Raw genomic sequence first — 55734 nt, forward strand, 5'->3', positions numbered from 1 at the left:
GGCAGGAACTGCGAGAGGGTTGGGGTCAGCCGAGGATGGCGCGGGCGATCTCGTCCGCGTCGCGCAGGGTGCGCTGGCCGCTCGCGTAGACCGGGCCGGCCTGCTGGACAGCTTCGGCGGCGATGGCCGTTCCCCACTGCGACGCCGAGAGCTGAAGCCCCAGCACGAAGAGGCGTTCGGCGACTTCGCCGTTGGCGGCCACCGGACGGTAGGGATGCGGGCTGACGTCCAGCCCCGATGCCTGCACCGGCGTGCCCTCGACGGTCATCATGGTCCGCGGGCGCACCAGGCCGTCGGCGAGGAGCTGTTCCAGGAGCGGCGACTCGTTGACGGACACCCGGTTGGCCGGCGCCAGGGCCTCGACCATGGTCCGCGCCTCCGCGGCGCCGTCGTGGACCCACGGGGAAGCGGCCGTGAAGACGCCCTTGCTCCGGTCGAGCCCGAACTTGGGGTCCGGCCCGACGAAGCTGACCACGCCCGCGCGGGCGAGCGCCGCCAGCTGCTCCGCCCGGAGGGCCGGCGGTCCGCTGGCGAGGCCTTCCACGAACGACTCAAACCAGCCACGCAGCCCGGCGACCCACGACTCGTCGGTGATGCCGCCGTCGGCCACCACTGATTTCAGCACGGCGCGTCCGTGGTGCAGCGCGCCGATGGCCATCTTGACGGGGTCGTCCTCGCCCAGGGCTGAACGGCGGGCGTCGTCGAGCAGGTAGTCGACGACGGCGGCGTCCAGCTCCGCCCGGGAACCGAAGGACCGGCCGGCCAGCGGAGCCGCGAGGCTGCGCAGGTCCAGCCTGCTGGCGGGGCGGACGTGCCCCGCAATGACGGCGTTGAACGCCTCTTCCCACCTGCCCGTGCTGTGGGCATGCGGGTGCAGGGCCTCATCCAGCTCCGCCAGGAATGTCGCAGGGTCCCGCACCACGTCGGGCTGCGAGCGCACCAGCGTCGAGTAGTAGGCCCAGAGCGCGTCCCGGTGCAGGAGGGGCCAGAGGTCGTGGTCGAAGGCCGGGACGATTCCCGCCGCCGCAAACCGCTTCAGGGCGCCTTCCGTGCAGTACCTCAGCGTGACCGACGCCGGGTAGTAGCCGTCGAGGGTGGCCTTGGAGCGGTACGGGGTTCCGCGCCGGGATGCCGCGATGATCAGCGGTTCCTGGCCCGACGGAAGGTACTCCAGCGTGTCGCCGCCGTCCACGAACTTCCCGCCGCGGCCCTCCGTGAGCTGGCCCATGACGTCGAAGAAGTTCAGCCCCATCCCGCGGACCAGCACCGGCTCCTGCGCGGGGATGACAGACCAGTCGACGTCGGCCGGGACGGCAGGGGGAAGGTAGCGGAGGCCCAGCTGGACGGCGGCCGCCTGCAGCTGGCGCTGTTCGGGGCTGAGGCGCGACGCCAGATGGCCCAGCGCGAGCACCACCGAATCGACGGCGAGGGTACCGCCGCCGTCCAGGACGACGTCGAACCTTCCGCCCGGCGCCGGACGCACGGCGGCGGCCGACGTTTCGTGGACGGTGATGGTGACGCCGTCGGGCAGTGCGGCCAGCAGCTCCTCGAACGTGGAGCGCAGGTAGCGCCCGTACAGCGCACGGCTGGGGAAATCGCGGGACCCCAGCACGGCGAGCTCCGCGAGCTCGTCGTCGGTCAGCGATGGGAGGGGGTCCTGCTGCTGGCGGTCCCGCCAGCGGTCGAACGTGGTGCCGGCAACCGGGGCCGCGAGGTCTGGGTCCTCCGGGATGAGGGTGGGGTAAAAGGACTGGGTGTTCATCAGGTACAGCCGCGACTGGCCGGGCTGCCAGACGTGCCCCGGGCCCGCCGGGTAGGGATCGATCACATCGATGTGCAGCCGGGGTGCCGCGTCCGCGCTCCCGGAGTCCGAAGGAGAATCGAGGTCAGATCCGGACGGCCGTGCGGCGGCCCAGTTGGCGAGCAGCCGCTCCAGCACGCTGGCACCCCGGGGACCGGCGCCTATCAGTGCCGTTCGGATGCTTTGCGTTGTGACCACGGCATCCAGAGTATCGGCATGTGACTTGCTAGCTGAGCCGGGATGTTGTTTGGATGGGGCGATGACCACCACCGCAGCTGATTCCGCCCCCGCGTCCGGCGCCGTTCCCCCAGGAACCGCGCCGGAGCCCACCGACGAAAACATCTGGCTTGAGGATATCTACGGTGAGCAGCAGCTGGCCTGGGTCCGTGAGCAGAATGCCCGCACCGAGGATCTGCTGGAGGACGCGGACTACGCGCGGCTCGAAGGGGAGATCCTTGAGGTGCTCGATTCCACGGACAAGATTGCCATGGTGAACAAGCGCGGCGACTGGTACTACAACTTCTGGAAGGACCGGCAGAACCCGAAGGGGCTGTGGCGCCGGACCACCTGGGAAAGCTACTGCAGCGACGCCCCCGAATGGGAGGTGCTGCTCGATGTGGACGCGCTCGCCGCCGCCGAGGGCGTGGAATGGGTCTTCCACGGAGCGAACTTCCTCCGGCCCGAACCCGGCCAGCCCTACCGGCGTGCCCTCGTGGCGCTCTCCCCCGACGGCGGCGACGCCAACCGCCACCGCGAGTTCGACGTCGAGTCCCTCAGTTTCGTGGCGGCCGCCGCCGGCGGCTTTGACCTGCCGACGGCGAAGGGCAACGCCTCGTGGCTGGATGCGGACACGCTGCTGGTCGCCAGCACCGCCGAAGACCTGCCCGGGACGGCGTCCTCCTACGCACGGACCGGCGTGAAGCTGCGCCGGGGCCAGTCGCTCGCCGACGCGCCCCGGATCTTCGAGATCCCCGAGGGCCACATGATGGCGATCGTGGCCCACGACTCCACGCCCGGGTTTGAACGGACGTTCGCGGTGGACTGGATCGACTTCTACAACCGGAGCACGTCGGTGCTGCGGGACGGCGAGTGGGTGCCTGTGGATGTGCCCACGGATGTCAACCTCAGCGCGCACCGGAACTGGCTGCTCTTCCGTCCGCAGTCCGAGTGGACCGTGGACGGCACCAGCTATCCGGCCGGTTCGCTCCTGGCCGCGGACTTTGAGGGCTTCCTCGCCGGCCAGCGCGGGCTGACGGTTCTGTTCACCCCGGACGAGCACACGTCCCTGCAGTCCTGGAGCTGGACCCGGAACTTCCTGCTGCTGAACCTGCTGCGGGACGTCTCCTCGGAAATCCGGGTGCTGGATCCGTCGCAGCCCGGCTCCCGGGACGGTTCGGGGTCCGGCGCGTGGGCCTCCACCGTGCTCGACGCCTGCCCGCCGCTGCACGACGTCAACGCCTTTGCCGTGGACGACGAAGATGAGGCCGACGGCGATTCCGACGGCGGCAGGCACTCCGCCGGACCGGCCGGGGCCGGCGACGACTTCTGGCTCGTGGCCACCGGCTTCACGACGCCCAGCACGCTGACCCGCGGCAGGCTGACGCGGCAGCCTGCCGGCGGCGCCTCCGAAGGTCCCGCCGCGGGGGTGGTGAGCAGCCATGCGGCAGTCAAGACGTCGCCGTCGTTCTTCAACGAGGCCGACTACGAGGTGCAGCAGCACTTCGCGGTGTCCGAGGACGGCACGAAAGTGCCGTACTTCCAGGTCGCGGCACGCAACCTGGTGCTCGACGGTCAGAACCCCACGCAGCTCTCCGGCTATGGCGGCTTCGAGGTCTCCCGGACCCCGGCCTACAGCGGCGCCATCGGGCGGGCCTGGCTCGAGCGGCGCACCGGCGGCAGCGCGGACAACGGCGGCGTTGCGGACGGACACCCGGTCCACAGCCGCGGCGGTGTCTACGTCGTGGCCAACATCCGCGGCGGCGGGGAGTACGGCCCGTCGTGGCACCGGGCCGCGCTGCGGGAAAAGCGCCACCGGGCCTACGAGGACTTCGCCGCGGTCGCCAGGCACCTGATTTCCCGGGGCGTCACCTCCCGGGAGCGCCTCGGCTGCGTGGGGGGCTCCAACGGCGGGCTGCTCGTGGGCAACATGCTGACGCGCTACCCCGAGCTGTTCGGCGCCGTCTCGTGCGGGGTGCCGCTGCTGGACATGCGCCGGTACACGAAACTCTCGGCCGGCCACTCGTGGATCGCCGAGTACGGCGATCCGGATGTTCCGGAGCATTGGGAGTTCATCAGGACGTTCTCGCCGTACCACCTGCTCAAGGACGGCGTGGACTACCCGGAAACCTTCATCTGGACGGCCACCTCGGATGACCGGGTGGGCCCGGTGCAGGCCCGCAAGATGGCTGCGCGCATGCTGGCCATGGGCATCCCCAACGTGTGGTTCCACGAGGCCTTGGAAGGTGGGCACGCCGGGGCGTCGGACAACAGGCAGGCAGCCGCACTCCAGAGCCGCAGCCAGCACTTCCTCTGGCGCTCGCTGGCCGGCGGGACTGCTTGATGCGGCAGTCCCCGCCCTGCCCGGGCTGACACCTCCGGGCTCCGGCGGCGGCCGTTTTGCACTGTATGGCCGGTTCTGCGTATCCTTGGTTGGCTAGTAATAGCAATTGGAGACGTGCCAGAGCGGCCGAATGGGCTTCACTGCTAATGAAGTGTGGGGCACAACTCCACCGGGGGTTCAAATCCCCCCGTCTCCGCGTTTGGCCCCGGTCTTAGGACCGGGGCCTTTTGCGTTCCCGGGCGCATCCGTCCGGGGCCTGCATCCGTCCCGGGTCTGCATCCGTCCGGGTCGCGGACGGACGGCGCGGCCGTCCCCTTTACGGTGGCAGGATATTCGCATGACTGGCAACGAGGCATTCGACGTGATCATCGTGGGCGGCGGGCATAACGGGCTGGCGGCCGCGGCCTACCTTTCCGGGGCCGGACAGCGGGTGCTGGTACTGGAGAGGCTCGGCCATGCCGGCGGTGCCGCCGTTTCCGCCCAGGCGTTCGACGGCGTCGACGCCCGCCTGTCCCGCTACTCATATTTGGTCAGCCTCCTGCCGCGGCAGATCATCGACGACCTCGGCCTGAACCTCCGGCTGGCCCGCCGCCGGTATTCCTCCTACACGCCTGACCCGTCGCACCCGGGCCGCGGCCTTCTCATCGACAACGGCGACGCCGGCGGCACGGCCGCATCGTTCACCGCCATTGGCGCGCCCGCCGGTGAGGCCGAGGCGTTCGACAAGTTCTACGGCAACTGCCGCAAACTTACCGAAGCCCTGTGGCCCACCATGCTGTCCCCGCTGCCGACCAGGGCGGAGGCGAGGCGGCTGGCGGAGGCCGCCGGGGCAACAGAGGCCTGGGACGCGGTCATGGAGCGGCCCATCGGCGAGTCCATCGCCGCGTCGCTCCAGCACGGCCTGGTGCGCGGGGTGGTGCTCACTGACGCCCTGATCGGGACGTTCGCGCAGGCCGGCAGCGAAGACCTGCAGCAGAACATCTGCTTCCTGTACCACCTGATCGGCGGCGGCACCGGCGACTGGGATGTTCCGATCGGCGGCATGGGGGCGGTGTCCGGCGAACTGGAACGGGCCGCACGGGAGGCAGGGGCCACGGTCCTCACCGGCGCGGAGGTGACGGGCGTCGACCCGACGGGAACCGTCACCTACACGTGCGCGGGCGAGGACCGCGTGGCCGCGGCCAGCTGGGTCCTCGCCAACGTGGCCCCTGCCGTGCTGGCGAGGCTGCGGACGGGCGGGGCGGCTTCCAGCCAGGAGGACCCGAACCCCACCCACTCGCGCGAAGGGGCCCAGGTCAAGGTGAACCTGCTCCTGAAGAGGCTCCCGCGGCTGCTGGACCAGACGGTCAGTCCGGAAGCTGCCTTCGGCGGCACCTTCCACATCAACGAGACCTGGGACCAGCTTGACCGGGCCTACCGGACGGCGGAAGCCGGGGCCATTCCCCGGCCCCTGCCGTGCGAGATCTACTGCCACTCGCTGACGGACCCCACCATCCTGTCGCCGGAGTTGCAGGCGGCCGGCGCCCAGACGCTGACCGTGTTCGGACTCCACGTCCCGGACCGCCTCATCAGCGAAGCGAACAACGACGCTCGCCGCGCCGAACTCCAGGCGGCCGTGCTCAGCTCCCTGAACTCCGTGCTCGCAGAGCCCATCGAAGACCTCCTCCTGACGGCCCCGGACGGGAGCCCCTGCATCGAAACCAAGACCACGCTGGACATCCAGCGGGCCGTCGGCATGCCGCGCGGCAACATCTTCCACGGAGGCCTGGACTGGCCCTTCGTGGACGACGGGACACCGCTGGACACCCCGGCCCGCCGCTGGGGCGTCGCCACCTCCGATGACCGCATTCTGCTGTGCGGCTCCGGCGCCCGCCGGGGCGGGGCCGTCAGCGCAATCGGCGGCCACAACGCCGCCATGGCCGTCCTGGAACTGGCGCGGGGTTCATGAGCAGGGAAGCAGGCGCCCCGGGCCAGGAGACGACGGCGGCCCAACCGTGGAACCCGCGCCTCGCCTTGCTCGTTGCCGCCACGTTCTTCATGGAATTCCTGGACGGGACGGTGCTGACCACAGCCATCCCCAGCATCGCCGTTGACTTCGGTGTGCCGGCTGCCGGCGTGAACATCACCATGACCGCCTACCTGATGACGGTGGCCATGGGCATCCCGCTCAGCGGCTGGCTGGCCGAACGGCTCGGCGCACGGCGTGTATTCTGCCTGGCCATTGCCGTCTTCACCGTCGCTTCCCTGCTCTGCGCGGCGAGCCAGGACCTGACCATGCTGACGCTGAGCCGTGTCCTGCAAGGCTTCGGCGGGGCAATGATGGTCCCCGTCGGCACGCTGGTGGTGCTCCGCGGGACACCCAAATCGGAGCTGCTCAGGGCCACCGCATATCTCGTGTGGCCGGGGCTCCTGGCGCCGGTGCTGGCGCCGCTGGTGGGCGGCGCCCTGACGACTTATCTGTCCTGGCACTGGATCTTCCTGATCAACCTGCCGCTGGGCGCCGCGGCTTTCCTGGCCGCCCTGCGACTGGTTCCGGCCGTGCCTGGCGACCGGCACCGCCGGCTGGACTGGGCGGGGCTGGCCCTCACCACCGCCGGGGTGGGCGCGCTGGTGGTGGGACTCGAGCTGGCCAGCGGCCACCCGGAGGGTCCTTGGACCTGGCTCAGCATCGCAACGGGTGTCCTCGCCTTGGCCGCGGCCGCCGTCTGGATGCGGCGAGCAGCCAACCCGCTGTTCGACCTGACGGTATTTGCTACGCGGACCTTCCGGGCAACGAACACCGGCGGCTTCATCTACCGGCTGACCATCAGCGCCGTGCCCTTCCTGCTTCCCCTGATGTTCCAGGAAGGCTTCGGGTGGAGCCCCCTGCACGCGGGCATCATGGTGGCGGCGGTCTTCATCGGGAACATCGGCATCAAGCCTGCCACCACCCCGCTGATCAGGCGCTTCGGATTTAAGCCGGTACTTGTTTTTGCTTCCCTCGCCTCGGCAATGACCTTCGCGCTGTGCGCCCTGCTCACTCCGGAAACGCCGGAGCCGCTGATCTTTGCGCTCCTCGTGTGCAGCGGGGCGCTCCGCTCCATCGGGTTCTCCGCATATGCCTCCGTCCAGTACGCCGACATCGTGCCGGGGCAGCTGACGTCGGCGAACGCCGTTTCGGCCGCCTTGGTGCAGCTCGCAACCGGCGCCGGGATCGCCGTCGGCGCGCTGCTGCTCCGCGTTTTCGACTCAGCTGCCGTCCTGGCCAGCGGGCTGGGAGGCGTGCTGGGCGCCTCGACGGGCGACGGCGGGGTGGCCGCGTACCGGGGCGCCTTCCTGTCCATCGCCGTGCTGATGCTCCTCAGCACAGTTGACAGCCTCATGCTGCACCGGAACGCCGGGGCCGAGGTCAGCCGGCCTGGGCCAGCGCCAGCGGCAGAACCGCCCCGGCGCCGGCCCGCCTGAGGGCACGGCCGGCCACGGTGACGGTCCAGCGGCTGTCCACGAGGTCGTCGATGAGCATCACGCTCTGGCCGCCGAAACCGGCGAGGGCGGACCCGAGTTCATCGCCCACCGCGAGGCGGTCCCAGACGCCCGCCAGGCGGTAGGCGCTGTTGCCGCCGCGGCCGCCCGTGGGACCCCCGTGCTCCAGCTCCAGCTGCCCGAGGTAAGGGATGCGGCCGATCTCCGAGATGCCCCTGGCCAGCGAGTCCACGAGTGCCGGCCTGCCACGCGACGGCATGCTCACAATTGCCGCCGGACGCCCCGCGCCGCTCCAGCCCGGGACCCTGGAGTCACCGGAGCCCCATTCCCGCAGCACCTGGACGCAGGCCTGCAGCATGCCGGGATCCACGGTGCGGTCCGGCGCTCCCGCAGCAAAGAGCTCCCGCATTGCCCCGCCCCAGCCCAGGTCCGTGAGCCTAGCAAGGACGCGGCCGTCGGCGAGGTTCTCGTCGGGCTTGATTTTCCCCTTCACCGGCACGCCGAGCCGGTCCATTCCGCTGGGCCACTGAAGCCGCGGTTCCAGGACGATGCCTGCCCGGCTCAGCGTCTGCCCCGCAGCCTCGGTGGCCGCAGATGCGATGTCTGCCGGGAACCACTGGCCCGCGCAGTTGTCGCACCGGCCGCAGGCGGAGGCGGTCTCATCATCCAGTACCGACGTGATGTACTCCATCCGGCACCCTGCGGTGTCCTGGTAGATGACCATGGAGTCCTGCTCGTCCACGCGCGCTTCCGAGATGCGGCGGTACCGTTCGGCGTCGTAAGTCCACGGCACACCCGTGGACCGCCAGCCGCCGCCGACGCGTTCCACGGCACCATCGACGGACAGCACCTTCAACAGCAGTTCCAGCGGCGTCCGGCGAAGGTCAACCCGGGCCTCGAGCGCCACGGTGGACACCGCCGACCCGGCCTCCGCCAGGGCGGTCAGCACGGCGGTGGCCTTCTCCTCCGACGGCATGGAGGCAGTGGCGAAGTACTGCCAGATCTCGCGGTCCTCGGAGCCGGGAAGCAGCAGGACGTCGGCATTCGCGGCGCCACGCCCGGCACGGCCCACCTGCTGGTAGTAGGCCACCGGGGAGGACGGCGCTCCGAGGTGCACCACAAAGCCGAGGTCCGGCTTGTCGAAGCCCATCCCCAGGGCGGACGTGGCGACGAGCGCCTTCACCTGGTTGTCCTTGAGGAGCTGCTCAGCCCGTTCGCGGTCCGCGGGGTCGGTGCGGCCCGTGTAGGCGAGCACTTCATGGCCTGCCTCCGCGAGAAGCCGGGCGGTGTCCTCGGCCGCCGACACAGTCAGCGTGTAGATGATCCCGCTGCACGGCAAGTCCGCCAGGTGCGTCAGCAGCCAGCCGAGCCGCTGGCGCGAATCGGGCAGCGTCAGTACCCCGAGCCTCAGCGACTCCCTGCCCAGGGCGCCGCGGATGGTCAGCACGCCGTCTCCCAGTTGCTCCTCGATGTCGTGGACCACGCGGGAGTTGGCCGTGGCGGTGGTGGCCAGTACCGGAACCGTGTCCGGCAGCTGCGTGATGAGGTCCGCGATGCGGCGGTAGTCCGGCCGGAAGTCGTGGCCCCAGTCGGAAATGCAGTGGGCCTCGTCGATGACCAGCAGCCCGGTGCGGCGGATGAGCTCCGGCAGCTGGTTTTCGCGGAACGCGGGGTTGGTGAGCCGTTCGGGCGAAACCAGCAGGACATCCACCTGGTCCGCGGCCAGCTGTTCGCGCACGGTGTCCCACTCGAGCTGGTTGGCGGAGTTGATGGCGACGGCCCGGACACCGGCGCGGGCGGCGGCCGCCACCTGGTCCCGCATCAGCGCCAGCAGCGGTGACACGATGAGCGTGGGGCCCGCCCCGCGCCGCCTGAGCAGCAGCGAGGCCACAAAGTAGACGGCCGACTTCCCCCAGCCTGTCCGCTGCACCACCAGTGCGCGGCGCCCGGCGTCGACCAGGGCCTCAATGGCCTCGAACTGGCCGTCATGGAAGTCGGCTTCCGGGTGCCCAACCAGCCCCCGCAATACCTCCAGGGCCTGGCCCCGGGTCGCAGAGACCGCCCCCTCTTCCGTGCCGGCTGCTGAACCGGACGGAAGGCTGGAAGCGGACGGAAGAACTGCAGCGTGCTGGTTATTGGCCATTGATTCAGTATCCCAGCCGCCTCTGACACTCCCAAGCGCGGATCCGCCTATGTGGACAAGCACCGGTAGGGAACAGATTCGGCCAGCAACCCGCCGCCGCCTCCATGACATCCGGTTCGCAGGCCACACCCCGCTTCCCCGTAAGATAAATCCCGTGACTAGCGACCAGACCCGTACTTTTGACCTTTCAGCCTCGTTCAAGGCGTATGACGTCCGCGGCATCGTGGGCGACTCCATCACCGCTGAAATCGTCGAAGCGGTCGGGGCCGCCTTCGTCGACGTGCTGGGGCTGGAAGGCCAGACCGTCCTGGTCGGAGGCGACATGCGGCCCTCCTCCCCCGAGTTCAGCAAGGCATTCGCCAACGGCGCCGCCACGCGCGGAGCTAACGTCCAGTTGCTGGACCTGATCTCCACGGACGAGCTGTACTACGCGTGCGGCGCCCTGAACGCCGCCGGAGCCACGTTCACGGCAAGCCACAACCCCGCAGAATACAACGGCATCAAGATGGCCAAGGCCGGTGCCGTCCCCATCTCCTCGGAGACGGGACTCAAGGAAATCCAGGCCCTCGCCGAGCAGTACCTGAACACCGGCAGCATCCCCGTCGCGGAAACCCGCGGCCAGATCGGCGTCCAGGACGTCCTGAAGGGCTACGCCGAATACCTGCGCAAGCTCGTGGACCTCTCGGGTTCCCGCCCCCTGAAGGTGGTGGTGGATGCCGGCAACGGCATGGCCGGACTCACCACGCCCGCGGTGCTCGGCGACGCCCTGCTGCCGACGCTCCCCTTTGACATCATTCCGCTGTACTTCGAGCTGGACGGCTCCTTCCCGAACCACCCGGCCAACCCCCTGGAGCCGGAGAACCTGCGTGACCTCCAGGCCGCCGTCGTCGAACACGGGGCGGACATCGGGCTGGCCTTCGACGGCGACGCCGACCGCTGCTTCGTCATCGATGAAAACGGAGACGCCGTGTCGCCGTCGGCCATCACCGGCATGGTGGCCCGCCGCGAAATCTCCCGCGCCAAGGCGCAGGGCGAGGCGACGCCCACCATCATCCACAACCTGCTGACGTCCCGTGCGGTCCCCGAACTCGTCGCCCAGGACGGCGGCCGCGCCGTCCGCACGCGCGTGGGACACTCCTTCATCAAGGCCGTCATGGCCAAGGAAGGCGCCGTCTTCGGCGGCGAGCACTCCGCCCACTTCTACTTCCGGGACTTCTGGAACGCGGACACCGGAATGCTCGCGGCCATGCACGTGCTGGCCGCCCTGGGCGAACAGGGCGGCCCGCTCTCGGAGCTCGGCCGCGAGTACGAGCCGTACATCTCCTCCGGCGAAATCAACTCCGAGATCGAGGACAAGGCCGGCGCCGTGGAGCGGGTCCGCGCCGATTTTGCGAACGACGACGTTGACGTCGACCACCTGGACGGCAGCACCTTCACGGCCGCGGACGGAAGCTACTGGTTCAACCTGCGCCCCTCCAACACCGAGCCGTTCCTGCGCCTGAACGCGGAAGCCACCGACCAGGCCACCATGGAACGCGTGCGCGACCGCGTGCTGGCGCTGGTCCGCCGCTAGGACCGCGAAAATGGCAGAGTCCTCTTCGTCGCCGGCAGAGCCGTCGTGGCGCACGTCCGTGCCGGAGTCCACCGCCACGGACCTGGAAAACCTCCTTGGCACCGGCATGGGGGCCGCGCAGGAGCAGCTTGAGCGCAACGGCGGCTTCCTGCCGTTCGCGCTGGTGGTGGAGAACGACGGCGAAGTCCGGCTTGTGGCCGTCTCGCCGGCTGATGCGGATTCAGGATCGGATGACGAGTTCGACGCCGATGCGATGATCGGCGACCTCACCGAGCTGCTGCGCCAGAACCGGGAAGACTTCCGGGCCGCGGCGATAGTCTGCGACATCACCTTGGTCGAGGAAGGCTCGGACGCCATCCACGTGGCCACTGAGCACCGCGACGGAGCCGCGTTCGCGGCAGTCCTTCCGTACGCAGCGAACCAGGCCACGCGGGAATGGGACTTCGGCGAACTGGCCGCGGACACCAACGAACCAGCCATCTGGGTGGACTAGACCGGGTGGCCCCGTCCATTTGGCGCCGGTCATTAAGCTGGTGACATGAAGATCAACGCCTTCGCGGACGTCAGCCTGCGCGCCCTCATGGTGCTGGCTGCCGCGCCGGACGGCGATCTGCTCACGACGCAGAGCGTGGCGGACGCTGTCGGCACACCCTACAACCACGTCAGCAAGGCGATGGCCAAGCTGCGCCTGCTGGGTCTGATCGACGTCGAGCGCGGACGCAACGGCGGATCCAGGCTCAACGCGGCCGGCCGGGTCATCACGGTGGGCAAGGTCCTGCGGCAGCTCGATACGCGGACCGACGCCGCGGAATGCGTCTCCCCGAGCGGTGATTGCCCGCTGATCAACGAGTGCCGTCTCCGCGGCGCACTGGCCCGCGCCCGGGAAGCCTTTTACCGGGAACTCGATGACGTGGTGGTGGCCGAACTGCCCGGTTCCCGCCAGATGGCGCCCGTCTTCCAGGCGATCCGCCTGCGCCCCGGAGTCTAGACCCAGCTCCCCCGCCCGATTAGGCGAATCACTTCTACAGGGTGTAGAAATTGGGTAAGGAAATTGGTATTTCAAATGCCAGTATCCGTATCCGGTCCGGACGAAGGCCCCGGGCCACTACATCAGGAGTACACACATGCTCTCGGACAAAGCCCGCCCTGTCATCGAGGCCACGCTTCCGCTGGTCGGTTCCCGGATCGGCGAAATCACGCCCAAGTTCTATGCCCGGCTTTTCGCCGCCCAGCCCGAACTCCTGGACGGCCTGTTCAGCCGCTCCAACCAGCGCTCCGGCAACCAGCAGCAGGCGCTGGCCGGCAGCATCGCCGCCTTCGCGACCCACCTGGTGAACAACCCGGGCACGCTTCCGGAGGCCGTCCTGTCCAGGATCGCGCACAAGCACGCCTCGCTGGGCATCACCGAACCGCAGTACCAGGTGGTCTATGAGCACCTGTTCGCTGCCATCGCGGAGGACCTGGCCGGCGTCATCACCGCCGAAATCGCCGAGGCCTGGACCGAGGTCTACTGGCTCATGGCGGACGCGCTGATCAAGCTGGAAAAGGGACTCTACGTGGCGCAGGCAAACAGCAGGATGTGGACGCCATGGAAGGTGGCCGCCAAAACGCAGGCCGGAACCGGTGCCATCACCTTCACGCTCGAACCTGCGGACGACACTCCCATCACTCCTGCGCTTCCGGGCCAGTACGTCAGCGTGAAGGTCCAGCTGCCGGACGGCCTTCGCCAGGTCCGCCAGTACTCACTGTCCGGCGACGCGGGAACGGCCCGCACCTTCACCGCAAAGCTGGACGACGGCGGCGAGGTGTCCCCGGTGCTGCACGCCGGCGTCGGTGTTGGAGACATCCTGGAAATCTCCAACCCGTACGGCGAAATAACGCTCAAGGACGGGGACGGCCCCGTGGTCCTCGCATCCGCCGGCATCGGCTGCACCCCGACGGCCTCCATCCTGCGTTCGCTCGCGGAAGCGGGGACCGGGCGGCAGGTGCTGGTGCTGCACGCGGAAAGCACCCTGGACAGCTGGGCCCTGCGCGGGCAGATGACCGAGGACGTGGAGCGCCTTGACGGCGCAGACCTTCAGCTCTGGCTCGAGGAGCCGCAACCCGGCACCAAGGCCGGCTTCATGTCGCTGCGCGAAGTGGACCTGCCGGCCGGCGCATCGCTGTACCTGTGCGGCCCGCTGCCGTTCATGCGGAAGATCCGCAGCGAGGCAATCGACGCCGGCATTCCGGCGACCCGGATCCACTACGAGGTCTTCGGCCCCGACATCTGGCTCGCTTCATAACCGCAGAAAGCGCGAACGGACACTTAAGCAGCGGGGCTTAAGTGTCCGTTCGCGCAACGTGCGACGGCGGCCCCGCACCTTTCAGCGAAAAGGTGCGGGGCCGCCGTCGTACTCGCAGTGAGGCGGTGGGGACCTAGGCCAGGCGGGCCTTCAGCCCGTCCAGCTCACCTTGGAGCGCCTCGGGCAGCGAGCTGCCGAAGTTGGCGAACCATTCCTCGATCGATGCGAGCTCGGTCTTCCACTCCTCAGGGTCGACGCGCACGGCGTCTTCCACCTGGGCGGGGGTCATGTCCAGGCCCTTGAGGTCGATGGATTCTCCGGTCGGCACGAAACCGATGGGCGTCTCCACGGCATCAGCCTTGCCTTCGAGGCGTTCGATGGCCCACTTGAGGACGCGTGAGTTGTCCCCGAAGCCCGGCCAGGCGAAGCCGCCCTCGGCGGTGCGGCGGAACCAGTTCACCAGGAAGATCTTCGGCAGACGCTCCGGGTTGGCCTTGGCGGACAGGTTCACCCAGTGATTCAGGTAGTCGCCTGCGTCGTAGCCGATGAACGGAAGCATGGCCATCGGGTCGCGGCGCACGACGCCAACGGCGCCGGCCGCAGCGGCCGTGGTCTCCGAGGAAAGCGTCGCGCCCATGAAGATGCCGTTGGACCAGTCACGCGCCTGGGTGACCAGCGGGATGGTGGTCTTGCGGCGGCCGCCGAAGAGGATCGCGGACAGCTCCACACCATTCGGGCTGTGGTATTCCTCGGCCAGCATGTCGATCTGGTCGATCGGCGTGCAGAAGCGGGAGTTCGGGTGGGCCGCCGGCTTGTCGGAGTCCGACGTCCAGGAATTGCCCTGCCAGTCGGTGAGGTGAGCGGGCACTTCCTCAGTCATGCCCTCCCACCACACGCCGCCGTCGTCCGTGAGCGCGACGTTGGTGAAGATGCTGTTGCCCTTGGCGATGGCGCGCATCGCGTTCGGGTTGGTGCCCCAGCCGGTGCCGGGAGCGACGCCGAACAGGCCTGCTTCCGGGTTGACGGCGCGGAGTTCGCCTTCCTTGCCGAAGCGCATCCAGGTGATGTCGTCCCCGAGGGTCTCCACCTTCCAGCCTTCGATGGTGGGATCCAGCAGGGCAAGGTTGGTCTTGCCGCAGGCGGACGGGAACGCCGCGGAAACGTAGTAGGTCTTCTGTTCCGGCGAGGTCAGCTTGAGGATCAGCATGTGCTCTGCCAGCCAGCCCTCGTCATGCGCCATGACGGAGGCGATGCGCAGGGCGTAGCACTTCTTGCCGAGCAGGGCGTTTCCGCCGTAGCCCGAGCCGAAGGACCAGATGGACCGCTCCTCGGGGAAGTGCACGATCCACTTGTCCGGGTTGCACGGCCACGGAACGTCGGCCTGGCCGGCCTCCAGCGGGGCACCGAGGGAGTGCAGGGCCGGGACGAAGAACGCGTTCGTTTCGGTGATCCGGTTCAGGACGTCCGTGCCGATGCGGGCCATAATGCGCATGGAGGCGACAACATAGGCGCTGTCGGTGATCTCGACGCCGAACTTGGGATCCTCGGCATCCAGGTGGCCCATGACGAACGGGATGACGTACATGGTGCGGCCGCGCATGGAGCCGGAGAACAGCCCGCGCAGCTTCTCCTTCATCTCGGCCGGAGCCATCCAGTTGTTGGTGAAGCCGGCGTCGTGCTCCTTTTCGGAGCAGATGAACGTCTGCTCTTCCACGCGCGCCACGTCAGCGGGGTCGGAGAACGCGGCAAAGGAGTTGGGGAAAAGGTCCTGGTTCAGCCTCTTCAGGGTGCCCGCCGCGACGAGTTCGTCGGTCAGGCGGGTGTTTTCTTCCTCGGAGCCGTCAACCCAGTGAATCCGGTCCGGCTGGGTCAGCCCAGCGACCTCTTCAACCCATGCCAGGAGGCCGGCATGTGTGGTGGGTGCTTTCTCAAGCAGCGGCAGTCGCGCCAGATGGCCCATTGTGGTTCCCTTCGTCGGGTTCAGTGGTGTGTGATAAATGCTATTTCTGATCATCTAGCCCATTTCGTGGTCAGACGTGGGATGTCCGCCCCCTCGACGGGGAAATTCCGCGGAAAATCAAGGATCCGGGGTTTACAAAACTTGAAATTCGTGACGAAGGTCACATAGACCGGTCTAGTAGCGGAGATTACACAGGTCTCGATTTGGAACTGGGGCGGACCTCGCGTAAAGTTATTCGAGGTTCGGGGCGAGCGAAGAGTTCGGCAGGAACCGGAAGATGCGCCCATAGCTCAGCTGGATAGAGCGTCTGTCTACGGAACAGAAGGTCAGGGGTTCGAATCCCTTTGGGCGCACAGAGAGAAGATCCGCACCGGATATCCGGTGCGGATCTTTTGCTTTAAGCCCGGGTCTGCCTCAACCATGACGGCCTGCGTCAGGCTGCGCTCGGGTATCCCTTGCCGGGGCGTCGCCTGCAAGGGCGGGCCCTCTACAGAAGGGCGGGCGTCACTCCGCGACGGCGTCGGAAATCCGGCGGCGGATGCCGTCGAAGTGGCGGGTCAGCTCCTGGGCGGCACGGGCCTTGTCACCGGCCGCCACGGCCGTGTAGACGTTCCGGTGCAGCGCGGCCACCGCCGCCAGGTCCTCGGCACCGGCACCGGTCTCGGTATGGATCCTGCGGTAGACCTTCCAGAAGACTCCCAGCAGGTTGAGCAGGAGCTCGTTGTTCAGGGGTTCGAAGAGCCTGCTGTGGAAGTCCGAATCGGCGTCGACGAACGACTCGCCCGCTGCCGCCAGTTCCTCCATCCGGACCACCGATTCCTCGATGCCGGCGAGTTGCTCGGCCGTAATCAGGTCCATGGAACTGCCGATGAGGCCTGACTCCAGCGCCTGGCGCACGTCCACGAGCTGCAGCGCCTCGAGCCCGTGGTGCCGCAGGGACAGCCTGGCGCGGAAAATGAGGCCGTCCGCCAATGCTTCAAAATTGCTGGGCGCCACGAACATTCCGAAGCCGTGGCGGATCTCAATGACGCCCAGGGCCTGCAGGACCTTAAGCGATTCCCGCAGCGTATTCCGACCCACCCCAAGGGCGATGCACAGCTCGTTCTCCGTAGGCAGCGCATCGCCGGGTTCGAGTTCACGGTCAAGGATGAGCTCCATGATGTCCGACTGCAGGGCCCGAAGGCGGGCCTGGGCGCTGAACCTGGCCGGCGGAACAATATTCGAGGACGGCATCGGAACTCCTTTGTGACGGTACTTCCACACGGTAGCGGATGTCCCATGTCCCCTGAGCGGAAGGGGGCATTGTTACGGACCCGGCGGTGCCGGCGGTGCGCCGGCGTGCCCCGGCCGCGTGTCCACGCCGTGAAGCCGAAAGCGGTGCATGGCCCCGGCGTAGGCTGTTGCCATGACGCCACATGTTGTTGAACGGGGATTCGATGTCATTGTGATCGGCGCAGGCGCTGCCGGCGAAAATGTCGCAGACCGGGTGGTGCAGGGCGGCCTGACCGCGGTGCTGGTGGAGGCCGAACTGGTGGGCGGCGAGTGCTCCTACTGGGCCTGCATGCCGTCAAAGGCCCTGCTCCGGCCCGGCACGGCGCTGCACGGTGCGCAGACCGTCCCCGGAGCCAGCGAGGCGGTCACCCAGACCCTTGACGTCGCGGCCGTCCTGAAGAGCCGCGACTCCTTCACCTCCAAATGGCAGGACGACAGCCAGGTGCAGTGGGTGGAGGATGCCGGCATTGAGCTGATCCGCGGGCACGGCTGGATCACCGCGCCGCGGGCCGTGGAAGTCGCCGGCCTCGACGGCAACTCGTATGCGCTCACGGCGCGGCACGCCGTCGTCCTGGCGAACGGCTCCACGCCAAACCGGCCGCCCATCGACGGACTTTCCGAAGTTCAGTACTGGGGAACCCGCGAGGCGACGTCGGTCAAGGAGATCCCCGAACGGCTGGCCGTCCTTGGCGGCGGCGTCGCGGGCACGGAGCTCGCCCAGGCCTTTGCCCGCCTCGGGTCGGCCGTCACGCTTGTGGCGCGCAGCGGCCTGCTCCGGAATTTCCCCGCGGAGGCCGCGAAGCTGGTTGCCGCCGGGCTCCGCGCCGACGGTGTGGAAATCCGCCTGGACACCGGGACGCGGAGCGTTCGCGAGAACGACAACGGCTCCCTGACCCTGACGCTCGACGGCGGCGACACCGTTACGGTGGACAGGCTCCTGGTTTCGACAGGGCGGCACCCCGCCCTGGAAGGGCTGGGGCTGGAAAGTGTGGGGCTAGGTGCCACTACCGGAAAGGCCCCGACGCTGAGCACGGACTCCACCGGCCTGGTGCACGGCGCAGCCGGCAGCGACGACAGTCCGTGGCTCTACGCGGTGGGCGACGCGGCGGGCAACGCCCTGCTCACGCACCAGGGCAAGTACGAGGCCCGCGCCACCGGCGCAGCCATCGCGGCCCGCGCCAAGGGTGAGCTAACGGGTGCGCCCGAGGCCTGGAGCCGCTGCGCGCAGACCGCAAACGAGCACGCAGTTCCCAATGTGGTGTTCACGGATCCGGAGCTGGCGAACGTCGGCCGGTCCGTGGAGCAGGCCCGGAAGGACGGCTACAACGTGTCGTCCGTGGAGCTGCCCATCGCCGTGGCGGGCTCTTCCCTGCATGCCAAGAACTACGACGGCTGGGCGCAGCTCGTGATCGATGAGGACCGCAAGGTCCTGCTCGGTGCGACGTTTGCCGGCCCCGACGTCGCCGAGCTGCTGCACGCGGCGACGATCGCCGTCGTCGGTCAAGTCCCGCTCGACCGGCTCTGGCACGCCGTCCCCTCGTACCCCACCATCAGCGAAGTCTGGCTCCGGCTCCTGGAGAAGTACGGCCTCTGACCCCGGCCGAACCACAGCGCGAACGGACAGCAAATGCCCTCAAATGCGAGTTTTGAGGGCATTAGCTGCCAGTTCGCGCATGACCGATGGATCACAATGACACGAATCTATTTGAACTGACCGGTCAGTTTAGTTAGCCTTGATGCAGACGACATCTGCGAAAGGCTCCCTTTGCTCTCCGTACAACAGCTTCGCGTGAACGGCCGGCGGGATGATCTCCTCCCGCCCACGTCACTGCAGGCATCCCGCGGCGACCTGCTGCTGGTCACGGCCGACCGCCAGGACCAGCGGACCGCGCTGGCCCTGGCGCTCAGCGGCCGGATGAAGCCGGGCGGCGGAACCATCAGCTGGGACGGGCAGACCAAAATCAAGCAGCTCCGCACCGCCGGCGCGCTGGTGGACTCCCCCGGCGTCAACGAACCCGAAGAGCACCTGAGCGTCCGCGACCTGGTGACAGAGGATCTGTCCCTCATTCCCCGCCGGTACCGCGGGGCCCTCCTCAGCAAGCCTTGGCTGAAGATCAACCGCTTCGAGGACATCGCCGGGATGTGGGCCGAGCAGCTCCCTCCGCGGCGCCGCACCGAGCTCCTGACAGCCCTGGCGCTCGCCAACCCCCGCACGGACCTCCTGGTCATGGACTCCCCCGACAGGCACAGCGCCGAGCCGGCGGACTGGCTGCCGCGGCTCACAGAACTGGCGTACGACGGCGGCCGGCCACTCGCCGTCGTCGCCGCCGTGACTGCCCTCCCGCCCGGCTGGACCGGCCCGGCCGCCGTCATCGGCAACGCGGCCCCGAAGGCCGCCGTCACCGAAGAACAACCCGAAAACGAGGACGCAAAGTGACAGTGCTGCGGCTGGCCCGTTCCGAACTCAAGCGGATGACCGGCGGCCTGCTGCCCAAGCTGACCATCCTGGCGCTGACCATGGTGCCCCTGCTCTACGGCGCTGTCTACCTGTACGCCAACTGGAATCCGTACGGCAACCTGAACCAGATCGACGCCGCGCTTGTGATGGAGGACGCCGGCGCCGCCACCAGCGACGGCGTCCGCCTGCAGGCCGGGCAGAAGGTGGCGGACAGCCTCGTTGAAGGGCACGTGTTCAACTGGCAGCCCGTCCAGTCCGCCGCCGAAGCGGACCAGGGCGTCAGCGAGGGAAAGTACGCCTTTGCGCTCAAGATCCCCCGCGACTTTTCCAGCAACCTGGCCTCCCCCGGAAGCTTCGATTCGGCCAGCCAGGCCATGCTCAACGTCACCACCAACGACGCCAACAACTACCTGCTCAGCACCATCGTGGACAAGCTCACCACCGCCGTGCACGCCTCCGTCGCCAAGGAGGTCGGAGCGGAAACAGCGAACCAGCTCCTGACGGGATTCGGCACCATCCACACGCAAATGGCCAAGGCGGCCGACGGCGCCGGAACCCTGGCGGACGGCGTCGCCCGGCTCCGCGATGGCGCCGCCGGCCTGCATCAAGGCACCGGCCAGCTCGAGGCAGGCGCGGCGGAGCTCTACGACGGCCAGGTCAAACTTCGCGACGGCGCCGCGCAGCTTGCTTCCGGAGCCGGCCAGCTGAGCGGCGGGCTGGCACAGCTCAAGGACAAAACTGCCGGGCTTCCCGCCGATTCGCAGAGGCTTTCCGACGGCGCCGCCCAGGTCGCCGCCGGAAACGCGGCGCTGAACACCAAAGTCCAGGACGTCGTCGGGCAGCTGCAGGCCGCAGACGACGGGCTCCGGGCGCGGGTCCAGGAGTCCAATGCCCGGCTGGTCGCCGCCGGCGTCCTGACCCAGGATCAGGCGGCCAAAGTCCTGGCCGACTTCGACTCCGCCGCGGCCTCCGGGCCAGTCACAGACGCGAGGGCGAAAATCCGGGCCGACGCCGCACAGATCCAGCAGCTCGCCGACGGCTCGGCCGCCGTGAGCGCCGCGGGGGCCGAGCTCGCCGCAGCAGCTCCTGCGCTGTCCGGCGCCATCTCCACGGCATCGAGCGGCGCGGACCGGCTCTCCGCCGGCGCAACAACCCTGGCGGCCGGACAGCAGGCGGCCCTGGACGGTGCGGCCGCGCTCTCTGAGGGGGCCCGGAAGCTTGACGACGGCGCAGCCCGGCTGGAGACCGGAGCCGGCACCGCAGCCGACGGTTCCCGGACGCTGGCCACGGAGCTGTCGAAGGGTGCCGGCAAGGTGCCCAACCCGGATCAAGCGCAGAAAAGCAACCTCTCCGGTGTGATGTCCGATCCCGTGGCCGTCAGCAACGTATCGCAGGCCAAGGCGGGTTCCTACGGCGCCGGGCTGGCGCCGTTCTTCCTGACCCTGGCACTGTGGATCGGCGTGTTCATGCTGGTCCAGGCCATGCGCCCCGTCACGCAGCGCGCCCTCGCCTCCAACGCGCCCGCTTGGAAGATCGCCGTCGGAGGCTGGCTTCCGTTCCTTGCCGTGTCCGCCGTGCAGGCCAGCCTCCTCACCCTGGTGGTGAATGTGGGGCTGGGGCTGAATCCCGCCCATCCCATGCTGATGTGGCTGTTCCTGCTTGCCGCGGCGGCGGCCTTCAGTGCCATCATCCAAGGCGTGGTGGCCCTGCTGGGTTCGCCGGGGAAGCTGGTGGTCCTCATTCTCCTGGTGCTGCAGCTTGTCTCCTCCGGCGGAACGTTCCCGTGGCAGACCACGCCGCAGCCGCTGCACGTGGTGCATCAGATCCTGCCCATGGGCTATGTGGTCAACGGCATGCGGCACCTGGTCTACGGCGCGGACCTCTCCATGATCCCGTCCACCGTGGCCGGACTGCTTGGCTACACTTTGCTGGGGGTGGTGCTCTCAACGCTGGCCGTCCGCAAGCACAAGTTCTGGACCCTCAAGACCCTGAAACCGGAGATCGCCGTATGAGCTCGTCGGAGGCCGGCCAGGCGGCCGTTCAGCCCAAGAAACTCCGCCCCGCCCGGACGAACGCCACCAAACAGAAGCTCTTCGAGGCCTCCATGGAGCTGATCGGCGAGCGCGGCGCGGCAGGGGTGACGGTGGACGAGATCGCGGCGGCGGCAGGCGTTTCCAAGGGCACGGTCTACTACAACTTCGGCAGCAAGTCCGACCTGATCGCGCAGCTCCTGCGGCACGGCGTGGACATCCTCGAAGCCAGGCTTCTCAGCGTGCAGGGCGAATCGGCGGACTCCCTCGCCGGCATGGACGCCATGATCGGGCAGGCCATGGACTTCATGGCGGAGTATCCGTCCTTCGCCCGGCTGTGGGTGAGCGAGAACTGGCGCACTCCCAGCGAATGGCAGGACACGTTCGCGGAGCTCCGCACACGGCTGCTCGGAGTGATCGGCTCCGCGATTGAAAGCGTGGCCGCGGAGTACCCCGTGGACGCCTCCATCTCCCGGGGAAGCCTGGAAACGGCGATATTCGGCGCCTGTTTTGTGGTCGGACTCGACCGCCAGACGTACAACCCGGAGCGGACCCGTGACCAAAGTGTTGCGGCCATCATGGCCATCATGCGTGGCTACGTGCAGAAGTAGCCTGATCCTCAGCCATGATTAGTCCCATGGGCCACATGGGTAACAGCGGGAAGACAGCCATCGGCGCTGTTTTCGCCGCGCTCGGCACGCTGGTGCTGACGGCCGTCACCCTTGAGGAGGCTGCGCTGTTCGCTTTCCTGGGCGCAGTGGCCGTGGGATACGTGGCGTCGGTGGCCGAAGCATTTGCCCGCCGGCGCTACCTTGCCCTGCTGGCCGGCGGCGTCGGGACCAGTCTGTTCATCGGCTGCAGCATAGCCTTCCTGCGCATGTGGGGCCTGGCGTTCAACCAGGACCCCGGGGCACTCGGGGAGGCCGTGACCACCAAGGACTCGGACATCTACTTCTACCTGGCGGCCGCCTCGGGTTCGCTGACCCTGCTGGTGCTCTTCGCCGGGGCCGTCTGGCCGTCCGGCAGGCGCCTGCGGCCGCGGCCCCGGGTCGCGGCCCGTAAACCGGCACCCGCCCGTGCGCCCACGCGCCGGCCTGCCGCGAGAGTCCCTGCAGGCACGCGGCAATCTCCTGCGACCGCCCAGCGCACTCCCGCACAGCGGCAGGCTACACCGCGTCAGGCCCTCCAGCGCACCGCGGCACCCCGCCAGTCCCCACCGCGCCAGTCGGCTCAGCGAACAGCCGCCCCGCGGACATCCGGCTCAGGGACATCCGGTTCAGGGACGTCCGGCTCGGGGACATCTGCCGGCAGGACTCCCCGCCGCTGAACGGCCGCAGAACCGCCGCGCACGCCCGACGTTCAAGGCCCGACGTTCAGGGACGGCACGCAACGCAGTGGCCAGGTCACCGAAGACCCGGGTCACCGAAAGACGCCAAATGCCTGCCATCCGTTGCCCACCTGGCGGCTTCCGGTGAACCGGCCGCTGCCCAGGCTGTAGTAGATGAGCCGGCCGTCAACGGTCTTTGCCGTGATGCCGCGCGTTCCCGTGCCCTGGAACCCGAACGAGGCATGGGACTGGGCGACGGCGCCCCAGCCGTTCCCCACCTTCGGGCGCGCCTCCCGCGCGAACCTGCCGGCGCCGTCGGACCTGTACAGCATGAGGTCCCCGGCCGCGGTGGTGGCCAGCAGGTCCTGACGCCGGTCGTTGTCGAAATCGGCCATGGCCAGCTTCAGTCCCAGGAACCCGTTCCCGATCTGCTGCCGGGCCCCAAGGGCACCGCCGGCGGCATTCGGGTAGAAGTACATGGCACCGTCCGCAGCCGTTCCCACCACGCCGGGGAACCGGTGGCCGCTGTGCCACTTGCCCACGGTGATGTTCATAGACTGCCAGCCCGCCGTGCCGGCGGTAAATGGGCTGAGGAAGCCGCCGGAGAGCTTGCCACGATAGACCGTGAGGGTTCCGCTCTTCCACTGGGCGATGATGTCGTTGACCCCGTCAGCGTTCCAGTCGGCTACGAAGCCGGCTTTCAGTCCGGCCCAGCCGGAACCGATCCGTTCCCGGGAACCGAAGCCGCCTGTGCGGTTGGCCGGATAGTTCCACAGGATGCCGGCGGAATCTGCGGCGAGCACATCGGCCCCGCTCTTGATGGACGGGCGGGCCGCGAAGTACTGCTCCATGGTGGGGATGGCGCGGATCTTCATGTCCGTGGCCAGCTGGACCCCGACGAACCGCAGATGCCAGGGTTCATAGGTGTAGCCGGTGATGTGCGTGTAGCCCGCCGGATACCGCACGATGAACCCGTAGCGGTGCGCGTTCGCAGCCACCCAGCTCCCGCCCGGGGTGGTTCCGAAGCAGGCGCTCAGGCCGCAGCCGCCGCCCACATTGCCGACGTCAGCGGCGAGCCCTGTCTGGTGCTCGCTGTAACCGGGACGCGCCGAGATCTGGTCCGCATACGCCTGGCCGTACATCTGGACGTAGGAGCTGTACAGCGCGCTCTGGGAGGCATAGGACCTGTACGCGCTCACAACCTCCAGGGAGTGTCCGGCAGCACGCGCGCCGGCGAAGAGCTGGCTCATCGCGCCCGACACCTGGGCTCGCAGCAGATGGCCCGTGCCGCCCCACGAGACAAGGTCCCCCGGAACGAACTGCGCGGGGTTCAACGGCCGGGACTTGTTGACCAGCACCCAAGGGTTGCCCGGGTCTGTCACCACGCGTGTGGACAGCACCTCTCCGGACGGAGCGGCGTTGGAGGCCGGCGCACCGGCCGCAAACAGCATCAGAACGACGACGACGGCGGCGAACCGCCGGGCGCGCCCCCGCCACAGGTTCAAACCAGAAATCAGCATGGCGGGCCCTTCCCCACTAGACGACGCTGAGATCAAGGGTACCCGTGCGCAGCCGGGCAATACCGGCGGTGTTCGTGCTAGTGGGCGCGGGGGACCTTGAAATGCATGAGGCGGGCGTCCTGCCCGTCGAGCTCCGCCCAGGATTTCTCCGTCTCGAGGACGGTCAGCCCGCTGGTGGGGAACCGTGTTGCCGCGTCCATATAGGCGTCGTGCTTGGAATCGCGGGACGCCAGGTGCATGGCCAGGTCCTGCACTCCGGGCATGTGGGAGATCACCATGAGGGTGGTCACGGTATCCGGAACGTGGTTGATGACCGCGAGCATGCGGAGCGCGGAGGCGGCGTACAGCCCGTCCTCAAGCTTCGGCGTCGGCGCTTTGTCGCCGAGCTCGCTGCACACCCAGGTGCAGGTCTGCCGGGTCCGCAGGGCGCTCGAGCAGAGGATGAAGTCCGGGACGATGTTGTGTTTGAGCAGCCACTTGCCCGCCAACGGTGCCTCGCGGTGGCCGCGCTCTTCCAGGGGACGGTCATGGTCCGCCACGCCTCCGGGCCAGTCGGACTTGGCGTGGCGCATGATCACCAGACGCCTCTTGTGGTGCGCGCTCATGGACTCACCCTACTACCCAACTAGGTAGCAGCACGTGTCCTTTTGAGGCTCGAGAACGACGCGACCTGCGACCCAGTCGGGCAAGCCAGGGCTGGACGGTGCGGGTCAGTCGTCCAGGACGAAGGTCACCTCCAGCACAACATGCCAGGCGACGACGGAGCCGTCGGCGATTTCGACTTTCTGTTCCTTGACCCAGGCACCGGAAACGCCGCGCAGGGTCTTGTTGGCCCGGGCAATGCCCTCTTTGATGGCGTCGTCAAAAGAGGTTTTGGAGTTGGCGCTCAGCGTGGTGATGCGTGCAACGGACATGGCTCCTCCTGCTAGTCGAATCAACGATCAGAGCCTACGCCGCACCAAGAAAAGTCAACAGAGCCCCAACAAACCCACCCGCGGAGAGGCCCTCGCCGAAGGACCCGGAGCCCAAGAACGACAGTCCCAGGAGAGGGCGCTGTAGTGCAGGCGCCCCGCGAAAGCGAAAGCGCCCGCCCCAGCAGGGACGGACGCTTTGGCGTTTACGGAAAAGGCTAGATCGAGTACTCCGGCGCGGCCCAGACAACGACTTCGGGGTGCTCGTAGAACCGGTAGCCTTGGCCGCGGACGGTACGCACGGTGTTGGCGAGGCGTCCCAGCTTGGAGCGGAGGCGGCGGATGTGGACGTCGATGGTGCGCTCATTCGGCACCTCTTCGGCGTTCCGCCACAGGCCCTCGAGGAGTTCATCACGGCCCACGGTGCGGGTGCCGTTCTCCACGAGGTAGTTGAGGAGCTCGAACTCCTTGAACGTCAGGTTCAGGGATTCGCCGTCGAGGTGCACTTCGCGGCGGGCGAGGTCGATCAGCACGCCGGACGGACGGGGGTCCTGTGCCGGCTGCAGGCGCGCGGCCTCGGTGCGCTGCCGGGTGTTGACGGTCGGGTCGCCGAACGTGGAACGGACGACGTCGAGCGCGGAACCCGGGGCGCTGGCCGGCGCCACGGCGACGGCCGCATAGCTCTCGGCACCGGAAACGAGCGACTGGGCGTACGCCCGGATCTCCTGGGCGAGCTTGGCGATGGAGGTGCCGGCAGCTGCCGCGGTTTCCTCGTCGATCCCCATGTAGAGGACGAATCCGCGGGCCACGTTGTCGTTTGGCACGGGCCGGACGGAGGCGCCGGCGGCCGGGGCAACGACGGGCGTCGGCGCGGTCAGCGGAGCGGCTTCCTCAGCCGGCACGGCACGCAACTGGCCGTAAGAATTGGGGTTGTAGCCCTGGGGTGCGTAGCCGGGGGCGGGAAAGTTGTTCCCCTGGCCCGCCGGCGGGAAGGCCGGACGGGGGCCGAATCCCTGGCGCAGGCCCGACGTCTGGCCGGCCTTGTTGGCGTTACGGACGGAGATGTGGACGTATCCAGATGCAACTGACATGAATGCTTACCTCAATGTGAATGGCCGTCATCGCGGCTCGAATGCTTGGTTCCCCGCAATGAGTCCTGGGGAGGGGCGCCCGACGCTGGGCTGGGGGCGAATGCCTAAAAACTTTGTGGGGTAGAAAGTTAGGCGTGCATTCGACAACAGCGCATGTCGGCAGCAGCGGGTGTGCTGGGCCAATATTCTGCGGCTGCAGGTGCTGTTGAGTTCTTGTTCACAATTGAAAGTGTGCAACGTAACAATGAAAACTTGCAAGTAACAATGGGCCGCATCGTCCGCATCGTGAGACGAAACGCGTCTTTGTGGGGCAAGTCACAATTCTACAAGGCTGAATTTTCCCGATCTTTTTCCAGACCGATCGGTCGGAAAGCGCCATTTTTCGAATCATATTCGCCAGAACCCCTTTATTTCGTCAAATATTCAGCAACATTTCATATGCGGGAATTCCGGCCCCGCAAATCCCCGGTTGTCCAGCTATGACGCCATTCGGACGGAAGATTTTGGGCCATGCATGCGCGCAGGCACTGGTCAAACGGCTGCACGCGGTCCGGGCCGTGCCCAGGCTGGCGGACCTGGGCGCCCTCGGCCGGGATCAGCCGGCGCGCCCTCAGCTGGTCTGGCCCGTCTGCCCGGCCTGCACGGCGGCGATCAACTGCACGCTTTCCGCGGCGAAGGCCGAACCGTCCCTGGCTGCGACGATCCTCACGGTGGCCCCGGCGGCGATGTCCGCCACGGTCAACCCGCTCGCAGATGACTGCTGGCGCCTTAGCTGCTGGTTAGTCACGGCTGTGGCGTCGCCCAGCGTGTAGGACCGGGTGAACCCGTCTGCGCTCTTGACCGTGACCGAGCCGGAGGAGACGTCCGTGACGGTGCCCAGTTGCGCCACCTTTGTGACGTACTGGCCGTTCTCCTCGATGACGTACTCGGAGTGGACAGCCGACGAGATCCCGCTGCCCATGCCGCCGAGCCCGCCCGGCGCGAAGTCGCCGCCCTGGCCGGGCACCGTGCGCGGTCCGCCGAGCGCCCCGCCGCCGTCCTGGGTCATTCCGTCCTGCGGCATTCCACCCGGTGCCAGGCCGCCCTGGCCCGCGCCACCGGCTGCCGCGATTCCGTCGGCCGCCGCCGCATTGCTGCCCAGACTGTAGGCGCCAACGCCCGCCCCGGCCGCCAGGATGGTGGCTGCGCCGGCGGCCACGAGCCCGCGCTTCATGGTCCACGGTTTCGGGTTAGCCGCCGCACCGCCAGCTCTTCCGGCCGGGGCCGGCGCGCCCCAGCCCGCTCCCCCGCCGGATGGCTGTTCGGCCGGCAGTTCGTACACGGCGGTGCTTGACGACGCACCTGGAGAAGCTGAGGTTGAAGAAGCCGACGGCTGGGCGCCCCACGCGGCGCCCGGGCGGGCAGTCGGAGGCAGGGGCGTGGTTTCCGGAACAGGTGGGTGCTGTCCGCTCATTGTTATCTCCTTTTGGCGTTGCGGAACTTGTCCATTCCAGACTGGGAACCCTTCCTGTGTCTGGCCTGTGCAGGGCAAGAGGCATGCCTGTGACCCGAGAAATCCCCACGCTGCGCCGCCCAGCTCGCTAGGCTTGGATTCACAGCCGGCGCACAGGAACACCAAAGCGCCGGCTAAACCCCGGAACGGAGAGTTGTCCCATGGCCACTTCGCACTCCATGACCAACAACCTTCCCCAGCTCACCCACCCGGACGGCTCACCCATCCGCGCCCTGGTGGTTGACGACGAACCCAGCCTGTCCGAACTGATGAGCATGGGCCTGCGCATGGCAGGCTGGTCCGTTGCCGTGGCCGCTGACGGCCCCGAAGCCGTCAAGCTCGCCAAGGAATTCCGTCCAGACGTCCTCGTGCTGGACGTGATGCTCCCCGGTTTCGACGGCGTTGAGCTGCTCGGCAGGATCCGCGCCTTCGCGCCGGAGGTTCCGGCGCTGTTCCTGACAGCCAAGGACGCCGTGCAGGACCGCATCGTGGGCCTCGCCGCCGGCGGCGACGACTACGTGACCAAACCCTTCAGCATGGAGGAAGTCCTGCTGCGCCTGCACCGGCTGGTGCAACGCTCGGGCGTGGCCGCAATGGACTCCGCCGAACTGGTGGTGGGGGACCTGGTTCTGAACCTGGACACCCGCGAAGTCACCCGCGCCGGGGATGAACTGCAGCTCACCGCGACCCAGTTCGAGCTCCTGCGGTACCTCATGGAGAACCCCAAGCGGGTGGTCAGCAAGGCCCAGATCCTGGACCGGGTGTGGAACTACGACTTCGGCGGCCAGGCCAACATCGTTGAGCTGTACATCTCGTACCTGCGCAAGAAGGTGGATGCCGTGCACCCGCCCATGATCCATACGGTCCGCGGTGCGGGCTACGTCATCAAACCGGCAGACTAGGCCGTGGCGAATCTTTCCGGAGCCGCCCGGACCCAGCGCCGCAGCTGGCTGAAGCCCGGCACCTGGCATCTCCGCACCCGTCTTGTCCTCGTGGCCATGGCGCTGCTCGTGGCCATCTGCGCTGCGATCGGCCTGTTCAGCTACGCCAGCATGGACTCATTCCTGACCCGCCAGCTCGACGAGCAACTCACCGGGGCCGCTGACAGGGCCCGCGATTTTGGCCGTCCCCCGCCCGGCGCCACGGGCAACAAGCCCGATCCCCTCGAAGGCCGGGGCCAGCGGGTGGGCACCCTGGCGGCCAGGATCCAGGCCGGGCAGGTCAGCGCAGGATTCCTGGCCTCCGATGCCACCCGCAAAGCACTGTCGGCGGCGGACGACCAGGTTCTCCTGGGCCTGCGCCGCGACGGCGTCCCCGTTGACCGCACCCTGTCCACCGGGGCTTACCGGCTGGTCGCCGCCCAGACGCCCTATGGCGACGTCATGGTGACCGGGCTGCCCCTCGCCGACAAGCAGAACACCCTGACCTCCCTGGTCTGGACCATCACCATCGTGTCGCTGGGCGGCATCGTCCTGATCGGCCTCGCCGGCACGGTACTCATCCGCCGCACCATGAAGCCGCTGGAGCAGCTCTCGGAGGTGGCCACGCAGGTTTCGCGCCTGCCGCTGGACGCCGGTGAAGTGGCACTCGCCGTCCGCGTCCCGCCGTCGAACGCCCATCCCGGAACGGAAGTGGGCAGCGTGGGCCACGCCCTCAACCAGATGCTGGACAACGTGTCCAATGCGCTGGAGGCGCGCCAGGAGAGCGAAATGAAGGTCCGCCAGTTCGTGGCCGATGCCTCGCACGAGCTCCGCACCCCGCTCACGGCCATCCGCGGCTACACCGAGCTGATACGCATGACCGAGAAGTTCACTCCCGACGGCCAACGGTCCCTGGCCCGTGTCCAAAGCCAGTCCGAGCGGATGACAACGCTGGTGGAGGATCTCCTGCTGCTCGCCCGGCTGGACGAGGGCCAGCCGCTCAAGCTCAGCGACGTGGACCTCACGCAGCTCGTGATCGAGACCGTGAGCGACGAAAAAGTCATGGCGCCGGACCGCATCTGGCACCTCGATCTTCCCGAGGAACCGGTGGTGGTCCGCGGCGACGCTTCGCAGCTGCACCAGGTGCTGGCCAACCTGCTGTCCAACGCGCGCAAGCACACCGGACCGGGAACCACGGTGGTGACCGGCGTAATGAGGTCTGCCGACGGCAGCGCCGTGGTCACCGTGACGGACGACGGCGCGGGCATCCCCCCGGAGTTCGTGGACCGGGTCTTCGCACGCTTCGCCCGCGCAGACGCGGCACGCGCCACGCCGGCGCACGCGGTCCTCTCGCCGGCCGGCTCCGGCGGACAACCCGGCTCCGCCGGACATCCCGGGCCGGGGGCAGCTTCGGAACCGGGGGCCGCAGGGACTGCCTCGGCAGAGGGAACCAGCGGCCTGGGACTGGCCATTGTGCAGTCGATCGTGCAAACCCACGGCGGCACCGTGGAAGTCACCTCGCGGCCCGGCCGGACCGAATTCGCCGTCCGCCTGCCTGCGCAAGCCGACGCGCCGTCGTCGTGACCTCCGTTACCTAAATGTGACTTAAGGGTGAGCCTCCTGTACCGTCGATAGGGTGCAGGCACCATTAGGGCCGCACATCCGGATGGACGCCCAGCTCTGCCGCTTCCCGGATTCCGCTAGTTCAGGCAGAGGCGGGGGAACCAGAGTCCCGGGCTTTCCGCATCAGCCCTTGGGGTGAAGCCGACACGTGAATTTTCCGTGCGGCCGGATGACCTCATCCGAATCCGACAGCTAACTCCGCAGGTGTTGAGAGGCAATCCACCATGTCTGATTACAAGGATCAGGCGCGCCCTGATCGCGCCCCCAAGCAGTCCCGGCAGAAACTTTCCCGCCACCGCGCCGAGCCAGCTGCACCGGCAACTCCCTGGGGCCGGCTGACCGCGGGCATCCCGTCGTTCGGCCGCCGCGCTGCCGTGGTGACCACCGCCTGTGCCGTGCTCATCGGCGTCGGCGCGGCAAGCCAGGCAGCCGAACACGCAGCGCCGGCGGCCAGTTCCGAAGCGGCCTCCGCCACGTCTGGCGAGGCACCGACGCTGAACTTCGACAAGACCCTCATCGCTGCGCTGCCCGCTCCGACCGCAGCCGCGGTGGCTCCGCAGTCAATTGCCAAGCCGGCCGCGCCCAAGGCAACCGCGAAGGCAGCCGCCCCCAAGGCAGCCCCCGCGCCGGCCAAGGCTGCTGCCGCCCCGGCCGCCAAGGTTGCCCCGGCTGCTCCGGCTCCCAAGCCCGCAGCCGTCGTCGCTGTGAATGACCCCGCCGGCGCGCAGGCCTATGCGGCGAGCAAGCTCGCTTCCTTCGGCTGGGCCGCGGACCAGATGCAGTGCCTGCAGACCCTTTGGACCAAGGAGTCCGAATGGCGCACCACCGCCACCAACGCGAGCAGCGGCGCCTACGGCGTAGTGCAGTCCCTGCCCGCCGAGAAGATGGCGAGCCATGGGGCGGACTTCCGCACCAACTACCGGACGCAGATCAACTGGGGCCTGGACTACGTCAAGGAACGCTACGGCTCCCCTTGCGGCGCGCTGAACTTCCACCTCGCCAACAACTGGTACTAATCCCAGCTGCTCGGCAACTGACGGCGTGCATTTCTGCACCGCTTTGACGTCGACGAAGGGCCCCGGATCCGCGTGATCCGGGGCCCTTCGGCGTTCCTGCAACTCCGAGCAGCCCGGAAAGTGGTGCAGAAATGCAGCATCCGGCGAGCGATATAGGCCGTTTTTGGCGAACGGCTGAGAGTTCCACAGCCGCTGCACAGCTTCGACCTAAAACCCTCTTATGGGGCGCCTCCACAGTTGAAGCATGACCCTCACCGATCAGGCCTCCGGATCCCAGCCGCACCCTCCGCTGCACCTCCAGCCGCATGCTCCCGACCACGCCGCTCCGGCGTCCGGACCCGGCCCTGCCCGCATGCTGACGAGGCACCCGCGGCGTTCACCCATCGACACCGCCGCCGCTGTCCCCGTGCTGGACGTGACCATCCCGGTCTACAACGCGGAACGTGACCTGGAGGAATGCCTGCGCCGGCTGCACGCCTACCTCCGCGATGCCTTCCCGCACACCTTCCGCATTACCGTGGCAGATAACGCAAGCACGGACGGCACGCTCAAGGCCGCCGAGCGCGTGGCCCGCGAGCTCCGTGAAGTGTCCGTGGTGCACCTCGACGAAAAAGGCCGCGGCAACGCCCTCCGGAAGGTGTGGCTGGCCTCGCCGTCGCCCGTCCTGGCCTACATGGACGTGGACCTCTCCACCGATCTGGCCGCCCTGGGCCCCCTCCTGGCGCCGCTGATCTCCGGCCACTCCGACCTCGCCATCGGCACCCGGCTGACCCGCAATTCCCGGGTGATCCGCGGACCCAAGCGCGAGTTCATCTCCCGCAGCTACAACTTCCTGCTCCAGTCCCTGATGGGCGCGCACTTCAGCGACGCCCAGTGCGGCTTCAAAGCCATCCGTGCGGACATCGCCCAGCAGATCCTCCCCCACACGGTGGACAACGCGTGGTTCTTCGACACCGAGCTCCTGGTCCTCGCCGAGAAATGCGGCCTTCGCGTCCATGAGGTCCCGGTGGACTGGACCGACGACCCCAACTCCAGCGTGGACATTGTCCAGACGGCCCTGGCCGATGTCCGCGGCATGGCCCGACTCAGCAAGGACATGGTGTCCGGACGCATCCCCGTGGCGGAACTCCGGGCGGCGCTGGCCCGCGGCCCCCTGCCCGCGGCGTCCCGCAGCCAGGAGCAGAGCCCGGGCGGCAGCCTGTTCGGCCAGCTGGTGCGTTTCGGGACAATCGGCGTGGCATCCACGCTGGCTTATCTGCTGCTCTTCTACCTGTGCCGCAACGTGATGGACCCGCAGCTCGCCAACCTCCTGGCCCTGCTCACCACGGCCGTGGCCAACACCGCCGCAAACCGGCGATTCACCTTCGGCATTGCCGGCAGCAGCGATGCTGCCCGACACCACTTTGAAGGGCTGCTGGTCTTCGGGATCGGGCTGGCCCTCACGTCCGGGGCGCTCGCCTTTGTCCATGAAAGCACGACGCCGGACCGCTGGCTTGAGCTGGTGACCGTCACGGCGGCCAACCTCGCGGCAACTGGCGTGAAGTTCCTGCTGTTCAGGCTGTGGGTGTTCCGGCGGCGGCAGTCGCCGCCAGAACCGGCGCCTGCCGCCACAGATTCCGAGCCCTGCACAGAAGAGGCGAAGTAAATGACCACCACCGCCAGCCACACCCCGGCCGCCCCCGCGGACGGCATCAAGCACACCGGCACAGCGGACGCCGGAAGCACGGACACCGGAAGCAACGGCTCCGGACGGCGCTCTTCAGGGCCTGCCGCCTCGGGTACCCCGGCTCCGGATTCACGCCTCCGCGCCCTGGTGACAGGCAACCAGCCGCGCTGGGTCCGGCCTTCGGCGGCGCTGCTGCTGGCGATCTCGGGCGTCCTGTATCTGTGGAACCTCGAAGCCACCGGATACGCCAACTCCTTCTACGCCGCGGCCGTCCAGGCGGGCACCAAGGACTGGATGGCACTGCTGTTCGGCTCCCTGGACGCAGGCAACGCGATCACGGTGGACAAGCCCCCGGCGGCCCTGTGGATTCCCGGCATCGCGGGGCGGATCTTCGGATTCTCGCCGCTCAGCATGCTGGTTCCCCAGGCGCTCATGGGCGTGGCCTCCGTCGGACTTCTGTACCTGACGGTGAAGCGGGTGTCCGGTCCCGCCGCAGGGCTGCTCGCCGGAGCCCTGCTCGCGCTGACTCCGGTGGCCGCCCTGATGTTCCGGTTCAACAACCCTGATGCCCTGCTTACGCTTTGCCTGGTGCTCGCCGCCTATCTCACCACCCGAGCCATTGAAAAGGCGGGCTGGAAATGGCTGGCCGCGGCCGGTGCCGTGATCGGGCTGGCCTTCCTGACCAAGATGCTCCAGGGGTTCCTGATCGTGCCGGGCCTCGCGCTCGCCTATCTCTGGGCCGCGCCCACCACGCTCGGCCGGCGAATCCTGCACCTGCTGGCAGCGGCCGGCGGAATTGTGCTGGTGGCAGGCAGCTACATTGCCCTGTTCCAGCTCACGCCGGCCTCGGAACGCCCGTACATGGCCGGCTCGGAAAACAACAGCTTCCTGGAGCTCACGTTCGGCTACAACGGGCTGGGCCGCATCACGGGTTCAGGCGGCGGCGCACCCGGCGGCGGCATGGGCGGCAACGTGGGCTTCGGCGGGGCGGCCGGTATCACCAGGATGTTCGGCGCCAGCTTTGGCGGCGAAGTGTCCTGGCTACTTCCCTCGGCCCTGATCCTGCTCGCTGCTGGCCTCTGGTTCACCCGCCGCGAAGCCCGCACGTCACGCACCCGGGCAGCCCTGATGCTGTGGGGCGGCTGGCTGCTGGTCACCGCGGGGATCCTGAGCTTCATGGGCGGCACGGTCCACCCCTACTATGCCGTCGCCCTAGCCCCTGCCATCGCCGCCCTGACGGGCATCGGCTCGGTGGAGCTGTGGCGCGGGCGCGGGTACTGGCCGGCGCGGATCGTGCTGGCCGCCACCGTCCTGGCCGGCTCGGTCTGGTCCGCCGTGCTCCTGGGCCGGGATGCCTCCTGGCTGCCGTGGATCAGGATTGCCGTCGTCGTCTTGGGCGTGCTGGCCGCAGCGGCGCTGCTGCTCCGGCTCGATAGCCACCACGCCGTTCCGGCACGGTTCCGGCGGGCGGCAGCGGCCGCCGTGGTGGTGGTTTCGCTGCTCGCCGGCGGGCTCGGCAGCACGGCCTGGACCTTCGCGACCGCCGCCCAGCCCCATTCCGGTTCCATCCCGACGTCGGGCCCCACAGCGTCCGCCATGGGCGGCCCGGGCGGGCAGACCGGCAGGGCCGGCACCGACGGGGTCGGCACCGGCGGGGTCGGCACCGGCGGGGCGGACGGCACGGACGGCCAGGCCGGCGGCGCCGCCCCGTCGGGATCCGAACTCGCCTCGCTGCTGAAGTCCAGCACGGCGAAATGGTCCGGGATCGTCTCGGGCGCCAGCCAGGCCGCGAGCCTGGAACTGGCCACGGGCACCAACGTGATTGCCCTGGGCGGCTGGAACGGCGGCGACCCCTACCCCACCCTGGCTCAGTTCCAGGAGATGGTGGCCAACGGCGAGATCGGCTACTTCATCTCCGGCGGGGGCATGGGCGGGGGCATGGGCGGTGGTGGCCCCCGCGGAGGAAACTCCGAGGTGGCCGCGTGGGTGGCCGCCAACTTCGAGGCCCAGACCGTGGGCAATTCCACCGTGTACAAGCTGACCGAGTAGGCAAGCATGACCAACACCATTCCGCGCCGCACCCCTCGCGGCAGGGCCGTCCCGCGCGCCGCGGCCAGGAACCAGGTCCCGTTGCGGGCTCGGCTGGAACTCGCCGCGCTCCTCCTGGGAACGGCCGTCCTCTACCTGTGGAACCTGGGCGCGTCAGGCTGGGCCAATGCCTTCTACTCGGCGGCGGCCCAGGCGGGGTCGCAGGACTGGACGGCGTGGTTCTTCGGCTCGTCCGACGCCGCGAACGCCATCACGGTGGACAAACCGCCGGCCGCACTCTGGATCACGGGCCTCTCCGTGCGCCTCTTCGGGCTGAACTCCTGGAGCATCCTGGTGCCGCAGGCGCTCATGGGCGTGGCCACGGTATGGCTCGTGTACCTCGCCGTGCGCCGTGCCGCAGCCCCCGCCACCGGCAATGAGCGGCTGGCCCACTGCGGCGGCCTGCTGGCGGGCGCCGTGATGGCGCTCACCCCGGCGGCGGTCCTGATGTTCCGCTTCAACAACCCCGATGCCCTGCTGGTGCTGCTCATGACGGCGGCCGCTTACGGCGTGCTGCGCGCCATCCAGGATGCGCGCGTCCGCTGGCTCTTGCTCGCCGGCGTGCTGCTGGGCTTCGGGTTCCTCACCAAGCAGCTCCAGGTCCTGCTGGTGGTGCCGGGCCTGGCCGCCGCCTACCTGCTCGCCGCCCCCGCCGGCCTCGGCAAGCGGGTGCTGCGCCTTGCCGCCGCGGGCGCCGCCATGGTGGTGGCCGCCGGCTGGCGGCCGTCGAGCTCATCCCCGCGGAAAACCGGCCGTACGTCGGCGGCTCGCAGACCAACTCCATCCTGGAACTGACGCTGGGCTACAACGGCCTGGGCCGGCTCAACGGTGAAGAGACCGGCAGCGTGGGCGGCGGCAACGGTTGGGGAACTCCCGGGCTGCTGCGGCTGTTCAACAGCGAGTTCGGCGGCCAGATCGCATGGCTCCTGCCGTCCGTCTTGATCCTGGCCTGCGCCCTGCTGTGGGTCGGCAGGCAGGCGCCGCGAACGGACGCTGTCCGAGCGTCCGTGGTCATCTGGGGCCTGTGGGTGCTGGTCACCGGCCTTACCTTCAGCTTCATGGCCGGCATCATCCATCCCTACTACATGGTGGCGCTGGCGCCCGGCATCGCGGGCCTGGCCGGCCTGGGCGGGATCCTGCTGTGGCAACGCCGTGCCCGTCCCGCCGCCGCGCTGCCGCTGCCCGCTGCCGTGGCGGCCGCGGGCAGCATGGCCTTCCATCTGCTGGGCAGGTCTCCGGCCTACCTCCCGTGGCTGCGCTGGGCCGTGCTGATCGCTGCGCTCGCAGCGGCGGTCCTGCTGCTGGCGGCACGCGTCCCGGACACGCGGTACGGAGCCGCAGTTGCGGGGACGGCCCAATCCGGAACGGCATCATCCGGAATCGCGCAGGTCAGGAAAGCGCTGCAACGCACGACGGCGGCACTCACCGTCGCGGCGGTCCTCGCCGCACTGGCGGAGCGCGGGGCAATCCGGGCGGTCCTGGCCTGAGGGGACCTGGTTTGAGGGGAACTGGCGGCTTGACGGGCCCCCGGGGCGGCGGGATGGGCGGGCTTCTGGGCACCAGCACGCCGTCGTCCGCACTGGTGGCCGCCCTGCAGGCGGACGCCGGAAGCTTCACCTGGGCCGCCGCCGTCGTGGGTTCCAACAACGCGGCGGGCTACCAGCTGGCCACCGAACTTCCGGTGATGGCCGTGGGTGGCTTCAACGGGACGGATCCTGCCCCCACGCTGGAGCAGTTCCAGCAACTGGTGGCCGACGGCAAGATCCATTACTTCATTGGCGGGAGCATGATGCAGGGCGAAACGGGCTCGGACGCTGCCGCCAGGATCTCGGACTGGGTGGCGGCAAACTTCCAGGCCCGGACCGTGGGCGGCGCGATAGTCTATGACCTGTCCTGACTGGCAGTGCGGGCACTACTGGCCTGCACCTACCAGCAGGCAGGCTGCCGGAGGCGCGTTACAGCAGGAAGGAAATGACCCGGCGGCCGTCCGCGTCGGCCTCCACCGAGGCCGAGACCGCGGAGTAGTCCGGGATGTGGAGTACGCCGTCGGGAAGCACACCGGTGTTCGGGCCAACGGCCACGGTGCGGATGCCGGCAGCCACGCCGGCCGCGATGCCGGCGGGAGCGTCCTCGAAGACCACGGCCTCTTCGGGTTGCACGCCAAGCAGTTCGGCGGCGCGCAGGTATCCCTCCGGATGCGGTTTGCCCCGGGTGACAAGGTCGGCCGTGACGGCCGTGGCCGGCATGGGCAGGCCCGCCGCGTCCATGCGGATGTCCGCCAGGATCCGGTCGGCGGACGTCACGAGTGCCACCGCGTCCCCGGGCAGGCTGCGAAGCAGATCAGCGGCCCCGGGCAGTGCGACGATGCCCTCCGTCCATACCCGCTCCATCGCGCCGAGTTCAGCGGTGAGTGCCACGACATCCGCGCCGGCCGGGGCGAAACGCCGCACCGTGTCGCCGGCCTGGACGCCGTGGGAGGTTCGCAGAATCTCGGTGATATCCAGGCCGTAGCGCGCGGCAAACTCACCCCACACCTGTTCCACAACCGCTGTGGAATCCACCAGGGTGCCGTCCATGTCGAACAGGACGGCGCGGGCAGTCAGGGTTGCGGCGAAGGAATCGGCAGGAAGGTTCATGCATCCATCCTGCATCACGACGCACCAACCCCGGCTGTCTGTGACTTGGCCGTTGAGGGCTTGGCCGTTTAGGATTTGGCCGTTGCGGGCTTAGCTCGGGGGCCGGGGGATGTACTGCACGGCCCACTTGTTGCCGTCGGGATCGGCGAAATAGACGAAGTGCCCCCAGGCCTGGACGTCGACGTCGCTGACGTCCACGCCGTTGGCCTTGAGCTGGTCGTGGGCGGCGTGGATATCGCTGACCACCAGCTGGAGGCTTGGCGCCGTGCCGGGAGGGGCGTCGTTGAGGCCCTCGCCGATGGCAATCGAGCAGCCGGACCCCGGCGGGGTGAGCTGGACGAAGCGGATGCCGTCCATGGGCCGCTCGTCGTAGTCGGCGTTGAAGCCCACCTTGTTCACGTAGAAGTCCTTGGCGCGGTCCACGTCGGACACAGGGACAAACACAAGTTCGAGTTTCCAGTCCATGGTGCACAGGCTAGCCGGGGACACCGGCATCCGGAAGAGCAGGACCGCACTACAGTCAGAGGTTCGGCGCGGGGCACCGGTCTAAGGGCCCGGGCGCCCACCTGCAGCGCGCCCGCCGGCGGCATGCCCGCCGGGCGTCAGCCGGGCGTCAGCCGACGATGCCGTACAGGCGGTCTCCGGCGTCACCCAGGCCGGGCACAATGTAGGACTTCTCGTTCAGCTTCTCGTCGATGGAAGCCAGGACGATGGTGACGTTGGCGTCCGAGAGCTCTTCCTCGAGCTTGGCCAGTCCTTCCGGGGCGGCCAGCAGGCAGATGCAGGTGACATCCGAGGCGCCACGCTTGAACAGGAACTTGATGGCCTCGCGCAGGGTGCCGCCGGTGGCCAGCATGGGGTCAAGGACGAAGATCTGCCGGTCCGTCAGGTTCTCCGGCAGGCGCTCCGCGTAAGTGATGATGTCCAGGGTCTCCTCGTCCCGGGCCATGCCCAGGAAGCCGACCTCGGCGGTGGGAACCAGCTTGGTCATTCCTTCGAGCATGCCGAGGCCGGCGCGGAGGATGGGAACCACCAGCGGGGTGGGCTTGGTGAAGGCGGTGCCGACCGTCGTGGATATCGGCGTCTCGATGGTGACCGGCTGGGTGCGGACGTCGCGGGTGGCTTCATAGGCGAGGAGAGTGACGAGTTCCTCGGTCAGCTGGCGGAAAACCGGCGACGGGGTGTTCTTATCCCGCAGGACGGTGAGTTTGTGGGCGACCAGAGGATGGTCCACGACGAGTGTGCGCATGCGTCAAAACTATCATCCGGAGGCAGGGTCCCCTCCTCGGCTTCCATGGCTGCCGCCGGTACCCGGAGCCTCCTGGCGCGGGGTGTCAGAGTCCTGCGCTTCCACCCTGTGGTGCGGTTCCTTGGCGGTCAGGTGGGCAGGGTGCTCGAACGTCGGCGCCGGGCCTGCATGCTCCCTCCGCCGGATGACATGGAAGAGCCGGTGGGCGAGGATGACCATGCCGAGCCACGCGAGCCCGAGCAGCCACGCCGCGATCACATCCGTCATCCAGTGGTGGCCAAGGAACACCCTGCTGAGGCCCATGGCGATGATGAACACGGCGCCTGCAGTGATGACGGAAATCCGAATCCAGGTCCTGTCAGCCTGGAGGCACATCAGGTACACCACCACGCCGATCACCACCGTGGTGTTGAGCGTGTGGCCGCTGGGGAACGACGGCGAAAACTCGAACGGCGGCACGGCGTCGATGTGGTCCGGGCGGACCCGGCCCAGCAGCGTCTTGCTCACGGTCGTGGCCGTGATGGAGACCGCGGCCGCGCCGCCGACCAGGATGAGGGGCCGCCAGCTGCGGCTGACATAGATCAGCCGTGCAACGAGGATGCTCGCCAAAATGGGCATGCCGATGCCGCCGCCTATGTTGGTGAAAGCCGTCACGGCCGCATCCAGGCCGGGATTTCGATATTGTTTGGCCATTTCCAGCGCCGGCCGGTCGAGGCCGGCGACGCCGTCCTGGGCCACCACGCTCTGATACACCTCGGCGCCAAGCAGGGCCAGTGCGATCACCAGGAAGCCGCCGAAGACGAGCGTGATCCACAGTGCCGCATAGGGTCCCAGCCACCGGCCGTATCGACCGATCAGGGATTTCATCTTCTCTCCCGTTCTCGCCCGGCGGTTGGGCTATCCAAAGCTAAGTATCCTTAGAAACTATCATTGACCCATGGGACCGGCTGATCCGCAACACCTGAGATGGATGGGCCTTGCCCTCGAAGAAGCCCGGCGGGCGCTGGCCACCGAGGACGTGCCCATCGGCGCCGTCGTGATCGGTCCCGACGGAACCGTGCTCGGTTCCGGACGCAACGAGCGGGAGGCCCACGGGGACCCCACTGCACACGCCGAAATGGTGGCCATCCGCGAGGCGGCGGCCCGGCTCCGCGAGCGTTCCGTCCTCGACGGCGGGCGCGGCGACGGCTGGCGGCTCGAGGACTGCACGCTGGTGGTGACGCTGGAGCCGTGCGCCATGTGCGCCGGGGCCATCGTGCTGGCGCGGATCCACCGCGTGGTGTTCGGGGCCTGGGACGAGAAAGCCGGCGCGGCCGGATCCGTCTTCGATATCCTCCGCGAGCGCCGCCTCAACCACTGGGTGGAGGTCTACGCCGGCGTGCAGGAAGAGGAATGCGGTGCGCTGCTGCGGGAGTTTTTCGCCGCGCATCGAAGCACCGCAGCCGGGCGGCCGCAGCCGGCGGACGGATCCGGGGATCCCTCCCCGGTGGCTTAACCGCTGAATTAGCCGGTGGCTTAGACGTTGGCGGCATCCAGCGCGTCGATCCGCTCCTGGCGGGATGCCACCGAATCCAGGCTGAAGGAACGGAAGTCGCCCAGGTCCTCGCGGATCCAGTCCTCCACCTCGGCGATGCGTTGCTTCGCGGCGGGAGTGGGGCCATGGAAGAGCCAGTACGCGATCCTCGCCCTGCCGGGATCGTACTGCCACAGCCCGATGATCCTGCCGCGGTCAAGAATCGGATGGTCCGGCAGATCGGCCTGCAGCGCAAGGGTGGAGTTCAGCACCTTCTTGTCCCTGTCCTCCTCCGCGAACAGGTCGGCGGAGTTCCGCCGCTGCAGGACCAGCGAATCGGTCCCGGCCAGCAACTGGATCTGTTCCTCTTCTGGCGGCGCAAACGCAGCGAGGCTTTCGACGTCGTCGGGCAGCATCCAGAGCACGTCGCCGCCGGCGGTGGGCTGTTCCACGGCTCCGACGTCGGCCAGCGCGGCTTTGCTGTGGGCCACGGTGAAGCCGGTGAACCATTGGGACTGTCTGAGGGTGGCGCCGCCCGTCCAGCCCAAGTAGCGGCCGATCAGTTCGGTCCGGGCATCCTCCGGGCCGAGCTTGCCGGGCGGCGGCTCCCAGAGGGTGTAGGCGTAGCGCTGCTGGTCCAGGCGCCCGTTGACGGGGACCCGGCGGATCCGGCCGTCTGCCTGAAGCAGCCCCAGGGCCGTCGGCAGGGTGGTGGCCACGCCCTTCTTCTTGCCCTCCTCCCCGAGGTTCCGGACCGATTCGCCCAGCTCGTCCTTGAGCTGTTTGGGATCCATCGGGCCTTCAGCCTCGGAGAGCACGTGCAGGATCTGCTCTTCGAGCAGCGTCATCTCGCCCCTGTCCACGCCCAGCCTGCCCAGCACCCTGAAGGATTCTTCCGCGTTCTTGCCCAGGCTCAGGGCCCAGGCAAAGTCCTCACGGCCCAGGACGTACGTGCAGCCGCGCGCTGTGGGAAGCTCGTGGATCCTCAGGTCAAGGACGTCCTGGTCCACCTGGTCGCGCCGGATCCCCGCCCGGGCGAACAGGGTGAGGTAAGGGTTGGCACCGCCCACCGACCTCGCCCAGCCTGCCCGGGCGAGCACTTCTTCCGACGTGGCACCGGCGAGCGTGCCGTCCAGTCCCTGCCTGTGCCAGGCCCAGGCGCGGAGCAGCTCCGGCGTCAGCTCCTCAGCGCTGAGGCGTGCCGTATTGAGTCCAGCTGCGTCGATGCTTCCTGAGGACGAGACGTGGATAGTCATGCGCTCATTGTCCACCAGCATGCCGGTCCGAGGAATGGTCAGTCCCGCGGCGTGCCTCCGCCGATAGTGTCGAGCACCCACCGTGCGGTCGCGTCCCACTCGGGCAGCAGGTCCCTGCCGGTGAGCGCGGCCTGGCGCCATTGCGCCCGTAACTCCGGGGTGGCGAGCCAGGCTCGCAGGGTTGCTGCGAGCGGCGCCGGGTCCCGGTCAAGGACGACGGCGGCCCCCGGCAGCGTGGATTCGTCACCTGCCGGCGCACCCAGCTTCAGTGCCTCCACGGCGCCCGTTCCGCTCCGGACGACCACCGGAATGCCATGTGCCAGAGATTCGGTGACCACCATGCCGAAAGCCTCGACCTTGGAGACGAGCAGGCTAATGTTCGCTGCATGCCATTCCTCTTCCAGCGCCTGCCCTGTCAGTTCGCCGGCGAGACGCACGCGGCCCTCCAGCCCGTACTCCTCCAATGCCGCCCGGACGTCCCGGGCGTAATCGCGGTCCGCCTCGTCAGAACCGATCAGCGCTGCCGTCCACGGGAGGTCCGTGACCTGGGCCAGGGCGCCGAGCAGGATGAGTTGGTCTTTGTTCGGCAACAGCGCGGCCACGGAGATCAGGTGCGGCGGTTCCGAACCCTTGGCCAGTTCGGCGTGGTTGGTTCCGGGCAGCGCCACGTGGACCTGGGCCAGGCCGTGGCGGCGGATGACCTCCGCCGCGGCAGATCCGCTCGTGCAGATCACGCCGGCTGCCGCGGCGAGGGCGCGGATTTCCAGTTCCGGATGGTCCAGCAGCGGCATGTGCAGCAGAACCCACGGCCGCTGCCCTTCGGCGGCGGCCGCTTCCATCGCCTCGGGCGCGCCGGAGGCGACCAGCCCGTCGACGATCGTGACCGTCCCGCCGGCTCCCTGTTCCGGGGTCCCGGTTCCCGACCCGAGCAAACCAGCCAGCCGCCGTCGTTCTTCACTGCTGCCCACGGGCCAGGTGCCGTCGACCGATTCCATGGCAACGCTGACGCCCAGCCGGCGTAAGCCCTGCACCAGCGAAGCGTTGTAGACGTTGCCGCCGGAGTTGTGGCGGATATTGCCGGGAACAAGCAGCCGGACGGCCGGCAGGGGAGATTCCATGAGCCGTTACCCGCGGGACAGGTCAAGGGCGTAGGACGCCCAGGCATCGGGGTTTTCGCGCAGGGTGACGTCCAGGCCGGCCAGTTCGCGGCCGTCGCCGTCGTCGCGGAGCCGCGCCGCCACGGCCTCCGCGATGTACTGGGCCAGCGCCTCGGTGGTGCTGAGTTTGCCGGCGAACTCCGGGTGTTCGTCCAGGTTGCGGTAGTTGAGCCCGCCGAGCACCTCCTCGAGGATGCCGCCGGCCGCGCCGATGTCCAGGACGATGGCGTCGTCATTGAGGCCCCGACGGCGGAAGGTCACCTCGGCGACGAACGTGGCCCCGTGCAGGCCTTGCGCCGGGCCGAACGCCTCCCGGGGAAGGCTGTGGGCGATCATGAAGTGGCGGCGGACGGTCAGGCTGAACACTGGTTACCTCGTGCTTTCTGTGGTCGGGTATTCGATGATGTGGCACAGCGCATCCAGGGTGCCGGCCGAAAGCTGCTGGACGGCGTCGGGCAGTTCCTTGAACGTGGAGGTGCCCGTGAGGAAGGCGTCGAAGACGGGGTCCTTCAGCAGGGCCACCGCGGTTTCCAGGCGGTCGGCGTTGGTGCGGCGGTGCCGGCGCGCCCTGGCGACGGCGCCCACCTGGCTCGCGCGGATGGACAGCCGGCGGGCGTGGAAGTCCTCACCCAGCGGCAGGCTGACCCTCCGGTCCGCGTACCAGGACATCTCGATGATCTCGCCTTCGTCCCCGACGAGCTTCAGGCTCCGTTCCAGGCCACCTTCCGAGGCGGAGCAGTGGAACACGATGTCGCAGTCCGGAAGGGCGTCGTCGGGGTGGGCGAAATCGACGCCGAGGGCATCGGCCAGTTTCTTGCGGGCGGGGTCCAGGTCCACGAGCTGAAGCCTCGCCAGGGGGAAGGTGCGCAGCAGTGTGGCCACCATGCCGCCCACCAGTCCGGCGCCGATCACCGCGATGCGGTCGCCGAGCCTCGGCCCCGCCTCCCACAGGCCGTTGACGGCTGTTTCCACAGTGCCGGTGAGCACCGCGCGGCGGGGAGGAACGCCGTCGGGAACCCGGGTGAGGGAGGTGACCGGGACGACGTACCGGTCCTGATGCGGATGGAGGCAGAACACCGTCTGGCCTGCCCAGTCCTCCGGCCCCTCCTCGACGACGCCCACCGAAAGGTATCCGAACTTCACCGGCCCAGGAAAGGATCCTTCCTGGTGCGGCGCCCGCATCTGCTCGGCGACGCAAGGCGGAACGGACGCGTGGTGCACCACGAGTTCGGTGCCTTTGCTGATTCCGGAATACAGCGTCCGGACCAGCGCCTCCCCGGGGCCCGGAGCGGGCAGCCCCTCGGCGCGGAGCTCACCCTGGTCAGGGCCAACGGTCCAATATGCGGTTGCTTCTGCAGGCTGCTGGGCACTAGTCATCTTGCTGATGAATCTAGTGCCCGGCCGGGCAAGCGGGAAGAACCGGACGGGCGTGGCCCGTATCGCGGACGCCCGGAGAGCGCCGTTTTGGGGATGCGCGCCTTACTCCGGTACCCTATACAGGTTGGTGACGTGTCCGAGCGGCCGAAGGTGCAACACTCGAAATGTTGTTTGGTGTCAAAGCCAACGTGGGTTCAAATCCCACCGTCACCGCCAATGAGAAAGGCCCCGTTTCCCTTGTAAATAAAGGGAACCGGGGTCTTTTGCTTTGCGAAGATATGCTCCCGCAGTAACGCAGTCTATTAGCCGCCAGTCCCCGATAGTGTCGGTGCCCTCGTCATAGGATGTGGCGACCAGCGGCTCCGTCGGCGTGATCCCAGCCAGACCCACTGGCCGAAGGGGGTCCGGAGTTCCTTGATTCCAGAGATCGGCCGGGATATTTCCCGGCAGTGACGCACTTTCCGACGTAGGCGGAGCAGCCGGCTCCGAAGTGCAGCCTGCAGCAGCCAGCGCCAGCACGGCACTCACCGCCGCTACCGCCAACGCGCGCGGAACTGCCGGCGTCACCACTGGCCACGGAAGCATGACCTGAAGCTATCCGGTGAAGTAACTACTGTCTACGCTCTCAGTGCCTGCCGGGAACAAACTGTCCGCTCACGGACACGGTTCCTCTGCCGCACGTCCCCGTCAGCTACGGGATCGGCAATTCGCGATCGGGCCGTTCGTGATTCGTGACATTGGTCGGAGGCCGATGTCCTGCCCAGTTGCCCTTTTGGGTGCTGAAAACGAGGAATTACCTGGCGGCGGCGGTTATCGGGCCCAACGACTCACGGAACACGACCATGTCCCCATAGCGACGGGCGATTTCGATCACTGTCCGGTTGTCCGTCAGTGCCGGGTCCAAAGGTTTTCTCAGTACCGCGATGACTACCGAGTCTATTGCTGTATTGAGTCCCACCGACTGGATGCCGCCCTTGCCCTGCGTAAGATACTTCTTCACGAGGAGGTCTTTGAGGGCATCAAGTTCGTACCAGGACCAGCGAGCGTCCGCCGTGACAACTCGTTGGCGGCCAGGGTCTAGTTTCGCTGCCAGCTTTTCGTACGCCGACGCGGCCGGATCATCTGACTTGGCCACCCCTACGTATACCTTGGAGTAATCCGAGGCGAAGTAGGTTCCGGAGAAAACCTTTGGATGAGCCATCGCGTACTCATTTACCTTGTCCGCCAGGACGTTCAGCTCCCCGGTCGGAGCGCCCTTGAAAACGGGGTCGGAGTAGATCCGGATGGTCTCACTGGTCGGGGTTGTAGTGGTCGTTGGCGCCGTTTGCCCTGGGGCTGGTCCGTCCGCGCCCGTGCACCCGGTAACGCAAAGGGCACAACTGAGGAAAGCCAGCATCAAGGTTCTGAAGACTTCCATCTGCCGTGCCTCGTCCTGAGTCCTGAGTCCTGAGTCCTGAGTCCTTTAGACGAACTATTCGCCCGCTATAGAGGCCTGTCAAGGCAAGCAAAGCCTTGGCCCAGGCTGTGGCTGTCCCGCTCAGCGTTCCTCCTTGAGACCGTCAAATGGGCACGAGTAAACGAGGCGGCTCGGCTCGCCAATACGCTGTGTTCATGCAAATTCGTGAAACGACCATGGACGACCTGGGACAGGTGAATGCGGTCTTTGAGGCCAGCGACCGCGCACGCTGGACCAAAGAAACGATCAGGCCAAGAGACGACCGAGTCGTGTTGGTGGCCGTCACCGCAGGCGAGGTCGTCGGCGCAGCCAAGACGCATTTTCATCCGGACCCCGATGGCAGCGCCCCCGCCGGCCATTATCTAGGGGGTGTCGTCGTCGCTCCGGAGTTCCGACGGCGAGGGGTAGGTTCTGCCCTAACCCGCGCGAGGATGGAATGGATTTGGTCGCAGGCTTCGAGCGCGTACTACTTCGCTAACGAACACAACACAGCGTCCGTAAGGATGCATGAGGCTCTGGGCTTTCGCCCTGTCGCCCGATTCGCGGAGTTTCACGGAGTGACAGCTGATGAGGGGAGGTCAGAGCTCATTCTCTTCGTGGCTACCCTGCAAGGGTTCCCCCAACAGATCGTCAACAGGAACGGATCATCTGGAGAAGATCTGCCCCGGTAGCCACGACGGCCGCACCTGTCTCGAGGCCGTCCGGCAAGTGGACTAGCTGATCTTCCTCTGTGAGATAAGTCGGGCAGCCGACGGGCATGATCACACACCCGGCCTCGCGTGCGATTTTCACGAGGAGATCCACAGGTCCTCGCCGGAAATGTGATTGGCCATCATTCCGTCACTGTCGAGGTACACATCGGCCGACCCGTTGCCATACTCAATCAATGCGAATCGGTGATGAGGATCCTGACGAACGATGAACGGCTGGAGGGCCTCTCGCATTGCGATCGCCGCCACCCGGGATCGGTTCACCGCTGACGAACCGCTGAAAATAGACATCAAAGGACATGCCGAAGACCGTCCCACGAAGGGTTCGAGTCCGCAAGGGTCAGCCCCCGACGCACTTCCCCGTAACTACCTCTCAAGGTTCCCAATCGGACCTTGGGGCTCGCTCGTGAGCACGTGCGGAGGACTTTGGACGTTCTGTGCAGAGGACTTCGAAAACTGACTGTCATTTTCCGAAGTCGTCTGCACAAACTGCCCCGAAAGTGCGGGAGTTGTGCAATCGGGTATGGACATCTGGGTGTCCGAAGTCCCCTGCACAAAGCGTCACTTTGGTCAGTAGCCGCCTGCACGAAACGTCAGGGTACCGCGGCTCGCTAGTAGCGGCGCGGAATGTAGTGACAATGCCGGGCCGAAGCGATTTCACGATGCGCCGGCTCGCTGGTGGGAGAAGGTCACGTGGCCGGCGCGGCGCGCTGGATGGCCCGGTAGACGGTGGAGCGGGCGACGCCGAAGAGTTCGGCAATCTCCGTTGTGGTGTGTGTGCGGTCCTGGTGGAGGCTCACGAGGTGTGCTTCCTGCTTTTTAGTGAGTTTGGGCTGTCGACCTCGAAGCTTGCCTTTGGACTTCGCCACTGCCATGCCTTCGCGGGTCCGGGCACGGATAAGGTCGGATTCGAATTCGGCGACCATGCCCAGGACGTTGAAGAGCAGCTTTCCAACCGGGTCATGGGGATTGTAGATGCTACCGCCGATGTTGAGGATTACGCCCTTGCGTGTGAGTTCGTCGGCGATATCCCTTGCATCCGGCAGGGACCGTGCGAGCCGGTCAAGTTTGGTCACCACGAAGGTGTCGCCGCTGCGGCACGCGGCGAGGGCCTTTTCCAACCCGGGTCGGTCGCGTTTGGTGCCGGTGAATCCGTGGTCGACGTGGACCATCTCGGCGTCGACGCCGAGGGCGTGGAGGGCATGATGCTGGGCGGTGAGGTCTTGGTTGCTGGTCGAGCAGCGGGCGTAGCCGATGAGCATGCTTCGGACTGTAGCGTATAAGGCACCTTCACCGGGCATTAAATCGGGCAGGGTATACGGGAATCTGGCAAGGGCGGAAACACGCGGATGTAAAGAAGGCCCATGGGCTGCGCCGGGACGTCCGGTGGACGACCGTCTAACGGGTAGGTTTTCATCTTTCGCGTTTGTCATCCGTGGGCTGATACCCCAGGTCTGCCGAGCCGCTGCGCTTCCTCATTTCGTATGGATGTCAGGCGTTGGCGGGGTCAGGAGCTTCGCGCCGCGTGTGAGTTGTCCGCGTTGATGGGGCCGGTGAGGAGTGAGTGGAGCTGCACCGTCGTAAGTGCCTGTACGGGGAGTTGAGCAGTGTCACCGCGTTGAGGGGCCAGGCCATCGAGCATGACCCATAAATAGCGGCGGTACAGGTCGCGGGAATCGCTACGTTCTTCGATTTCGGATCCGTCCTGCACGACGTTGCTGATGGAGATGCAGGCTATCTGGAGGAAGACTAAATCGGTGCCGGTAGCGTCTCCGCGTATAACTCCGGCATCGCGTGCACGCTCGGCGACGCGATTCACAAGAGGTGCGAGCCGGTTGCGGCTCTGATCGTGCATTTCCGGCCTCACGCGCCGACCGGTGAGGAGCTGAGCCATCGCGCGGTCTTTGACATGCAGAGCGAGCGATTTCTCCAAATAGAGCACGAGAGCGTCCCAAGGGTCGTCCATGGCGAGGGATTCATTCAGGATTGCCTCGAGTTCACTGTCCTGCTGACACCGAATCGCGTCGATGAGGTCTTCCTTGTTCGCGAATCGTCGGTACGCGGTGCCCACACCCACGCCGGCATGGTGGGCGACATCGTTCAGGGTCGCATCCAGGCCCCGCTGGGCGAAGAGCTCGCGCCCTGCTTCCAAGAGTCGTGCGCGATTGCGGGCGGCATCCTTGCGGAGCTTGACGTCGTTCATGTGAAGACTCTACCAAAGCGGTTGCGACGTATCCGCTTCTATGATAATTTCTTTACACGGATGCGCTGTATCCACTTCCTGAGACCATTTTGCTGCCTTCAGACAACGCGCATCCAAACCCCGAAGTCCGGCACTAAAACCGGCGCCTCCAGAAGGGCTCCCAGGTCTCCGTCTTGACTCGGGTATTCCAGATTTGTAGCAGTCAACGCTCCGGCGCCCAGCGCGAACCGGGGTCAGTCGTACTGCCGATTAGAAGTGAAGGAAAACATGCTGACATCTGAGCAGCGTCGCGACGCCGAATCGGCGATCGCACGCTTGATCTACACCTACTGCCATCGTCTGGATGGCGCTGACTTGGCCGGCGCTGCCGCATTGTTCGAGAACGCACGCTGGCAGCTATCGCCCGATGTGATCTGCCACGGCGCCGCGGAGCATCTCGCTGCCCTCCAGGTCATCCGTGTCTACGGTGACCGGCTCGGCACCCGGCATGTGGTGAGCAACATGATCATCGACATCGCGGAGGACGGTGCAACCGCTCAAAGCGTCTCGTACGTCGACTCGATCCAGGTAACCGAGGACTTCCCGCTGCAGCTGATTTTCCAGGGGCGTTACCTCGACACGTTCGTATTCGAAGAGGGATCGTGGCGTTTTCACGAGCGGGTTGTCGATGCCGACGGCGTCGGCGACATGCGAGCCCACCACAAGCCCGCAACGGGTGTCGCGGCGGAGGCCTCCTGAGCACGGCGCCAGCCATCCTGCGGTCGTGCTTCTGATGCGACTGGACACCCTGTCGTGGGAGTGCGCTCCAACTTCAACATTGAACCGATAGATGGAAAGAGAAAAGATGTCCTCGACAGTCAAGTTCAACAATGGCGTCACCATGCCCGGGATCGGCCTGGGCGTGTTCCAGACAGCTCCGGAGGAGACGGTCACCGCGGTGCAGACGGCGCTGGAGCTCGGGTACCGACACATTGACACCACGGCCGCCTACTTGAACGAGCGGGAGGTTGGTGAGGGCCTGCACCGCTCTGGGGTGCGGCGGGAAGAGGTGTTCATCGAAACCAAGGTGTGGGTCACGGACTACGGGTACGAAGAGACGCTGCACGCGTTCGAGAAGAGTGCTAAGAAGCTCGGCGTCGAGCAGCTGGATTTGCTGCTCTTGCACCAGCCGTTGACCGCGAAGTTCGAGCGGACGATCCAGGCCTACAAGGCGCTGGAGAAGCTCCTGGCCGACGGGGCTGTTCGTGCCATCGGCGTGAGCAACCTCGTGCCGGCCCGCCTCGACGCACTGTTGGCGGAGACCGACGTCGTGCCGGCGGTCAACCAGATCGAACTGCATCCGTACAACATCCGTGCCGAGCTGCAGGCGAAAAACACCGAACACGGCATCCTTACCCAGGCGTGGTCCCCGATCGGTGGTATCCGCAGCTACAACGGTGAGCCCACCAACCCGCTGAAAGACACCACGATCCGCGCCATCGGCGAGGGCTACGGCAAGACCAATGCGCAGGTCATCCTGCGCTGGCACATCCAGCAGGGCCGCTCCGCTATCCCGAAGTCCATCAACGCCGAACGCATCGCCGCGAACTTCGACGTGTTCGACTTCGAGCTGACGAACGATGAGCTGGCACGGATCGATGCCTTGGACACCGGCGACACCCTCGACATCGACAACCTCGACGTCGAGTCCTTCGGCATCGTCATCGACGAGGCCTGAGTATTACCTCACACCGCGGCCGGCCCCTGAGTGAGGAAGAGTTGGCGGCGCCAGTCCCGATTCCAATGCGCCGCTGGGGGACCTCGGACGAAGTGGCGAATGTGGTGCTGTTCCTGGCCAGCGACGAAGCCAGCTTTGTCACCGGCGGCGCCTAAGCCGCTATGGCGGCTGGCTCGGCTGAATACCCCTGACTCAACCGCCGTCAGTGTCACGCAATCATCAGGAAAGGAAATCATGACAACCTCCACCACCAGTGGCACGACCCGCACCAGTGGCATGACGCGCCTTCGGACCATCATCTTCGCGATCGCCGGCGGCCTCGCCGTTGGAAACCTTTACTGGGCGCAGCCCCTTATCGAGGAGATCGCAGGCTCGCTTGAGGTGTCTTCCGCTGTCGCCGCGTCGCTGGTAACCGTCACCCAGATCGGTTACGCGCTCGGGATCTTCTTGATTGTCCCCCTTGGCGATGTTCTCAACCGCAAGAGGATGATCCCCCTTATTCTCGGACTGTCAGCGTTCGCCCTCATCGGCGCGGCCGTGGCCCCCACTTTCTCGCTACTGCTCGCCGCGCTCGGCGGGGTGGGCCTGACCACCGTTTCGGCGCAGTTGCTGACCCCGCTGGCCAGTGAGCTGGCAGCTCCCGAACAGCGCGGGCGCGTGCTCGGGACGATCGCTTCCGGAGCCCTCATTGGCGTGCTTCTGTCCCGCACCATCAGCGGAGCTGTAGCAGAGTACGTCGGCTGGCGCGCCATCTACGTCCTCGCCGCCATCCTCACCGTCGCTCTCGCTTTCGTGCTGTCGTTTCTAATCCCGCGGCTGGAAAAGCGCCCGGCCACGAACTACTTCCGTCTGCTCAGGTCCGTGCTCACCACCGTTGCCCAGCACCGCGCCGCCGCGCCCACAATCCTCATCAGCGCCGCCGTGTTCTCCGTGTTCTCCCTGTTCTGGACCTCGCTGACCTACCTGTTGTCGGCGCCGCCGTTCTCCTTCACCGTTGGCCAGATTGGCGTGTTCGGCCTCGCTGGCCTCGCAGGTGCAGTCGCCGCACGGCGCGCTGGCATGTTCCACGATCGCGGCTGGTCAGTCCCAGCCTCTGGAGTCGCGCTCGGCCTCCTGGCCGTCTCCCTCGTCGGCGCCTGGCTGGCACAGTCGTCCGTGATCGTCCTGGTCGTGGTCGTGATCGTGTTGGATCTCGCTGCGCAGGCCACCCTTGTGCTGGGCCAGACCCGGCTGCTGTCCCTGCCCGGTCAGAACCGGAGCCGCTTGAACACCGCTTTCGTGGTCAGTAACTTCCTTGGCGGCGCGATCGGCTCCGCCCTCGCCGGGCCGCTATGGGCCACCGGCGGGTGGACCACCATCACCGGCACCGCCCTGGGCATTGTCGTCGTCGCGTTCCTCGTCTGGGTCTTCACCCGCCGCGGGGCTCTCATCGACCAGAACTGACACCACCGAACACCAGGAAAGAGATCCTCGAATGTCTCGCATCTTCATCACCGGCTCCTCGGAAGGACTCGGTCGAAACGCGGCCCTCGACCGCCTGGATGACGGGCACGAGCTCGTCCTCCACGCACGCAACCCCCGCCGGGCCGACGCCTTAAGCGACCTGACCGCGCGCAGGGTACGGGTGGTCGTCGGAGATCTCGCCCACACCGACGGCGTTCGCGCCGTCGCAGAGCAAGTGAACAGCATCGGCCGGATGGACGCCATCATCCACAACGCCGGCGTCGTCGACGGAGCCGCCCTCCTGCCGGTGAACGTCCTCGCCCCCTACCTGCTCACCGCGCTGATCGAACGCCCCGAGCGGCTGGTGTACATCAGCAGCGGCATGCACCGCGGCGGGCGGGCCGACCTTACCGGCGCGGACTGGTCAGGGACCCGGGCCACCAAGACATACTCCGACTCGAAACTGTTCATCACCGCGTTCACGATGTTCCTCGCCCGCACCTGGCCCGACGTCCACACCAATGCCGTGGACCCCGGCTGGGTGCCCACCCGCATGGGCGGGCCCGCGGCGTCGGATGACCTCCGTGAAGGCCACCTCACCCAGGCGTGGCTGGCCGGAAGCAACAACCCCGGAGCCAAAGTCACAGGCGGGTACTGGCACCACATGCACCAGCAGGCCCCCCACCCGGCCACCCTGAACCAAGGCTTTCAGGACGAGCTCGTCGCACAACTCGCCGACCACACCGGCGTCGCCCTCCCGACCACCGTAGAACCAACCGCCAACCCCACCAATGAAAGAAGATCCTCATGACTGACCAGCCCAAGCAGATAGGCGGCGGACGCCGCCTGTTCGGCGACTTCGCTCCGAAGCTCGCCGCCCTCACCGACGACGTGCTCTTCGACGACGTCTGGAACCGCCCCGAGCTCTCCGCCCGCGACCGCAGCCTCATCACCGTCGCGGTGCTCGCCGCCGGCGGCGACTACGCCCAGCTCGAGTTCCACCTCGGCCGTGCCGTTGAGAACGGCGTGACCCAGGAAGAGCTCATCGAAGCCCTAACCCACGTCACCCTCTACGCCGGCTGGCCCAAGGGGATGGGTGCGATGGGAATAGCTAAGAAGGTGTTTACCGACTAACGGCCAAGGCCGAGGACGAGCTCCGAAGTCCCTTCTCTTCTCTCCCGGCCCGAAGATAAGGGACTTCTCCTCGCGTCCGGCGATGACGGAAGCCGGTTCCTCAGGTCCGGACTTCTACGACCGCAACCGCATGAGCCGCGTCCGGGAGGACATCGACAGCGGCCGCGCGGCCTAGATTGCCGCTGATACCGAGCGACCAGGACCACATAATCAGGGAGGTTATTCGGCGTCGTCATTGGTTTCAAGAATCTGGGCCAGATGGTTCAGGACTTGCTCGGCACCCTCGTCTTCTGCGCGTAGAACCACTGAGGACCTGGCACGCATCCACGAGACCATCCCCACCGGCGGTATCGGAAGCCGTCATTGAGGCCGTCACAGGTCACCGTTGTCATCAACTAAACACGCAACTTGTTGGGTTAGACCTGCCCGAGAAAGTGCCCGTTCAAGGATCCTTCAACGGGCGGTGGCGGACATCGCGGCAGGGGCTCCCTTGCCGGGGTCCTTGCCGCGGGCTTCCTCCCGCGCCGTCCTAGCAGTGCTATCTACAAGTGATCGCGTCGAAGTCGAGAAGGCCACTAGTGGTATGGAAGGTGACCGTATAGGTCGTAACCGTGGGACTCAACAACCTGGTCAAAGAGCAGTTTCTGCACAGCATCAGGGTAGTGCCCGAAGGGCGCTCTACGAAGGCACCAGGCGACGAGGCTTGTTCAACAAGAAGGAACCGGAACACAGGACCTAGATCAGTATCCGTACTTGTTGACCACGATCTGCACGATGTGAGCGTCGTCCTCCTGGCCGTAGTCAGTGATCGTGATGCGTACGTTCCAGCCGTCAATGACACCAATGGCCCGGCAGTCCAGCCCACCTGCATTAAAGCGGGGGTTCCGTACACATGGCTTGTACTCCCGGGGGCTCAAAGAAACCTGTTGGATGTACTTCTCCAGGTCACCCTCCCCGTACTTCCGGTGAGTGTCCCACCTGTATGAGTACTGGGAGCAAGGTCCATCCAGAGGGATGCACAGTGCAGCAGCCATCGGAGGCTGGGTATCCAAGCTTTCCCATGCTGGCTCTGGTTGGATGCGGTCGGCAATCGACTTGAGCTCAGTGACGATCTGATCGCTTTTCCACGACGCCCAGAGGAAGAAGGTTGTGACAAGGGCAACCGCACCTGCCAACACTGCGAGCCATATCTTTCGGCTCCTGCTCATGCCCTTCCTGCTCATCACAACACAAGCTTAACTTTCAGTCCCCGGATCTTGTCCTCAAGCTAGAGGACCGCCGACGGTGGTGAACAGGGCAGAAAGCAGGCGCAGCCGTGAACAACCCGCGCCCACGGCCGGCCGGGACCTGCCCCGCCCACCCTGAGCACAAAACGGGCCACTTCGTGGCCCAGCTCTGGCTAAGAGCAATGTCTGATTGGGGATTCTCTACCGGCTGTGCCATCCAATGCCGCCCACCACGGCGGTCGCCCGTTTCCGGCCGCTCGTTCATCTCTGCTTCAGACTTCTCGGCCGGGTGTACCAAGTTCCAGCGCCTGCAACGCGCCTGGGAGTGCGAAGACGGTGCTGATGAAGCTGAGGTTGATGTCCAGGTCTGGCCGCGCCTGGCGCCCTTCCAGTCCCCATACCCGCGTTCCTTTGCGCCGAATCCATGACATGCTGCGATTGACCCATCGTTCATAGTCTTTGGAAATACCCGCCATCGAATCTGCTTGCGACCCAATCGAACTGGGCAAGATCACCTCTGCAATTTGAGGAGCAGGAGACCACAACATGGTGGGCGAAGCATCGGAATCTACCAATGCTTCTTCCGCAGCAGGAGCTAACCGTTCCCAGTTCAATCGATTGAATACGCTGGTGACAGAGCCACCTTGCATGGCTGCATCACCCGGACGTATTGGAATGGGTAAGCCGAGCTGGTGATTGATTACCAGCACGCGTGATTGCTCAAGGGCATCTTGCCGGCTCAAGGCCGTTAGCGGCGTCTTAACGACTGGCCATGGATGCAGGGTCACCTTTGCGGGCTCACCTAGATAGTCGAGCAGCATCATTTGATCTTCAAGAGTCGCAAAGTAATGCACGGCGGTCACCATGAACTGGAGTCTTTCATGCCGAAAGGCAGTTTTAGAGGATGCCCGCAAGCCGGTCCCTATCCGGACGGATCGTCTGCGGTGAAGAACAGGATCCGGCAGGAACGTCACGATCGCCCCGGAACACAGCGCCACGAGATCCTTGGGTGGCCCGAAGCCCGCGCTGATTCGACGTCGGGCACTCAGCTCCTGGTCTCGTACCTGGTAAGGACCACACCGTCGGGAAACGTCCGGGTCTCCACCAGGCTCAGGTTCACCCAGTTGTCCAGGGCTGTGAAGAACGGCGTGCCGCCGCCCACCAGGACCGGATGGGTGACGATCGCGTACTCGTCGATCAGCCCGGCCCGCATGGCCGCCGCGGCGAGTGTGGCACCGCCGATGTCCATGGGGCCGCCGTCGTCGGCCTTGAGCCGGGTGATCTCGGTGACCGCGTCGCCGGTGACCAGGCGGGTATTCCAGTCGACCGTGCTGGTCGTCGAGGAGAACACCACCTTCGGCATGTCCCGCCAGCGGCGGGCGAACTCGATCTGCGCCGGTGTGGCGCCAGGCTGCTGGTCGGCGGTCGGCCAGTGGGAGCTCATCGTCTCCCACAGTTT

General features: G+C 67.2%; 53 protein-coding genes, 3 tRNA genes and 1 riboswitch (1 of these 57 running past the window's edge). Of the genes, 32 read left to right on the forward strand and 24 right to left on the reverse strand.

The window, feature by feature from the left end; genetic code table 11:
• Positions 1-25 precede the first annotated feature (25 nt).
• Positions 26-1999 (reverse strand): FAD/NAD(P)-binding domain-containing protein, encoded by a 1974-nt coding sequence (locus tag J7I89_RS00275; RefSeq protein WP_214966404.1) that lies wholly within the window; start codon positions 1997-1999, stop codon positions 26-28.
• Positions 2000-2060: 61 nt separating this feature from the next.
• Between J7I89_RS00275 and J7I89_RS00280 the strand changes: the two genes are divergently transcribed.
• The 4 genes from J7I89_RS00280 (at position 2061) to J7I89_RS00295 (ending at position 7805) form a co-directional block, all read left to right on the forward strand.
• The gene (locus J7I89_RS00280; protein WP_214966405.1) at positions 2061-4361 is read left to right on the forward strand and encodes a prolyl oligopeptidase family protein; all 2301 of its coding nucleotides are present in this window, start codon (positions 2061-2063) and stop codon (positions 4359-4361) included.
• A gap of 108 nt (positions 4362-4469) precedes the next feature.
• Positions 4470-4557: transfer RNA gene (locus J7I89_RS00285), tRNA-Ser, on the forward strand.
• 141 nt (positions 4558-4698) lie between these two features.
• The gene (locus tag J7I89_RS00290; protein WP_214966406.1) at positions 4699-6309 is read left to right on the forward strand and encodes an NAD(P)/FAD-dependent oxidoreductase; all 1611 of its coding nucleotides are present in this window, start codon (positions 4699-4701) and stop codon (positions 6307-6309) included.
• Positions 6306-7805 carry an MFS transporter gene (locus J7I89_RS00295; RefSeq protein ID WP_214966407.1) on the forward strand — a complete coding sequence of 500 codons (1500 nt, stop codon included), beginning with the start codon at positions 6306-6308 and terminating at the stop codon, positions 7803-7805. Before J7I89_RS00290 ends, J7I89_RS00295 begins: the two co-directional genes overlap by 4 nt.
• Here J7I89_RS00295 and J7I89_RS00300 read toward each other — a convergent pair.
• Complete coding sequence (locus J7I89_RS00300; RefSeq protein WP_214966408.1) at positions 7750-9966, reverse strand: ATP-dependent DNA helicase RecQ; 2217 nt, start codon at positions 9964-9966, stop codon at positions 7750-7752. The genes J7I89_RS00295 and J7I89_RS00300 overlap by 56 nt on opposite strands.
• Before the next feature lie 154 nt (positions 9967-10120).
• Here J7I89_RS00300 and J7I89_RS00305 point away from each other — a divergent pair, with 154 nt between their 5' ends.
• The 4 genes from J7I89_RS00305 (at position 10121) to J7I89_RS00320 (ending at position 13824) form a co-directional block, all read left to right on the forward strand.
• On the forward strand, positions 10121-11539 hold the full coding sequence (locus J7I89_RS00305; protein ID WP_214966409.1) for a phosphomannomutase/phosphoglucomutase: 1419 nt from the start codon (positions 10121-10123) through the stop codon (positions 11537-11539).
• A gap of 10 nt (positions 11540-11549) precedes the next feature.
• Positions 11550-12032, forward strand: coding sequence for a hypothetical protein (locus tag J7I89_RS00310; protein ID WP_214966410.1), 483 nt, complete (start codon positions 11550-11552; stop codon positions 12030-12032).
• 45 nt (positions 12033-12077) lie between these two features.
• Positions 12078-12527: an Rrf2 family transcriptional regulator gene (locus J7I89_RS00315; RefSeq protein WP_214966411.1), complete on the forward strand. Its 450-nt coding sequence runs from the start codon at positions 12078-12080 to the stop codon at positions 12525-12527.
• Between the two features lie 136 nt (positions 12528-12663).
• Positions 12664-13824, forward strand: coding sequence for a globin domain-containing protein (locus J7I89_RS00320; RefSeq protein WP_214966412.1), 1161 nt, complete (start codon positions 12664-12666; stop codon positions 13822-13824).
• A gap of 133 nt (positions 13825-13957) precedes the next feature.
• Here J7I89_RS00320 and J7I89_RS00325 read toward each other — a convergent pair whose 3' ends face one another.
• Positions 13958-15784 carry a phosphoenolpyruvate carboxykinase (GTP) gene (locus J7I89_RS00325; protein WP_214966413.1) on the reverse strand — a complete coding sequence of 609 codons (1827 nt, stop codon included), beginning with the start codon at positions 15782-15784 and terminating at the stop codon, positions 13958-13960.
• Positions 15785-16063: 279 nt separating this feature from the next.
• Between J7I89_RS00325 and J7I89_RS00330 the strand changes: the two genes are divergently transcribed.
• Positions 16064-16137, forward strand: a tRNA-Arg gene (locus J7I89_RS00330).
• Between the two features lie 151 nt (positions 16138-16288).
• On the opposite strand, the gene J7I89_RS00335 is transcribed toward J7I89_RS00330, so the two are convergent.
• The gene (locus J7I89_RS00335) at positions 16289-17017 is read right to left on the reverse strand and encodes a FadR/GntR family transcriptional regulator (RefSeq protein ID WP_214966414.1); all 729 of its coding nucleotides are present in this window, start codon (positions 17015-17017) and stop codon (positions 16289-16291) included.
• A 172-nt stretch (positions 17018-17189) separates the two neighbouring features.
• Between J7I89_RS00335 and J7I89_RS00340 the strand changes: the two genes are divergently transcribed.
• From J7I89_RS00340 to J7I89_RS00360, 5 genes are all read left to right on the forward strand, one after another.
• Positions 17190-18650 (forward strand): NAD(P)/FAD-dependent oxidoreductase, encoded by a 1461-nt coding sequence (locus tag J7I89_RS00340; RefSeq protein WP_214966415.1) that lies wholly within the window; start codon positions 17190-17192, stop codon positions 18648-18650.
• A 171-nt stretch (positions 18651-18821) separates the two neighbouring features.
• Positions 18822-19493 carry an ABC transporter ATP-binding protein gene (locus J7I89_RS00345; RefSeq protein ID WP_214966416.1) on the forward strand — a complete coding sequence of 224 codons (672 nt, stop codon included), beginning with the start codon at positions 18822-18824 and terminating at the stop codon, positions 19491-19493.
• On the forward strand, positions 19490-21526 hold the full coding sequence (locus tag J7I89_RS00350) for a YhgE/Pip family protein (protein WP_214966418.1): 2037 nt from the start codon (positions 19490-19492) through the stop codon (positions 21524-21526). Before J7I89_RS00345 ends, J7I89_RS00350 begins: the two co-directional genes overlap by 4 nt.
• Entirely contained in the window at positions 21523-22155 is a 633-nt protein-coding gene (locus tag J7I89_RS00355) for a TetR/AcrR family transcriptional regulator (protein ID WP_214966419.1), read from the forward strand. The genes J7I89_RS00350 and J7I89_RS00355 overlap by 4 nt, the downstream gene beginning before the upstream one ends.
• A gap of 35 nt (positions 22156-22190) precedes the next feature.
• Positions 22191-22871, forward strand: coding sequence for a hypothetical protein (locus tag J7I89_RS00360; protein ID WP_214966420.1), 681 nt, complete (start codon positions 22191-22193; stop codon positions 22869-22871).
• Positions 22872-22963: 92 nt separating this feature from the next.
• Here the strand turns inward: J7I89_RS00360 and J7I89_RS00365 are convergent, their stop codons facing one another.
• The 4 genes from J7I89_RS00365 to J7I89_RS00380 all read right to left on the reverse strand — a co-directional run bounded on the left by J7I89_RS00365 (position 22964) and on the right by J7I89_RS00380 (position 26393).
• Positions 22964-24391, reverse strand: coding sequence for a M15 family metallopeptidase (locus J7I89_RS00365; RefSeq protein ID WP_214966421.1), 1428 nt, complete (start codon positions 24389-24391; stop codon positions 22964-22966).
• A gap of 77 nt (positions 24392-24468) precedes the next feature.
• The gene (locus tag J7I89_RS00370; protein ID WP_214966422.1) at positions 24469-24996 is read right to left on the reverse strand and encodes a histidine phosphatase family protein; all 528 of its coding nucleotides are present in this window, start codon (positions 24994-24996) and stop codon (positions 24469-24471) included.
• Positions 24997-25101: 105 nt separating this feature from the next.
• The gene (locus tag J7I89_RS00375; RefSeq protein WP_214966423.1) at positions 25102-25305 is read right to left on the reverse strand and encodes a dodecin family protein; all 204 of its coding nucleotides are present in this window, start codon (positions 25303-25305) and stop codon (positions 25102-25104) included.
• 215 nt (positions 25306-25520) lie between these two features.
• Positions 25521-26393: a winged helix-turn-helix domain-containing protein gene (locus J7I89_RS00380; RefSeq protein WP_214966424.1), complete on the reverse strand. Its 873-nt coding sequence runs from the start codon at positions 26391-26393 to the stop codon at positions 25521-25523.
• Between the two features lie 153 nt (positions 26394-26546).
• Here J7I89_RS00380 and J7I89_RS00385 point away from each other — a divergent pair, with 153 nt between their 5' ends.
• On the forward strand, positions 26547-26876 hold the full coding sequence (locus J7I89_RS00385) for a hypothetical protein (RefSeq protein WP_214966425.1): 330 nt from the start codon (positions 26547-26549) through the stop codon (positions 26874-26876).
• Positions 26877-27003: 127 nt separating this feature from the next.
• Here J7I89_RS00385 and J7I89_RS00390 read toward each other — a convergent pair whose 3' ends face one another.
• Entirely contained in the window at positions 27004-27846 is an 843-nt protein-coding gene (locus tag J7I89_RS00390; RefSeq protein WP_251044716.1) for a hypothetical protein, read from the reverse strand.
• Positions 27847-28046: 200 nt separating this feature from the next.
• Here J7I89_RS00390 and J7I89_RS00395 point away from each other — a divergent pair, with 200 nt between their 5' ends.
• From J7I89_RS00395 to J7I89_RS24885, 8 genes are all read left to right on the forward strand, one after another.
• Positions 28047-28787: a response regulator transcription factor gene (locus J7I89_RS00395; RefSeq protein WP_056630944.1), complete on the forward strand. Its 741-nt coding sequence runs from the start codon at positions 28047-28049 to the stop codon at positions 28785-28787.
• A gap of 3 nt (positions 28788-28790) precedes the next feature.
• Positions 28791-30389 (forward strand): ATP-binding protein, encoded by a 1599-nt coding sequence (locus J7I89_RS00400; RefSeq protein ID WP_214966426.1) that lies wholly within the window; start codon positions 28791-28793, stop codon positions 30387-30389.
• 104 nt (positions 30390-30493) lie between these two features.
• Positions 30494-30647: riboswitch (cyclic di-AMP (ydaO/yuaA leader) on the forward strand.
• A gap of 5 nt (positions 30648-30652) precedes the next feature.
• On the forward strand, positions 30653-31444 hold the full coding sequence (locus J7I89_RS00405; RefSeq protein ID WP_214966427.1) for a hypothetical protein: 792 nt from the start codon (positions 30653-30655) through the stop codon (positions 31442-31444).
• A 244-nt stretch (positions 31445-31688) separates the two neighbouring features.
• Positions 31689-33089: a bifunctional glycosyltransferase family 2/GtrA family protein gene (locus tag J7I89_RS00410; RefSeq protein WP_214966428.1), complete on the forward strand. Its 1401-nt coding sequence runs from the start codon at positions 31689-31691 to the stop codon at positions 33087-33089.
• Positions 33090-35159 carry a glycosyltransferase family 39 protein gene (locus J7I89_RS00415; RefSeq protein ID WP_214966429.1) on the forward strand — a complete coding sequence of 690 codons (2070 nt, stop codon included), beginning with the start codon at positions 33090-33092 and terminating at the stop codon, positions 35157-35159.
• A 6-nt stretch (positions 35160-35165) separates the two neighbouring features.
• Complete coding sequence (locus J7I89_RS24875) at positions 35166-35993, forward strand: glycosyltransferase family 39 protein (protein ID WP_251044717.1); 828 nt, start codon at positions 35166-35168, stop codon at positions 35991-35993.
• Between the two features lie 50 nt (positions 35994-36043).
• Entirely contained in the window at positions 36044-36685 is a 642-nt protein-coding gene (locus J7I89_RS24880; RefSeq protein ID WP_251044718.1) for a hypothetical protein, read from the forward strand.
• A gap of 29 nt (positions 36686-36714) precedes the next feature.
• The gene (locus J7I89_RS24885; RefSeq protein ID WP_251044719.1) at positions 36715-37095 is read left to right on the forward strand and encodes a hypothetical protein; all 381 of its coding nucleotides are present in this window, start codon (positions 36715-36717) and stop codon (positions 37093-37095) included.
• A gap of 58 nt (positions 37096-37153) precedes the next feature.
• On the opposite strand, the gene J7I89_RS00425 is transcribed toward J7I89_RS24885, so the two are convergent.
• The 4 genes from J7I89_RS00425 to J7I89_RS00440 form a co-directional block, all read right to left on the reverse strand.
• On the reverse strand, positions 37154-37834 hold the full coding sequence (locus J7I89_RS00425) for an HAD-IA family hydrolase (protein ID WP_214966430.1): 681 nt from the start codon (positions 37832-37834) through the stop codon (positions 37154-37156).
• 90 nt (positions 37835-37924) lie between these two features.
• Positions 37925-38299, reverse strand: coding sequence for a glyoxalase superfamily protein (locus tag J7I89_RS00430; protein WP_214966431.1), 375 nt, complete (start codon positions 38297-38299; stop codon positions 37925-37927).
• Positions 38300-38447: 148 nt separating this feature from the next.
• The gene (gene upp / locus J7I89_RS00435) at positions 38448-39083 is read right to left on the reverse strand and encodes a uracil phosphoribosyltransferase (protein ID WP_214966432.1); all 636 of its coding nucleotides are present in this window, start codon (positions 39081-39083) and stop codon (positions 38448-38450) included.
• Between the two features lie 12 nt (positions 39084-39095).
• The gene (locus tag J7I89_RS00440) at positions 39096-39950 is read right to left on the reverse strand and encodes a phosphatase PAP2 family protein (protein ID WP_214966433.1); all 855 of its coding nucleotides are present in this window, start codon (positions 39948-39950) and stop codon (positions 39096-39098) included.
• 70 nt (positions 39951-40020) lie between these two features.
• Here J7I89_RS00440 and J7I89_RS00445 point away from each other — a divergent pair, with 70 nt between their 5' ends.
• Positions 40021-40578, forward strand: coding sequence for a nucleoside deaminase (locus J7I89_RS00445; RefSeq protein ID WP_214966435.1), 558 nt, complete (start codon positions 40021-40023; stop codon positions 40576-40578).
• Positions 40579-40598: 20 nt separating this feature from the next.
• Here J7I89_RS00445 and J7I89_RS00450 read toward each other — a convergent pair whose 3' ends face one another.
• From J7I89_RS00450 to J7I89_RS00465, 4 genes are read right to left on the reverse strand one after another with little or no spacing between them, the layout of a single operon-like run.
• Positions 40599-41852, reverse strand: coding sequence for a DNA glycosylase AlkZ-like family protein (locus tag J7I89_RS00450; protein WP_214966436.1), 1254 nt, complete (start codon positions 41850-41852; stop codon positions 40599-40601).
• Between the two features lie 38 nt (positions 41853-41890).
• Positions 41891-42970 carry a glycosyltransferase family 4 protein gene (locus tag J7I89_RS00455; protein WP_214966437.1) on the reverse strand — a complete coding sequence of 360 codons (1080 nt, stop codon included), beginning with the start codon at positions 42968-42970 and terminating at the stop codon, positions 41891-41893.
• Positions 42971-42976: 6 nt separating this feature from the next.
• The gene (locus J7I89_RS00460; RefSeq protein WP_214966438.1) at positions 42977-43375 is read right to left on the reverse strand and encodes a 6-carboxytetrahydropterin synthase; all 399 of its coding nucleotides are present in this window, start codon (positions 43373-43375) and stop codon (positions 42977-42979) included.
• A gap of 3 nt (positions 43376-43378) precedes the next feature.
• Positions 43379-44386: a zinc-binding alcohol dehydrogenase gene (locus J7I89_RS00465; RefSeq protein WP_214966439.1), complete on the reverse strand. Its 1008-nt coding sequence runs from the start codon at positions 44384-44386 to the stop codon at positions 43379-43381.
• A 126-nt stretch (positions 44387-44512) separates the two neighbouring features.
• On the opposite strand from J7I89_RS00465, the gene J7I89_RS00470 reads away from it, so the two are divergent.
• Positions 44513-44602: transfer RNA gene (locus tag J7I89_RS00470), tRNA-Ser, on the forward strand.
• A 577-nt stretch (positions 44603-45179) separates the two neighbouring features.
• On the opposite strand, the gene J7I89_RS00475 is transcribed toward J7I89_RS00470, so the two are convergent.
• Entirely contained in the window at positions 45180-45803 is a 624-nt protein-coding gene (locus tag J7I89_RS00475) for a hypothetical protein (RefSeq protein WP_214966440.1), read from the reverse strand.
• Between the two features lie 194 nt (positions 45804-45997).
• Here J7I89_RS00475 and J7I89_RS00480 point away from each other — a divergent pair, with 194 nt between their 5' ends.
• A complete protein-coding gene (locus J7I89_RS00480) occupies positions 45998-46513 on the forward strand; it encodes a GNAT family N-acetyltransferase (RefSeq protein WP_214966441.1) in 516 nt (171 codons plus the stop codon).
• A gap of 117 nt (positions 46514-46630) precedes the next feature.
• Here the strand turns inward: J7I89_RS00480 and J7I89_RS00485 are convergent, their stop codons facing one another.
• The 3 genes from J7I89_RS00485 to J7I89_RS00495 all read right to left on the reverse strand — a co-directional run bounded on the left by J7I89_RS00485 (position 46631) and on the right by J7I89_RS00495 (position 48755).
• On the reverse strand, positions 46631-46843 hold the full coding sequence (locus J7I89_RS00485; RefSeq protein ID WP_214966443.1) for a hypothetical protein: 213 nt from the start codon (positions 46841-46843) through the stop codon (positions 46631-46633).
• Positions 46844-47241: 398 nt separating this feature from the next.
• Complete coding sequence (locus J7I89_RS00490) at positions 47242-47814, reverse strand: recombinase family protein (RefSeq protein ID WP_251044720.1); 573 nt, start codon at positions 47812-47814, stop codon at positions 47242-47244.
• A 245-nt stretch (positions 47815-48059) separates the two neighbouring features.
• Complete coding sequence (locus J7I89_RS00495) at positions 48060-48755, reverse strand: TetR/AcrR family transcriptional regulator (protein ID WP_214966445.1); 696 nt, start codon at positions 48753-48755, stop codon at positions 48060-48062.
• A gap of 267 nt (positions 48756-49022) precedes the next feature.
• On the opposite strand from J7I89_RS00495, the gene J7I89_RS00500 reads away from it, so the two are divergent.
• From J7I89_RS00500 to J7I89_RS00525, 6 genes are all read left to right on the forward strand, one after another.
• The gene (locus tag J7I89_RS00500; protein WP_214966446.1) at positions 49023-49493 is read left to right on the forward strand and encodes a nuclear transport factor 2 family protein; all 471 of its coding nucleotides are present in this window, start codon (positions 49023-49025) and stop codon (positions 49491-49493) included.
• A 106-nt stretch (positions 49494-49599) separates the two neighbouring features.
• Positions 49600-50472 (forward strand): aldo/keto reductase, encoded by an 873-nt coding sequence (locus J7I89_RS00505; protein WP_214966447.1) that lies wholly within the window; start codon positions 49600-49602, stop codon positions 50470-50472.
• A 41-nt stretch (positions 50473-50513) separates the two neighbouring features.
• On the forward strand, positions 50514-50627 hold the full coding sequence (locus J7I89_RS00510; protein WP_251044721.1) for an SDR family oxidoreductase: 114 nt from the start codon (positions 50514-50516) through the stop codon (positions 50625-50627).
• A 79-nt stretch (positions 50628-50706) separates the two neighbouring features.
• Positions 50707-51915, forward strand: a complete 1209-nt coding sequence (locus tag J7I89_RS00515; RefSeq protein ID WP_214966448.1) for an MFS transporter — start codon at positions 50707-50709, stop codon at positions 51913-51915.
• Between the two features lie 31 nt (positions 51916-51946).
• Positions 51947-52726 (forward strand): SDR family NAD(P)-dependent oxidoreductase, encoded by a 780-nt coding sequence (locus J7I89_RS00520; protein WP_214966449.1) that lies wholly within the window; start codon positions 51947-51949, stop codon positions 52724-52726.
• Positions 52723-53049: a carboxymuconolactone decarboxylase family protein gene (locus tag J7I89_RS00525; RefSeq protein ID WP_214966450.1), complete on the forward strand. Its 327-nt coding sequence runs from the start codon at positions 52723-52725 to the stop codon at positions 53047-53049. Before J7I89_RS00520 ends, J7I89_RS00525 begins: the two co-directional genes overlap by 4 nt.
• A 740-nt stretch (positions 53050-53789) precedes the next feature.
• Here J7I89_RS00525 and J7I89_RS00530 read toward each other — a convergent pair.
• From J7I89_RS00530 to J7I89_RS00540, 3 genes are all read right to left on the reverse strand, one after another.
• Positions 53790-54275, reverse strand: a complete 486-nt coding sequence (locus tag J7I89_RS00530) for a hypothetical protein (RefSeq protein ID WP_214966451.1) — start codon at positions 54273-54275, stop codon at positions 53790-53792.
• A gap of 272 nt (positions 54276-54547) precedes the next feature.
• On the reverse strand, positions 54548-55141 hold the full coding sequence (locus J7I89_RS00535) for a hypothetical protein (RefSeq protein ID WP_214966452.1): 594 nt from the start codon (positions 55139-55141) through the stop codon (positions 54548-54550).
• 179 nt (positions 55142-55320) lie between these two features.
• Positions 55321-55734, reverse strand: the 3' portion of a protein-coding gene (locus J7I89_RS00540) for a dihydrofolate reductase family protein (protein ID WP_214966453.1). It continues 150 nt past the right edge of the window; 414 of the gene's 564 nt are visible here — the last part of the coding sequence; its start codon lies off the right edge, out of view — the gene reads right to left on this strand; the stop codon is at positions 55321-55323.

This window comes from Arthrobacter sp. ISL-5 (genome assembly GCF_018613835.1).
GTDB lineage: Bacteria > Actinomycetota > Actinomycetes > Actinomycetales > Micrococcaceae > Arthrobacter.

Bases quoted from the DNA above. Each gene is read 5' to 3' on its own strand.
- J7I89_RS00280 (WP_214966405.1), top strand. From the start codon at position 2,061: ATGACCACCACCGCAGCTGATTCCGCCCCCGCGTCCGGCGCCGTTCCC.
- J7I89_RS00290 (WP_214966406.1), top strand. From the start codon at position 4,699: ATGACTGGCAACGAGGCATTCGACGTGATCATCGTGGGCGGCGGGCAT.
- J7I89_RS00295 (WP_214966407.1), top strand. From the start codon at position 6,306: ATGAGCAGGGAAGCAGGCGCCCCGGGCCAGGAGACGACGGCGGCCCAA.
- J7I89_RS00300 (WP_214966408.1), bottom strand. From the start codon at position 9,966: ATGGCCAATAACCAGCACGCTGCAGTTCTTCCGTCCGCTTCCAGCCTT.
- J7I89_RS00310 (WP_214966410.1), top strand. From the start codon at position 11,550: ATGGCAGAGTCCTCTTCGTCGCCGGCAGAGCCGTCGTGGCGCACGTCC.
- J7I89_RS00315 (WP_214966411.1), top strand. From the start codon at position 12,078: ATGAAGATCAACGCCTTCGCGGACGTCAGCCTGCGCGCCCTCATGGTG.
- J7I89_RS00320 (WP_214966412.1), top strand. From the start codon at position 12,664: ATGCTCTCGGACAAAGCCCGCCCTGTCATCGAGGCCACGCTTCCGCTG.
- J7I89_RS00325 (WP_214966413.1), bottom strand. From the start codon at position 15,784: ATGGGCCATCTGGCGCGACTGCCGCTGCTTGAGAAAGCACCCACCACA.
- J7I89_RS00335 (WP_214966414.1), bottom strand. From the start codon at position 17,017: ATGCCGTCCTCGAATATTGTTCCGCCGGCCAGGTTCAGCGCCCAGGCC.
- J7I89_RS00340 (WP_214966415.1), top strand. From the start codon at position 17,190: ATGACGCCACATGTTGTTGAACGGGGATTCGATGTCATTGTGATCGGC.
- J7I89_RS00355 (WP_214966419.1), top strand. From the start codon at position 21,523: ATGAGCTCGTCGGAGGCCGGCCAGGCGGCCGTTCAGCCCAAGAAACTC.
- J7I89_RS00360 (WP_214966420.1), top strand. From the start codon at position 22,191: ATGGGTAACAGCGGGAAGACAGCCATCGGCGCTGTTTTCGCCGCGCTC.
- J7I89_RS00365 (WP_214966421.1), bottom strand. From the start codon at position 24,391: ATGCTGATTTCTGGTTTGAACCTGTGGCGGGGGCGCGCCCGGCGGTTC.
- J7I89_RS00370 (WP_214966422.1), bottom strand. From the start codon at position 24,996: ATGAGCGCGCACCACAAGAGGCGTCTGGTGATCATGCGCCACGCCAAG.
- J7I89_RS00375 (WP_214966423.1), bottom strand. From the start codon at position 25,305: ATGTCCGTTGCACGCATCACCACGCTGAGCGCCAACTCCAAAACCTCT.
- J7I89_RS00380 (WP_214966424.1), bottom strand. From the start codon at position 26,393: ATGTCAGTTGCATCTGGATACGTCCACATCTCCGTCCGTAACGCCAAC.
- J7I89_RS00385 (WP_214966425.1), top strand. From the start codon at position 26,547: ATGTCGGCAGCAGCGGGTGTGCTGGGCCAATATTCTGCGGCTGCAGGT.
- J7I89_RS00390 (WP_251044716.1), bottom strand. From the start codon at position 27,846: ATGAGCGGACAGCACCCACCTGTTCCGGAAACCACGCCCCTGCCTCCG.
- J7I89_RS00395 (WP_056630944.1), top strand. From the start codon at position 28,047: ATGGCCACTTCGCACTCCATGACCAACAACCTTCCCCAGCTCACCCAC.
- J7I89_RS00405 (WP_214966427.1), top strand. From the start codon at position 30,653: ATGTCTGATTACAAGGATCAGGCGCGCCCTGATCGCGCCCCCAAGCAG.
- J7I89_RS00410 (WP_214966428.1), top strand. From the start codon at position 31,689: ATGACCCTCACCGATCAGGCCTCCGGATCCCAGCCGCACCCTCCGCTG.
- J7I89_RS00415 (WP_214966429.1), top strand. From the start codon at position 33,090: ATGACCACCACCGCCAGCCACACCCCGGCCGCCCCCGCGGACGGCATC.
- J7I89_RS24875 (WP_251044717.1), top strand. From the start codon at position 35,166: ATGACCAACACCATTCCGCGCCGCACCCCTCGCGGCAGGGCCGTCCCG.
- J7I89_RS00425 (WP_214966430.1), bottom strand. From the start codon at position 37,834: ATGAACCTTCCTGCCGATTCCTTCGCCGCAACCCTGACTGCCCGCGCC.
- J7I89_RS00430 (WP_214966431.1), bottom strand. From the start codon at position 38,299: ATGGACTGGAAACTCGAACTTGTGTTTGTCCCTGTGTCCGACGTGGAC.
- upp (WP_214966432.1), bottom strand. From the start codon at position 39,083: ATGCGCACACTCGTCGTGGACCATCCTCTGGTCGCCCACAAACTCACC.
- J7I89_RS00440 (WP_214966433.1), bottom strand. From the start codon at position 39,950: ATGAAATCCCTGATCGGTCGATACGGCCGGTGGCTGGGACCCTATGCG.
- J7I89_RS00445 (WP_214966435.1), top strand. From the start codon at position 40,021: ATGGGACCGGCTGATCCGCAACACCTGAGATGGATGGGCCTTGCCCTC.
- J7I89_RS00450 (WP_214966436.1), bottom strand. From the start codon at position 41,852: ATGACTATCCACGTCTCGTCCTCAGGAAGCATCGACGCAGCTGGACTC.
- J7I89_RS00455 (WP_214966437.1), bottom strand. From the start codon at position 42,970: ATGGAATCTCCCCTGCCGGCCGTCCGGCTGCTTGTTCCCGGCAATATC.
- J7I89_RS00465 (WP_214966439.1), bottom strand. From the start codon at position 44,386: ATGACTAGTGCCCAGCAGCCTGCAGAAGCAACCGCATATTGGACCGTT.
- J7I89_RS00475 (WP_214966440.1), bottom strand. From the start codon at position 45,803: ATGGAAGTCTTCAGAACCTTGATGCTGGCTTTCCTCAGTTGTGCCCTT.
- J7I89_RS00480 (WP_214966441.1), top strand. From the start codon at position 45,998: ATGCAAATTCGTGAAACGACCATGGACGACCTGGGACAGGTGAATGCG.
- J7I89_RS00485 (WP_214966443.1), bottom strand. From the start codon at position 46,843: ATGTCTATTTTCAGCGGTTCGTCAGCGGTGAACCGATCCCGGGTGGCG.
- J7I89_RS00490 (WP_251044720.1), bottom strand. From the start codon at position 47,814: ATGCTCATCGGCTACGCCCGCTGCTCGACCAGCAACCAAGACCTCACC.
- J7I89_RS00495 (WP_214966445.1), bottom strand. From the start codon at position 48,755: ATGAACGACGTCAAGCTCCGCAAGGATGCCGCCCGCAATCGCGCACGA.
- J7I89_RS00500 (WP_214966446.1), top strand. From the start codon at position 49,023: ATGCTGACATCTGAGCAGCGTCGCGACGCCGAATCGGCGATCGCACGC.
- J7I89_RS00505 (WP_214966447.1), top strand. From the start codon at position 49,600: ATGTCCTCGACAGTCAAGTTCAACAATGGCGTCACCATGCCCGGGATC.
- J7I89_RS00515 (WP_214966448.1), top strand. From the start codon at position 50,707: ATGACAACCTCCACCACCAGTGGCACGACCCGCACCAGTGGCATGACG.
- J7I89_RS00520 (WP_214966449.1), top strand. From the start codon at position 51,947: ATGTCTCGCATCTTCATCACCGGCTCCTCGGAAGGACTCGGTCGAAAC.
- J7I89_RS00525 (WP_214966450.1), top strand. From the start codon at position 52,723: ATGACTGACCAGCCCAAGCAGATAGGCGGCGGACGCCGCCTGTTCGGC.
- J7I89_RS00535 (WP_214966452.1), bottom strand. From the start codon at position 55,141: ATGGTGACCGCCGTGCATTACTTTGCGACTCTTGAAGATCAAATGATG.